The organism is Mycobacterium sp. 852002-51961_SCH5331710 (assembly GCF_001665535.1).
Taxonomy (GTDB): Bacteria; Actinomycetota; Actinomycetes; order Mycobacteriales; family Mycobacteriaceae; genus Mycobacterium.
On the sequence record NZ_LZSQ01000053.1, the window covers coordinates 56,440 to 113,632 of the forward strand.

Sequence of the window (57,193 nt, forward strand, 5' to 3'; positions counted from 1 at the left end):
CTCAACATCGCCGGAAAGGGTTAACGCATGCCCATCAACCTCGACGAGGCGCTCGGCGCCGAGCTTCCCGCGGCCGAGTTCTCCTGGACCAGCAGCGATATCCAGCTCTACCACCTCGGCCTGGGCGCCGGCGGCGACCCGATGGACAAGCGCGAGCTGCGGTACTTGACCGACGGCACTCCGCAGGTGTTGCCGACTTTCGGCAATGTCGCGCAGAGCTTTCACTTGACGGAACCGCCGACGGTGAAGTTCCCGGGCATAGACATCGAGCTGTCGAAGGTGCTGCACGCCAGCGAAGCGGTGTCTGTTCCCGGTCCGATCCCGCCGGCCGGCACCGGCATCGCCGTCACGCGGTTCACCGACATCTGGGACAAGGGCAAGGCCGCAGTCATCTGGTCGGAGACGACGGTGACGGCGCCCGACGGCACGCCGTTGTGGACCCAGCGACGCTCGATCTTCGCGCGCGGAGAAGGCGGCTTCGGCGGCCAGCGGGGACCATCGACGTCCTCGGAGCCTCCACAGCGCGCGCCTGACTTCGAGATCGCGATCCCCACATCGCCCCAGCAGGCGCTGTTGTACCGGATGTGCGGCGACCGCAATCCGCTGCACTCCGATCCTGACTTCGCGGCGGCGGCCGGGTTCCCGCGTCCGATCCTGCACGGGTTGTGCACCTACGGTATGACGTGCAAGGCGATGGTCGACACTCTGCTCGACGGCGATACCGCGCGGGTGAGAAGTTACGGTGCCCGCTTCGCTGGTGTGGTGTTTCCGGGCGAGACGCTCAAGGCCAGCGTCTGGAAGGAGGGCGACGGCTTCGTCGCGGCGGTGACTGCACCGGAGCGCGACGACGCAGTGGCACTCGCCGGCGTGGAGTTGATCCCTGCGTAGAAGGGCTCGCGAGGGGATCGTCCACCGGGGCGCAATTACCGTAGACCTCCCACCAATCGGTATTGCAGATCCTGTACGAACGGGTGGTCGACCACCGGGATGTCCGCCCGCGCCGATGCCACCACAGCACCGTCGCGTGTCATGGTCACGGTGAAGGGTCCCAATTGCAGTGGTGCCACGCATATTCCGCGGCCACCGCCGACAGAGCATGACGTCAGATGGTCGCCGGCGGCGATCTCGATTCGGGCTCCAGCGGTGGCAAAACTGACCACTTCGATGGCATCCCGCGGTTCAACAGAGTCGGGGGCCGGACGCATCAGAAGCGTTTGGGGATATGCTGGAAGAGCTGCGGCGGGTTGAGTGCGGTACGAAACATATATGGCATCACGGGTGATTCTCGGAATCCCACCCCACTTGAACATCGCGATGTCATAGGCGTTGAGGTCGAGCATCCTCCATCCGTGTGCGACCGATGGAGCCATCGCCGTCGACTCCGCATAGTCGTTCCAGGTGATCAGCTGAACCCATTCGGCCTCCTCCTCGATCGCAAGCTGCCACGCCATTCGATTGGTCGTTCCGTTCACCGACTCTTCGAAGACGCCACCGCGCGGTCTGGTGTCCTGAAACGGAACGGACTGCATCCAGATCTTTCCTCGATCGTGCGCTTGGTCGATCAGGTCGGCCGGCGAACCGGGCGCATGGTTTGACAGGCCCATCCCGCGAGGATTCCTCCCGCCCCAGGCGGACAACCCATACGAGATCGACTCGTAATCGGTCATGTTCGAGACATCGACGAACACAGGAACGAACGCGACCTTGGTATGCAATCTTGCAGTCAGTGCTGCCAGCACCGTAGCCCACCACTCCGGGCTACGGCGCTCTGCAGCGAACGCGCTGAGCACCGGAGTGCCGTCCGCAAGGCGGTATGCCGCTGGCGCAGCCAGATATGCGGAGATGTCTGCGACGAAATCCTCAACAGCAAGGTCTAAGAGGGGACCCGATATGTCTGCGGTGATGAGAATCTTGAAATTGGCGCTACGGGCGGCGGCCGTGAGGAGATTGTCCACGACGTCAGACTGTGCTCGTGGTTTGATGACGTCAATTGCGAAGCCGTCTATTCCGACCGACTTGGCCTGGGCTATTTCGGTCGCGAAATCGACCAGCTGCCAATCAGACTGATCGAGATGCGCGCGCGGCAGCGGTCGATCCCTGAGCAATCCGCCATAGCTGGAGTGGATTCCCCCTTCGCCTTCCGGCGAGAGATACTCGCGTTGATAGTAGTCGGCAGTCCCATCAGCGTTTTCAATCGATATGGGGAAGTTCGGCACATAGTGTGCGAATACTGCGCGAGGTGACGGGCCGACGGGTAGATCGAAGGGCAAATAAGGGGTGACCGCCCTTTCGGTACTCGTCGTCTCCATTTGGGAGTTGGAGTGGGTGGGATACAGGCTGGCGGCCACGCACACAGTAACGAGCGCGAGGACCGCAACGGCCCGAACGATCATCCCAGGTTTATAGATAGCGGCCGTCCATCGTCGTGGTGTTTCGAGCGAAGTTGACAACGACGCCGAGCACCGGAGTACCGATAACCTTCATCCCGGCGGCGATCTCGGTCAGCGAACGCGTCGTCGCATCGGCGTCAACCACCAGGACAGCGGCGTCTACGGCCCCCACCAACACCTGGGCCTCAACGGATTCCGCGAATGCCGGGCAATCGACGATCACGATGTCGGCATCGTCTTTCGCGGCCTCCAGGCGTTGTTCGAAGGATTCGGCGGAGAGCAGGGACGTGCGGCCGACAGTCGTCGTCGAAATGGAAACAGGAGTCACCGCCCGCGGTTTCGGCACTTCGACTTGCGGCTCGAGCTGCAAGAGGACGACCGATCTTTCGCGTTCGGCGTACGCCCGACCGAGTGTTCTCGACACCGTGCTCGCTCCATCACCAGAGTGCGGCCCCACGACTGCCAACACCGGCGGCTTACTCAGCTCGGAGATCGGATGCAGAACCGAATCGACGTTGACGCTCAGGCGTAACGCGGCCTGCCGGAAGTCTTCGTCGCGGTCGAATGCGGCATCCACATCGGCAGTCCGGGTCAAGATCTTGTTGCGCGCGAACTGACCGATCACCGTACTTCCCGTGAGCGCCTCCACATCGCGGCGTGACCGCACCTTGGTGTCGAAACGTTCAAGGAGCCAGATTAGTCCGAGCATTACGGTGACAGCACCGATCAACGCAGCAGCGCTTATCTGCCACAACGGAATTGCGGTCGAAACCGCGGTCGCCGGATTCGCCCGGGTCACCACCTGAACCAACGGCGGGATGTCAGGGTTGTTGTCGATGTACTCGATCTTCGCCACATAGGAATCGAGAACGTCACCGTAGGCGTTGGCAATATTCGCTGCTCGTTCCGGACTCTCATCGGTTACCGAAACGACCATCAAAACAGTGTCTTTGACCGTTGACGCCGACACCTGGTTGACCAACTCCTGCGGAGTCAGCTTCAGTTTCAGCCGATCGATGACGCGTTGTGCGAGATCGTCGCTCTTGAACATCTTCGAGTAAGTCAGAATGCGTTGCCGGGAGAAAAGGTCGCCCTGGTACGCGCCGGCCGAAGTCTTGACATCGGGCGCCCGGAGGAACAGTTCGGTCGAAGCCGTGTACTGCCCGTGAACGGTTGCGTTGTAGGCACTCGCCGCGACCGATGCCATCACCAGGCAGACGGCGACGACCAACCAGCGTCGACGCATTACGATCCACCATCGCTTCAGAAGTTCCATGGTCCTCCGCCACATCGATTCGTAGTGCCGACTACAACCTGTCGGCCAGGACGTTGTGAACGAATTCGGGCTTCGCCACAACAATTCGACCGAGGTAGCGTCCCTGCCCTATTTCCAACAGCCGCTTGGCTTCTCTTATCTCAGACTCCGACGTTCCCGGAGCCTCGGTCACCAACACCGTCACGCCATCGGGACCGACGAGATCGATCGCGTCGACCGATTCCAGCACCGCCGGTGCAATGACGAGTACATCTTGTGTGGCCGCTAGTTGATCGAGCACCGCGCTCAGTGGCCGGCAACGCCGACGAGGGTCCGACTCGTTCGACCCACCGAACGGCAGCCAATCGAATCCCCCAACGTCGTCGAAGGCGATCGCCTCCTCGAGCGCACACCGGCCAGAGGCCACGTCCACAAGGCCCGGTTGCCCCGATGGGCCGGTATCGACCGCCGGATCGGCAACCACCACGACCGGCCGACGGAACCGTGCATTCGCCATGACTGCCGCGAGTCGCCGAGCGGTCATCGTCACGACGGGTGTACTCCGAGGTGCGACCAAAATCAAAGGGGTCCAAACATCATCGCGCAGCCCGTTGATTTGGAGTTCGGCAATGCCTGTGTCCGCATCCATCAGATCGGTGTCGGATTCGTCAGCCGACATGATCCCGAGTACGTCTTCGGCGTCATCCGCGGGGCCGACAAGTTCTGCGAGTGCCCTGCCTTCGCGCATCGACACAAACGTCAAACCCGTCAGGAAGCCGAGGAGCAGTCCCGATCCGACGTAGATCATCGTCCGCGGTGATACCGGGCTAGTGGGAACGGAGGCGGTCTCCACCAGCAACGGCTGGACCGGTGACACCTGTGTGAAGGGCGGCCGCTCGACCTCCTTGATGGTTGCTATCAGCTGCCGCGCTGTCTCGTCGGCAATAAGGGCCGCTGTGGTCGGGGACCGGTCAATCGCCTGTATCTCCACGATGACCGTATCCGGAATCACGTGCGCCGCCAGCTTCCGGCTCAATTCCTGTGCCGAGATCCGTAAGCCCAGACGGTCGATCACGGGGCCGGTGACGAAGGGAGTGTCGAGTAGCCGCGCATAGCTCGCCACCCGCTGCTGGGTGAACTCGTCGCCGTAGGCCAGTACAGCGGAGCCACCGATATTCGGATCCGCAATGGCTGTCGAATCGTTCCAGTACGGTGCCACGATCATCACGCGGGCACTGGCCTGGTACTCGACCGGGAAAAAGAAGGTCGCGGCGCTGATGACAGCGCCCCCAAGCAACGTCCAGCACAGCAGTGCGAGAAGATTCCGTCGGGCGATCGCGAACAGGGTGCCGATGCTCCTCATTTCGCCAACCCCATTGCCTTCAGGTTGTCCACTATGCGGCGTGCGTAATATTCGTTGCCAGCCGCATTGAGATGGATACCGTCTTTCCAAAGCAAGGGATTCAGGTCTATCCCGCGATACCAACCCTGTGCTACCGGATCGATGACGTAAGCGTCCACTTCTTCGGCACTACGTCTCATTCCCGCGGAAACTGCGGAGTAGTTCGACGCTACGTCCGCCGATGCATAGGACGGCAGAATCACGATGATCTTGGCCTTCGGCCACGTGGCGTGCACCCTTTTCATGTATTCGTCGGCAGCTGGGATCGTTTCAGTGGGTGGTAGACCGAGATCGTTACGACCACCGTCGACCAGAACGTAGTCCACGTTGTACGTCCGTCCATCCCGGTCAAGACGATTGATGAAGGGGACACCTCGCGAATCGCCGTCGCCCACCGCGTTGACGAAACCTGTGCCGCCCTGGGCATCCACAGTGAGATTCCAGCCGAGTAGCTCGCCGAGAAGATACGGGTATGGACGAAACGTCGGGTCACCGGTGCCGCCGGCGAAGGAGTCACCGACGACTAGAAGCGTCGGCCGGTGATCGAACAACGACCCGATCGACGGCACCGTGGAGCTTTGCTCTCGCCCCTGAGTAAACACATCGTCGCGGCGCCATTGCAGATATCCGACGCTCGCTATCAAGGCCAAGAGGATGACGCTGAACAGCGCCAACCGCGCGCGCCCAACGCCTGCCGACTTCTTGTCAGACCCGAACATGGGTCACCGTCGGCAGATTGGGTAGATCGACGGCCTCCGCATCGTCCGGCAATCCGGGGTCACCATCCAGTACTTGCGGATCTGACGACGAAGATCGCACGAATGCTGCGAACAGCAGAAGGAAGAACAGGAACGAAGCAGCCTGCAGGAGCGACCCGCGCAACAGGATCATCATGTAGAACGGCAGGACACAAGTGAGCAAAGCCGGCATGCCGGCGGCGTCGAACTGTCGTTCGATCCCCGTGTCGGTTCTGTGCAGCCACCATCCCAGGGCGAACATTCCGACTATCAGCAGAATCCAACTGCCGTTCAGGAAGAACTCTATCCACAGCGGCGCCGAGAGATTGGTGAACGGGTAACCGCGCACATTCGCGATGAGGATTCCCGAATCAACGGGTTTGTCATCCCAAAGTTTCCTGGGGACGGCGAACAAGAACACTCCGAGTAGTTGCCTGCCGGGAACGATGCCATCGCGCGAGGCAACCAGGTACCCGTTCATCAGCTGTCCGAACGAATCGTAATCGGGCGATAGCAGAGCCTCGATCGGATTCGACGCCTTGAAGTCGGCCTCATCGCCGTACCGAAATGCGTCAGCCAACGGAAAGACCACGAGGAGGCCCATCAGAAAAGATGCCGCCGTGATTCGGAATCTCGTTCTGGTCGAGAACAATCCCAGCGCGGTCGCCGCAGCCAGAATGGCCGTACCGGAGAGGTACCGGGCGTTCGAGATCGGATTCATGCTGTTGGCCAACAACACACCGACCACCACGGTCAGGACGAGATTCAGCCTCAACGCACCGTCCGATGCGAGGAATCCGCGTTCGGTGGCACGCCTCAACTCCCGGCGAAACCGAACCAGCGCAACAAAACCCACGAGTAGAGCCATGAAGGTGCAGCCACGAACCATGAACCCCAACGTGCCGGGCGGCCACACCGCGTTGTACACCGCGAAAGCTTCATCACGGCTCTTGGTGAACTGGATCCAGCCGACCTTGGACAGGTAATAGGTGTTCAACAGGATCGCGAAACCCACCAACAGCAGCAGGCGGGTGCGATCGATGGTGAACATGCGCGATGTTTGTCCTGCCTGCCTCGCCAGTCGGGCCTTTCCCCGCAAAAGCATTGCGTTATCAGCCAGCGCGCCGAGCAGAAACGCGCAGCAGCCGACGATCGCGATCAGGGAACCCACCCCGATCAGGCTGTGGTCGATGCGGGGGATCGTGTCCGGGAACAAGTTCAGGCGGAGTTGGACCAACGGCGCGAGACCCAGGAAGGCATAAGCGAAGGCCCAAAACATCATTTCGAACAGTCGACGCTCACCCGTGCCGATCAGCCAGGCGAATCGGGCGCCGGCCAGGACGATCACAGGTAACGACCACAGCCAGAGTCGGTTGTCCGGCACTCCCGTGTACCTGATGATCGCAGCCGGGCCAAGGATGACCAGTATCGCGCCGGCCCACAGTGTCAAGAGGGCACTGGAGGTCTGAACCCGTGACGCCAGGCGTGCCGCAACGGTCGTGGACAGCTCCGATCGGGCGACCGAATTCGCCGTAAGAATCAACACCTTTCGCTTCGGGTCGACCGGCCTGCGAACGCGCGGTGATCGGTCAGGCACGTCGCCTTCGGCCCACGGCCGGAACCACAGCAGGCCCATCGTCGTGACGAATGCCGTCGCGGCGACCATGCCGAGCGCCACACCGGCCGCCGTGCGAAACGCTACCGCGGCTCCAAATGAAGTCAGGAGCACCACCGCCACGTAGCCGCCCTTCAACCGAAGCGCGTCACCGCTGCGGTTGAAGGTACGAAGGTAGATGGCAATTGCGATCACCCAGGCGCCGATTGCATACTCGCAGGCGATGATCGGCACAATCTGTTGCGTCGCGGCGAACGTCGCACCGAGGAGGAATTCACCCATCCTCACCGGCAGCAGATATATGCCGATACCCAACGCTATGGCAGCCACCGACATCGCGCAGGTGATGCGAACCAATATCCGCCACACCTGCACCGGCCGCATCGTCAGGCGTGCACCCTCGGATATCACGATCAACGGGATGGCACTGGCCAAGATGGCCAGCGGTGCCAGTAGGGCGGTCGCACCACGGACCGCTGCAGTGACAGCTGGACTGATCACCAGAGTCGCGAACAGCAACACCGCGAATACGGTCGCCTGCTCGAGTCCCGCCTCGGTGCCGTATCGGACGCGGTGTTTCCAACTGTCGGCCAGCCATTCGGCGTAGCCTGCCCAACTCGGGCTCACCCGAACGTTGACGAGCATGCCCGCCAGCGCGACAAGCGCAAGTAGACTCCAGGTGCACACCAGGAAACTCGCGGTGATGTGTGGCACCTCGAGCCAGGTACCCACCAGCAGAAGAGCCGAGCCGACGAACCACACGCCATCCCAAACGGCTGCGATGTACGAGCGCCCCTGCGCAATAGCGATATAGCGCAGGACATCCTGCACGAGCACCACCGGGGCGGCCAACAACAGCAGCACCGCCTGACTGCGCACCGCCGGGCCGGCGACAGCGACCATCGCAATCCCGACGGTCGGTGCGACGATCAACGCGGTCGTGACCGCATATGCGCCTTCCCGACGGATGTCGGTGGCCGATTTCGCCGAACCGAGCAAGAGCGGCGTGCCCAACGCTCCGCGGAGGACGCCAACGGCGGCGGCCAACAGCGTCATCATCAGACCGATTCGGCCGAAATCGCCAACGGACGTCACGACGGCGATCGCGTAGATGATCAGACCGTTACTCAGACTGGAGAAGACCTGATCGGCCCCGCCGGCCAGCGCCCGCGTCCTGCTGAACCTCGACGGCCGCTCCACGCCGGCTACTCCTCGGCCGCCGAAGCCCACACCTTTTCGAGGGCGGGCAGTGAATCAGTCGTCCCGTGGTTGGCGAACAGTTCGAAGTTCGCGTAACTTCCTTGCCACTCCGAGATCCGCGGATCCGAGATCTTTTTCTGCACGCCCTGCGGTAGATCCAGGGTGAGTTGGGCATCGTTGATGGTCAGCCGCGCCTCGTACGCCGTGGTTCCGTCTTCGGCCAACGGCTGCGGGAATTCTCCCGCCGCAATGACGTCCAAAGGGTCTCCGGCCGAATGCGATACGCTCACGTTCCAGTTCGCCGGCGTCAATACAAAGTGCACCGGAAGCGGGCGGATAATGGGCGGGAATCCGGTGTCGAGGCCGCGGGATACCACCAACGCGACAGCTCCCTTGGTGCCGCGCCCCGCCCGGAACACGAATCGTGCTCCGATCGACCGCACCGGCCCACCCAGATCCGGTGTACTGAAGAAACCTGCCGCAGACCCGTCTCCGGTGGGCTCATATGTGAGTCGTCCATCGACGATGCGAGGAAGGGCGCCCGGGTCGTCCGGCGTACCGCTGACCCGCGCGGGCTCCCCACCGTCGAACTGTTCCGGCGCGGGTCCGTTGGGCTTTCCCGCGAAGGTGGCTTCTACGGTGATCCCCTGCGCGGCAACGGAAGCCTGCCCACGAACGAACCCCCACCACAGTGCCGCCGTCACCACAACGGCGAGCACCGCGGCCAATGCCACCTGTGGGGCAAGCCGGAGTGGTCGGCGGGCCGTTCGGTTACTCATGTCACCCTTTGCCCGACGATCGATCCGTACACGTCTTCGAGTCGCTGAAGCACCGGCGCCATTCCGTACGTCTCGCGAACCGCCGCCCGCCCGGCTTCCCCCTGGGCTTGGGCGGTTTCGGGATCAGCGAGCAATCGTGAGATCGCATCCGCGTAGTCGTGCGGGCCACCTGCGACAACCACACCGCAACCGTTCCGTTCCACGAAGTCGGCGAGTCCCCCATCGGCGTTGATCACCACCGGCACTCCCTCGGCGAGGGCCTCGATGACGGACATCCCGAACGGTTCGCGAACCGCAGGAAGCACGTACACGGCTGCGGCTCCCATCCGCTCGGCCACAAGTTCAGGAGGTACCGCAGGTTCCCGGCGCAGGCATGCTTCGCCGAAGCCGTCCGCGCGTGCCTCGGCGATGATCCGGTCGACAGCCCCTTCGGCCCCTTCCGGCGGGCCCACCAGAGCGAACTGCGCGTCGACATCCTTGCGCAGTAGTTCGAGCGCCGCCGCGGCGAACACCTCCGGGCGCTTGCGTTCGTGGAGTCGCGCGAGGAACAGCACCTCGGGAGGCTGCGACCGCTTGACCGGGTTCGCGACCTCTTCTGTCGATACACCATTTACAAGCGGTTCGAGCCGCAGTCCGGGACCGCCGATGGCCTCGAGTTCAGCGCGTTCCGCATCGTTCAGGTAGAAGACCGCGCTTGCCGATCCGAGCAGCTTCTTCGTCCACAATGCGTCAATGGGTGCCGCAAGTGGATGGGTCCCAGTGATGACCATCCCGTGCGTCTGCACGACGACGGGCAGTCCGAGTTGCAGCGCGGTCCGGGCGGCCGGAACGGTCACCAGGTCGCGCGCCAGGTGAACGTGCACGACATCGAACCCGGGGCCATGACGCCTGAGCCATCCGGTCATGGCCGGCGTCCAGGTAGCGGCGTAGCCGAGCCCAGGAAGCACTCGGCGAGCCGCGAACAACCGGACCGGCGTGCCGTCAATCCGTTGTGGCGGAATAGGATAGCCGTGCGTTCCGGCAATCAGGGTCGCCTCGTGCCCTGCCTCCAGCAGCGCCGCACACTGATTGAATGCGACCCGGGCCGGACCACCGTACGCACCGTCGGGCGATACCAGCGTGAGCACCTGCAAGACCTTCATACCCGCCGCCTCCGCCTGCCGGCGCTGATTTCTATCATCACCGCTCCGCCGGACTGGTGCTGAATCGCCGAGATTCGGCGTCGCCGATTCCAGAGACGCCACCGTTCGACTTCGCGGTACGGGGAAGGTCGATCCTGAGCCGAGTCGTGGCGCTCTCTGTTCGCTCGAACCAGCTCCCACTGTCCACAGGATTGGACCTGATGAACTCGGCCGGCGAGCCACCGTAGATGCCCGCAGCCGGATTCAGCTCTCTGCTCCTGCTCAACGTCGAGTTGGCGATCAACAGCGAATGGGACGGCAGCACTGCGCCCTTCAACACCAGGCAGTTCGTCAAAACCGCGGAGCGCTCCCCGATGACGACCTGTCCTGCCGACTGGACGTTCAGCGTCAAGTCGATTTCATGGGTGAGAATCGTCGTCCGCTGACCGGCCACGGCGGACATGTCGCCGATTCGGACGATCCCGGAACAATCGAGATTGTGTCGACTGGTGATCGCTGCACCGTCGCCCATGATCAGGCTTCCCACATCGGTGTGCAATGCCTGGTAGGCCGGGTGTGCAGAAATCGTGTTCAGAGATCCCATCGTGGCCCCGTCGCCCAGCTTGAGAAGCCGAAGAGACCGGAAGATGTTCAAAGCGGCAATCGTTGAGCCGCTTCCGATGACGGCGTGGCCGACATTCAACGCCAGTACGGGACCGATGCGTGCCTCCGGAGAGATCTCATGGCCGAACATCCGCAGCACCTTGTTCTTCAGCGCACTGCCGGGTAGCAGCCAAACGAGAATTTCGATCATCTGTGCGGCGGTCTTTCTACTCAACGGTCGCCAGATTGTGAGTCGGTGAACCAGGCGTACATCTTCTTCAGCCCGGCTTCGATGGTCACTGTGGGCCGCCAACCCAGGTCCCTTAGTCTTGTGTTGTCCATGACCTTGCGGGGGGTGCCGTCGGGCCGGTTCGGGTCGAACAGCACTTCACCTTCGAACCCGACGACGGATTTGATCAGGAGCGCCAGATCGCGAATTGAGATCTCCTGGCCCGAACCGACATTGATGATCCCTCCGCCGTCGTAGTTCCGCAGGAGGAAGACACAGGCATCGGCGAGGTCGTCGGCGTCGATCAGTTCTCGCAACGGTGCGCCGGTTCCCCACACGACGACATCAGACAGGTCGGCCACCTTGGCTTCGTGGAATCTTCGCATCAGGCCTGCGACCACATGAGAATTCTCCGGATGAAAGTTGTCGCCCACGCCGTAGACGTTGGAAGGCATGGGCGAGAACGCGTTGAACCCGTACTGCTTTGCGTATGCGTTGCACATCGTGATGCCGGCGATCTTCGCGATCGCGTAGGGCAGGTTGGTCTCCTCCAACGGACCGGAAAGAAGCGCTTCCTCCACGATCGGCTGTTCTGCATGCTTGGGATAGATGCAACTCGACCCCAGGAACATCAACTTCCTGGTGCCGTGGCGATAGGCAGCATCGATGACGTTCGTCTGGATCTTGAGGTTCTCCCGGATGAAGTCGGCACCCTGTGTCGAGTTGGCGATGATTCCACCTACTTTCGCGGCGGCCAGCACCACGTATTGAGGTCTCTCCGATGCGAAGAAATCATCCACGGCCGTCGAGTCGTCAAGGGGCAACGCTTCACGCGTGCGGGTCAGGACGTTTCGGTAGCCGGCGTCCTTCAGGCGGCGCTCAATCGCAGACCCGACCATGCCTCGATGGCCGGCAACGTAGATCAGAGAATCCGTTTGCATGTGTGTACTCCCCTTAGGAGCCTCGATAGGGCGACTCGATGCGCGGACGGGCCGCGAACACGGTTGTGCCCGAGGGAATATCACCGGCGACAATGGCTGATGCCCCGACCGTCACGCCGTCTCCGATGTGAACACCGCGCAATATGATTGCTCGCGCCGCGACCCAGACCGAAGACCCGACAACAATTGCCGCATTGTCGAATTCGAAAGAGGGACTTCGCCGGTCATGACTTCCGGTACACAGGAACGCACCCTGCGATATACATGTATCCGATCCGATCCGCACCGGTTCCAGGTTCAGTATCCAAACCTCTTCGCCGATCCAGGAGTCGCGCCCCACTGCCAACTTCCACGGCCAGTGAATCTTCACCTCGTGTCGAATCTTCACTCCCGAGGCGATTTCGGCGCCGAACAAGCGGAGCACCGCGATCCGCAATGCATTCGGGCACCACCACTTCATCAGTAGCCCGCGCGACATCAGCCAGAGCATCTGAACCGGCACTCCGCGGCCCCTGCTGTATCCGTTTCCCGTGAAACCCCCCAGGGCAAAGTGGTTTCCCGGTCCAGGGTCACGGAAGGAAAGCTGGGACGAGGAATGGTCGGCCATTGTGCTCATCTGACTACTCCCAGCCGCGCAGAGCAGGTTTGTCCACCCACGGCGTTCCCTCATGCCGCAGCGCGGTGATGTCCGCGTCCACCATGATCGCGGCCAGGTCGGGCGCGTACACTTCCGCTTTCCAGTCGAGCGAGCGCGCAGCCTTCGAGGGATCTCCGATTAGTGCATCGACCTCGGCGGGACGCAGATAATTCTCATCGAATCTCACATAGTCCTGCCAGCTCAAACCGGCCCGCTCGAAGGCGATCCGGACGAACTCCCGCACGGTATACCCTTGGCCGGTCGCCAATACGTAATCGTCCGGCTGGTCGGCTTGAAGCATCCGCCACATCCCTTCGACGAACTCGGGGGCATAGCCCCAGTCGCGTACGGCGTCGAGATTCCCGAGGAACAGCTCACCTTGCATTCCGGCTTTGATCCGGGCGACGGCACGCGTTATCTTCCTGGTCACAAAGGTCTCTCCGCGCCGGGGCGACTCATGATTGAACAGAATCCCGTTCACCGCGAACATCCCGTAGGCTTCCCGGTAATTCTTTGTGACCCAGTACGAGTACACCTTCGCAGCACCGTACGGCGACCGCGGATAGAAGGGGGTGTCCTCATTTTGCGGCGGGGGTGAGGCGCCGAACATCTCAGAGCTCGAGGCTTGATAGAAGCGGCACGAAAGTCCGGCTTGTCGCACCGCTTCCAGTAGGCGGACGGAGCCCACACCCGTGACACTTCCGGTGTGCTCCGGCTCGTCGAACGACACCCGCACGTGTGATTGTGCCGCCAGGTTGTAGACCTCGTCGGGGTTGATCTTGCTCAGCAACATCGACAGCCTAGCCCCATCGGACATGTCACCGTAATGGAGGAACAGTCTGGCGTCGGGGCAATGCGGGTCTTGGTAAATATGTTCGATACGAACCGTATTGAACGTCGAAGCCCGTCGGATCAGCCCGTGGACTTCATAGTCTTTCGACAACAGGAACTCGGCAAGATACGAGCCGTCCTGCCCCGTGATTCCGGTTATCACCGCCACTTTGCGCATGACCGCTCCACATCATCCGACTGTGTGAATGAACTTCGCTGCATCGTCCTGCTCCCCGTGTCGCCAGATCTCTTGCGTTCCCAACATGCCTTTGATCCAGTTGTCGAACTTTCTTATCGCTGCTTCTTCGCTGAGCTCTGCCGATGCGTACTCAATTCCGTTGGTTCCCAGGCTTGTTCGCAGCCCGGCGTCTTTGCCTAGCGATAGAGCGGCTTCGACGAGCCGCAACGGGTTTCCGCCGTCGATGACCATTCCTGCTCGTGCTTTTCGGATATCCTGCGCCGCAGTGCTTTCAGCGCTTACGGCGGCCAACACCGGCGTACCGCTCTGGAAGTATGAGGTGAGCTTGCTCGGAATCGACATCTCCACGACCCCTGGCTTCTCATTCACGAGCAGTATGTCCGCAGCCTTCAAAGCATCCGCGAAGTCGGCTTGCGGTAGGGTGTCGCGGATTTCCAAATGAGTTGTCTGACGGGCCATCGCCTCGAGCTTGCCCCTCTGACTGCCGTCGCCCATCAGGACGAAGCGCAGGCTCAGACGGCGCTTCGCGGCTATCTCAGCGGCTCGGACGACATTGTCGAGTCCCTGTTTGACTCCCATACTTCCGGCGTGCAGGACAACCGTTGTGTCGTCGGCCCATCCGAAGCGCTTGCGACTCGCGGTGCGATCGCTTCCTCCAGACGACTGAACATGCGTCCAGTTCCTGATCGTCGTGACCCTCGCCGGATCTACCCGGAGACGTTGTACAAGCTGATCGCGGAACCGATCGTGCGCCACCACGATCCCATCGGCTTCGCGCATGACCCAACCCTCCAGCCGGCCCGCAAGTTCGGCAGTCGCCGAGTGCGGATTTTGCGTTTCACTCAGCCCGACGGTGTAGAGATCCTGAACCCAAATTCCTAGTACGGGGCGGTGCCCGAATAACGCGCGACGCCGGAGACACTGGGCGGCGGTCGAGATGAGCGCCGGAGTTGTGCAGACAACGACATCTGGCCGGTTCCAGCTCGACGCGGCACCGCGAACACCGAAGGTCGTCTCCATGAGGAGCCTACGCAGGTTCGATGTTCTTCTTGGCACCGAATGCCTCACCCGCTTGATGGATACGCCATCCATGGCCTCGATCGACGTCCATTTCCATCGATACTGCGGTGCCACCCTCCACTCCGGATAGTGGGGCATCCCTGTGACGACGCTGACGCGGTAGCCTCTGCCCGCCAGGCCGCCGCACAGTCCTGCCGTATATGGCGCAATACCACAGGGTTCGGGAGCATAGTTGATCCCTAGAACGGTCACAGATATTGGATCGCCCATGACAGACATCAGTAGGCCCCGGTACGCCGGAGGATGGCCCGCAACGTCTTGGTGATGATGAGGCCGTCTGCGATCATCGACCAGTTGTCGACATATGAGAGATCCAACCGAACAGATCGCTCCCAGGAAAGGTCGGATCGCCCGCTCACCTGCCACAGTCCCGTCACCCCGGGCTTCACCAGGAGACGACGCAACACGTCACAGTCGTAGGCCTCCACCTCGCGCCGCAACGGTGGCCGGGGACCGACGACGCTCATCTCTCCCCTCAACACATTGAGGAATTGAGGCAATTCGTCGATACTGAACCGTCGCAAGAACCGACCGACATTGGTGATGCGTGGATCGTCGTGGATCTTGAACAACAATCCGTCGCTTTCGTTGGCGCTCAGCAGGCTGGCCAGCTGTTTATCAGCGTCTCGAACCATGGTGCGGAACTTCATCATCGAGAACGGCTTGCCGTCGATGCCGATGCGTTCGGACGAGTAGAACACCGGTCCGCGGCTCGTTACCTTGATCGCAATAGCGGTACCGATCAGTATGGGTAGGGTCGCGATGAGCGCCGCCGTTGCGAAACACAAATCGAATGCGCGTTTCTGGAACCGCTTCGCGGCGTGATATTGGGGTTTTTCGATGTGCAGCAACGGAAGCCCGGCGATCGGTCGCATCACCAACCGAGACAACGCGACGTCCATTACACCCGTCGAGACGACGAGGTCGACTCCAAGCGGCTCCAGAGCCCAGATGAGCCTTCGGATACCCCGAACGCCGAAATGTTCGGTTCCCGCGATGGCAACCGTGTCTGCGCCACACGTACGTATCGCATCCAACATCTGGTCTTCCCCACCGACGATCGGGATGGCGCAGCCATTGACGGCAATGTGCCTGCCCTGAGGAGGCCCGTAACCCGGTACGCCGATCCCCACAATGCGGTAACCGTCTACCGCATCTCGGGTGAGTTCATTCGCCAGGTTTTGCACCGCGTCGAGTTCCCCGAACGCGAGAACGGCGATCTGCGAGTCTCCGTCAGCACGCTTGCGCGCCAGTCGGCCACGCCAGAACAATCTGCCGAATACCAGTCCGAAGATCCCGGCCGGAAGTGCTACTGCCAAATAGCCCCGCGCGACGTCAAACCGGAGGAGTAACGTCACGATGGCGATCGCTCCGAATGTCCAGAAGGAGGCGGCGACGACGCGCCGATACTCTTCGAGACCGGATCCGATGATCCTCGAAGACCGGCTGTGGCACCCAGCCAGCGCTGATAGCCACACGATGATGAACACGGCAGAAAAGCCCGGGATGATGTACCTGTAGTAGCCTGCCGCTGAGGCGGTGCTTCCGAATCGTATGTACTGCGCCAGAATTACCGCCGCGCAGACAACGAAGCTATCAGTCAGCCTCAGCTTGGCTGCATACCTCCGCTGCCAAGTGGTGCGCTCGAATACTCTGCTCGGTATGAGGTTTCGTAAGGCGAGTGCGACGCTCTCGCTCTCCACCTCAGGTTTCCACGGAACCGCCTTTGTTTCGCTAACCGCAGCCAGGTGCGCTCCATTGGCGGAGCGATGATCGGCGAGCCTCGTCTGAATTTCGCTCTGTTGCATCGCTTCATCCTCCTTCCGCGAAATCCCCGCGTCGGTCCGGAGCCCGGGCCACCGAACGTCCTGCCCCGTATGTCAAGCCATTCATCGTCGTCAAGCTCCCGGAATTGCTGCGCCAGTTGGGTATCCGCAGACCTTTCGCCACCATGCCTGCCCGGATGCCGGCAGGCTGTCGATGGGGTCGTAGTACGGGTAGACAGCGTTCAGGGCATCGACATCGGTTTCGTCCAAGCCAGTGCGGTAGTTCTTGCTCCAGTGCGAGATGCCTCGGATCCGGTCGTAATAGACCACCTGATGGACCCACCGCTTGCCGACGTAGGGCACGTCACACACGAGTCTCGGCGTTGCGAACCCGGGGAGATAGCCCATGATCTCAAGCTGCAGCTGTTGGGCCTCCCACAACGAGACTCGCCAGTGCTCGGCGTGGGGGATCATGTCGCACATGTAGAAGTAGTACGGGAGGATGTTTGCTTCGCCCTGTAGTGCGAAGCACAAATCGAGCAGATCCGTCGCACTGGCGTTCACCCCGCGCAGCAGCACCCCCTGATTGCGTACGTCCCGCAGGCCCGCATCGAGCAGTGCCCGCGTCGCCTGCGCAACCAGTGGGGTAACCGACTGCACATGGTTGATGTGGGTGTGCAGCGCCAGGTTGACCCCGCGGGCGGAGGCCATGTGCGCCAATCGATTGATCCCGTCGATCACCTTCGACTGGAGCCAGTGCTGCGGTAGGGCGGCGAGCGCCTTGGTTGCCAAGCGGATATCACGAATAGTGTCGATCTCGAGCAACTGGTCGACGAACGATTCCAGCCGTGGCCAGGGAACATTGGCCACGTCACCGCCGGACACCACCACGTCGCGAACCGTCGGTGTTTCTCGGAGGTAGGCCAGCATTCTGTCCTGGCGTTCGGACGGCTGCAGATTCAGCTTGGCCTTGCTGATCGTCGGCGTGGAGTTGCCAACCAGATCCATGCGCGTGCAGTGTCCACAGTACTGCGGGCACGTCGTCAGCAGTTCGGCGAGTACCTTCGTGGGGTACCGATGAGTGAGCCCCTCCACCACCCACATGTCGCTCTCGTGCAACGAATCCCGCTCGGCGTAAGGGTGCGATCGCCATTCCGGGTCACGGTCACTGAGGACCGGCAGCATGTAACGCCGAATCGGATCGGCGTAGAAGGCCTCGGTCAACCACCGACGTTCAGGAGCGCAGTGGGGAGCCATGGTGTTGAGCATTTGGGGTGGCAGCAGCATCGACATGGTCGCCCGCTGTGTCTGGTCGGCAAGCAGATCGGCATAGAACCGCTCTTCGAGCAGGTCGCCCACCACCGCGCGCAGCTGCCCGATGTTCTTGATGGTGTGTGCCCGCTGCCATTGCGGGTCACGCCATTCGGTGTCGGTGACCATCGCCCAGCCCGGGTAACGTCGCCAATCCGGCTCGGACAGCTCCTTGCGCACATACGAATACGGCTGATCGACCGGTGCGGCGAAGCCCGGTTGTGTGCGTTCAACAACTTCGGTGAGTGTGGTCATTTCGACAGGACCTTTCGCGAAACGGTCGCCGGTTCGGCGCTGGATATCAATTCGGCCGCAACCCGGCGACCCGATCTGATCGCGCCCTCCATCAGCCCGAAGAACTCCAGGCTGGTTTCGGTGCCAGCCCAGTGCACGCGGCCATGAGGTTCGGTCAGCGTCGGTCCCAGCCTCAGCCAGTCCCCCGGCCCGAACAGGGCGGCATAGCATCCCCTGCTGTATTCGGCGGCCAGCCAGTCCGTTACCGTGCACAGCGAGGGGCGGGGCAACGACGGGAAGAGCCGACCGACGTGGGCCGACGCCGCGTCCCGCTGCTCGGTCGTCGAGAGCGCTGAGAACCTCGCCGCGGCCGCACCGGTCACGAATCCGGTTAGCACGCCCGCAGATTCATCCGGCGGAGAATCGTCGACCGTGGACAGCAACGGCCCGTCAGAGCTCATCGACCACCCGGACAAACCATGCTCACGCCACATCGGGGCGGGATAGCCCAGGTGGACCTTGACCGCGCAGCCGCGCCCGGTCGTCGCTGTCGCCCGCGGTGCATGAAGCGCAGGCCGGAAGTCGATCTGCTGGGCCAACAACGGCGGCACGGCAACGACCACACGATCTGCCCGATACTCGGACCGCAGGCCGTCACCCTCTGAAACACACTGCACGACCGCTTCATCGGCGTGTTGACCGATCGCATGTACCCTGTGGCGCAACCGCACCCGATCGCCGAGCCGTTCCGCCAGCGCCACACACAGCGAGTGTGCGCCGCCGGCTATCCGCCACTCCTGCGCACCGCCCTCGAATGCGTTCAGATAGCGGAGCCCTCCGCCCGAGCGCAGGTAGAACGCCATGTGCAGAACGGAGATGGCAGCGGGGTCGGCCGCCATCATCTCGCCGATGAACAACCGGAAGAAGGTCCGCGCGTCCGGATGCTTGATCTCGTCGGCGACCCAGCGTGCGGCGGTCAACCGGTCGAGGCGATCCGCCTGTGGGCTCCGCCAAGGTTCGTCAGGGCGAATCTGCGCGACGAGGTCCTCGAGCCGATCGAAGGTATCCCCGAGCGCGACCACGTCCAGCGGTGGAACCCTACTGGCGGTGGTCGTCCGCTTATCGCCCAACAGGAACGTGCTATCTCCGGACATCCCTGTGGAAACCAGGTCGAGCCCGTGCTGCCGGATGAGCGCGAGCAACTCCGTGTGTTGAGCACCGAGGTATGCAGCGCCGCCATCGGCGACGATACCGCCGGTCACAGGGACGCCACGCATCCGGCCGCCCACTCGGCCACGGGCTTCGAGCACGACGACCTCGGCACCGGCCGCCTCTAACTCGACAGCTGCGGTCAGCCCGGCGAGGCCAGCCCCCACGACTACGACATGCATTCTTCCCCCCGTCATGGGACTGCGACGCCAACCTTCGCGAACAAGCCGTCCGGTGACGGGTCTTCGATGAAGTCCTCCCACGTCAGCTCCGTTCCGAAGTCTCGCGCGATCGCGCTGAGAACCCTGGTGGCCAGCAGCGAATCTCCGCCGAGCTCGAAGAAGTTCGAGCGGGTATCCACGTCAGAAGTGTTGAGGACTTTCCGGAAGATCTGAACTATTTGGTCGGCGCTCATCGGGCTTTTTCCTTGCTGTCGTGGATTCCTATGGCACGTCGTGTCGCAGCTCGGTCAACCTTCCCACTGGATGTGTATGCCAGTGCTGCAACGAATTTCACGCGAGTTGGCACGATCTGGCTGGGAAGGCGCTCGCGCAGGTACTGTTTCAGGTCGCCCGCAGTAATCGCCCCGGTCTGGACGACGTAGGCCGTCAACGACGTGCGACCGAGTGACCGTTCGCCGACCACGACCGCGCCCACGACAGCGGGGTGGGCGGTCAACTGGGCCTCCACCTCGGCCGGATGCACGCGCACACCGAGGACTTTCAACTGTTCGTCGACGCGGCCGTGCGGCCGTAACAGGCCGTCTTCGCCACGGGTGACCAAGTCTCCGGTGCGGAACCACCGGGTCGGTCCAAATCCATAATCGACAACCGGGAATCCCGTCGCCGTGAGATCGGGTAAGCCAAGGTAACCGGTTGCCAGAGCGGGGCCCGCCACGAGCAACTCGCCGTCATCGGTCACGTGATCGCGTACATGCGGTAGTGCTCGCCCGAGCGGCGTCTCGGTGTCGAAGGCCGCGACTGTTGTTTCGGCGCCGGGGCCGCTCAGCTGCACCGCATGAGTGATCATCGTCGTTTCCGTGCACCCATAAGTGTTCAGCAACTCGACATGTCCGAGGTCGAGATCACGCCATTGCCCCAACCGGGTCGGATCTACCCGCTCGCCGCCGATCACCACCAGCCGTACGGATTCTGGCAGCGTGGTTTGCTCCTCATGCAGGTAGAGCACGAGTTCGTGCCAGAAAGCGGTCGGCAGATCGAGGACGGTGACGCGCCGTTCTGCCAGCATGCGCACGAAGGCCGGAAACGAATGTGAATGCGCCGCATCGTCGAAAACCAATGCTGCACCGGCCGTTAGCGCGGGCAAGATCTCCTCCAGGCAGGTGTCCCAGCCGAGGGAGGCGAACTGCAGCACTCGGTCCTCTGGAGTGAGCGTGAAGAGGTGGCGCAGCGCGCGCACGGTGACCGTCAACGCGCGCCGCGAGACCATCACCGGCTTCGGCGTCCCGGTAGATCCCGAGGTGCACAGCACATACGCCGGATCGCTTGCGCTCCACACAGGCTCCAGCAGTTCCGACTTCACACATGCCGGCTGGTCGCCGAGTGCTTCGATCCGAAGGTTCGTTGGTTCGTGCGCAGAGGAATCCGATGTGAAGAGCTGATCCAGGCCGATTCTCGCGGCGAGCTCCTCTCTGCGCGCGACCGGAAGCGCGTCATCGATTGGGCAGTAGACGCCACCGGCTTGCAGTATCCCCAAGATTTGATCCACCACAGCGGGTGTGTGCGAGACCAGCGCTCCGATGAAACCGCCATTGTCGAATCGGCGTGCCCGGTAGTGCTGTGCGGTACGCCCGACACGATCCGCAAGGTCCCGGTACGTGATGGAGACACCGTTGTGCATGACTGCGGCGCGATGAGGCCAATCGCGCGCCGCTGCAATGAAGTCGAAAACCACATCGCATGCGGCATCGACGCCGGGAGAAGGGATGCCGGTCTCAGGAAAGGCGATGCTAGACATAACTTCTGGTGTTCTCGTTGAATCGGCTACCGGTTTGACCCGGTGTTCGGAGTCCGTGTGACGTCGGCAGAACGAAATGCTCGAGAATTCAGACGTTCGCCAACGGACTGGTAGCCCTTATCGATTCTGACGCGACCGCGTCCTATGAAACCTAACACCGAACCCCCACCCGATTGACGCCGTTGGCGCACTGTTAACCGCCGTGTATCACACTGCGCCGCAATCTGATACGGCATCCAGCGATCCCGGACGCCCCCCGTAGTTAACTTACTAACCACTTCACCACTATGGGGGACCTACCGCCAGCCGTACATGGACCATCAGAGCGATCTTTTGGTGAATCCAGGTCTAGTTCCTGGACTACCCTTCGGTGTAGCGCAGGGTGCGGGAGAGTGCCGCAGCGTGGGTGCGAGAACTCACGCCCAACTTAGTCAGCAGGTTGTGCACGTGGTTTTTGACCGTGTGAAGTGCGATGCACAGTTCTTGCGCAATGTCTTTATTCGACAGACCTAGTTCGAGCATCTTGAGGATCTGAACCTCTCGAGCCGTGAGAACTAGTTCCTTGTCGGGGGATTGCCGTTGTGAAGCGACTTCCGACAGCCGGCGAAGCAGTATTGCCGAAACTCGCGGCGAACACATTGACTCCCCTGCAGCTACCTTCCGAATCAACAACAGCAGGTCGTCAAGTGAGTCGGATCGCAGATGATATCCCGCGGCGCCGGCCTCGGCGCACGAGACGATTTCCTGCTCGTCATCCTCTGTCATGCCCAAGACAATCACGCGCACACTCGGGTTCAGTTTCAACGCCTGTCTCAGCAACATCTCACTGTCGCGGGTTGCCATGCTCAGCAGGATCACTCGCGGCATCGTGTTTTCGATCGCCCAGACCAACGAGGGCAGATCCCATGCCACACCGGGGTTTACGACGCCCTGCGCGGCCACGACCCCCGCTACGAAATCGCGATAGAGGGTGTTGTCGTCGACGATGAGGATGCCAGCGTCCCTGAGCGCTCCCGGACGGTCCGCATGATCACGTACATGTTCTGTTCCGTCCCCGTTGCGGATGTGCGCGTCCCATCCGGCCGTACGCGGGCTGTCGAATTGCCGATCGGACGCACCGCTCCATCCACCGCTCGTGATCGGAGCACAGACGGACTCCGCCGGCTCGGCGGATCGTTCAAAACCTGGGCCGTCTGTTCGAGTTGTTCGCAGTCCGCCGGTCGGGGCGGAAATCACTGCGCTGCCTGAGTTATTGTTCATCGAGAATCTTTCGAGGACGACGGGTTACCCCGCGACCGACCAAGTTTGCGTCCCGCGGGACCGCACCTGCCTGAGCGAAACGATATGAGTTTGCCAGGATCACCGCAACTGTACGCGGAACCTCATCAACGTAAAAGTTGCGAAGGGGCCTACTTCGATGGTGGCCGGTGCAGACCACGCCTGGTAAGACCGGGTATTTTCCCCGTCTAAGCGTGATTTTCCGACTAAGAGTATGTTTTCGTTCGTTTGACCCCCTTTTGTTTCGTTTTGAGGATTGCCTGCCCTCGAAGGAAGCTGTTGTCGGCTAGCCATACCAGGCCGCCCACCTCTCTCCGACGCTGAAATGGTCAGGCTCTTCGCCAAACTCCGGAGGAGTGATCAACTTCCTGAAAGTTTGCTGTGTGAAAGTTCGCAACCGCAATTTGGCGCACGGTCGACCGTTCTGCGGCGCGTTCACCGACGTGACCATCAGCGCCGCACTCCCGTTCGCACACGACATGCTTCGAGTAAGCGAGGTGATACGGGTCTGTGAGTTCGGAAGTCCAGCAAGATGACTGTGGGTGACGGCCATCGCACGGGTGTCTGGGCGCTCACGCGTACCCGAGAATTCCGCCGACGGCAGCCCCACATACCGAAAGCGAAAGTCTTTCGCTGCCCACGTCTTTTCGGGCCGAGCGGGCTCCCCGTGACCCGCTTAGGGATGGTATTGGAGGGCTACACATTCAGACACGACCTGCTAACTTCGCTATCTGCGGTGATCTTCCGCAAGTGGCCGTCTAATCAGCCGATGACATAGGAGTGCACACGTGTATTTGAGCAGGATTGCCAGCATGTTGGCAGCGACCGCGACCGCAGGCTTCATCGGGGCGCCGGTCGCCTGGGCGGAACCCGACGCCACCCAACCTGAGGCCACGCCGGCCGGGCCGACTGTCCAGACCCAGGCGCTCGGTAGTCAGGGCAAGTTGGTGGACGGAGACGTGATCCAGGGTTGGACGATCGCGAACCTCAAGCCGAGTAGTGACGCCATTCCCTACCCCGTTAGCGGCACGCTGTGGGAAGCGACCGCGACGGATCGGGCCATCCAGGGGCCGGCAACGCCGATCGTGTCGAATCTGAACGCCCGGGCCGCCGACGGTCAGTCGTACCGTTCGTTGTTCGGAGTGGCCACAGCGCAGGGTGTGAACCCCTCAACGTTGGCTCAGGGCCAGGAGACATCGGGCAAGGTCTACTTCGACGTCACCGGCGCCTCGCCCGACAGCGTGGTGTACAACGCCGGCGGACAGGACCTCTTGGTGTGGACCCAGTCCGCGTCGAACTCGAGCACGTCCTCGCCCTCGACCTCGTACGGCACGGGCACCTCGCCGGCCGCTGCGGAAGCCACGGTCACCGAGGCTCCTGAGGGCACGGCCGCCGCTCCCGCCGCGACGAGCACGGAGGCACCCGAGGGCAGCCAGGGCACGCCGATCGCCGAGGGCAGCCAGGGCACGCCTGTCGAGCCGGCGCAGGGCACCGCGGCACAGCAGCCCGCCGAGGGCGCGGCCGCCCCGGCCGGCACCAGCGAGGGCGTGCCGCAGCCTGCCGGCAGCCAGGGCACCCCGTTGCCCACGGGTGACCAGGTGCAGACCCCGACCACCTACACCCCGGTGCCGACCCCGTAACTGGATCGCCTAAGAGATCAAACGGTCAGCGTCGTCACGAGTGCGATGACCACCACGCGTACAGCTGTGGAAAGGTCGGGCCAGTCGGCCCCGCTCGGACGGCGCTGACCGTCATCTTTTCCTCGTCGGTCCAGACCACGGTCGGTTGACCGTTCTGAAGGCCGCAGTAGAGCTGCCCGCTGATCCTGTCCGGAGTCGCGTTGCGCCGCCATGGCCCCGGCGACTGAATCTTTCCCGGGCAGTCGACCCGCACCGTGGCCCCGATCGTGTCATTGAAGGTCTTCTCCAGTGACGCTCGGTCGCGGACAAGACTGAACGTCGCCGACTCGGGGCCGTCGGGATCGCCGTTCTTGGCGCAATCCACCTGTGACAGAACGCCTTCGGGTGCCAACGTCGATTCACACGCACCTGCTGGATAGCCCTTCGGCAGCTGTCGCAGTAGCCGCGTGTCGTCTTGGGAGGTCATCGTCGCCGCCGTCGTCGTCGGAGGTGCACTGGCCGTCGGCGGTTCTGTGGGAGTCGCCCGTTGGGCATCGTCCGGGGACGGCCGCGTCGACCAGAAGATCAGTCCTGCGACGGCGGCGAAGACGCCGATGACCGCGGCAACGATGGCGGCCGTCTTCTTCGGTGATCTCGGCTGTACCTGGCGCGGAGTCACCGTTAGCGGTGCGTCGAACCGACGTTCCCATCTGGGCTCTGCGGGGTAAGGGTCCTCCGACTCGGGTGGCGTCGACGAACTCATCCGCACAAGGGTAATGGGCGGATCCGACCCGCACGCACGTCGATCAGCCGAGGATCAACCCGGATGTCGGAACACCGGTGCCCGCGGTGACGAGAACGTGCTCGACGTCGGGAACCGGATTCACCGACGTCCCGCGCAGTTGGCGTACGCCCTCGGCGATTCCGTTCATGCCGTGGATGTATGCCTCGCCCAGTTGCCCGCCGTGTGTGTTGATCGGCAGTCGCCCGCCGACCTCGATGGCACCGTCCTTGATGAAGTCCTTGGCGTCACCCTTGTCGCAGAATCCGAGCTCTTCCAGTTGGATCAGCGTGAACGGCGTGAAGTGGTCATAGAGAATTGCGGTTTGGATGTCCTCGGGCTTGAGCCCTGACTGCTCCCACAACTGCCGCCCGACGAGGCCCATCTCGGGCAGTCCGAGTTCCGGTCGATAGTAGCTCGTCATCGAGTACTGGTCCGGGCTGGAACCCTGCGAGGCCGCCTCGATGATCGCCGGGCGGTGCTTGAGGTCCTTGGCGCGCTCGGCGGAGGTCACGACCAATGCCACGCCGCCATCGGTCTCCTGGCAGCAGTCCAGAAGCCGCAGCGGTTCGGCGATCCACCGGGAATTCTGGTGATCTTCGATCGTGATCGGCTTCTCGTAGAAGTACGCCTTGGGGTTCTTCGCAGCGTGTTTGCGGTCCGCGACGGAGATCATGCCGAAATCTCTACTGGTCGCGCCGGACTGGTGCATATACCGCCGGGCGATCATCGCGACCTGAGCGGCAGGAGTGGACAAACCGTGCGGATAGGAGAAGGAGTTGTCGACGCCGGTCGAGTCGGCGTTCTCGACCAACCGCATCTGCACCTGGCCGAACCGGACACCGGATCTTTCGTTGAACGCCCGGTATGCCACAACGCAATCCGCGACACCAGTCGCTACGGCGATCGCCGCCTGCTGAACGGTCGCGCAGGCCGCCCCACCTCCGTGGTGGATCTTCGAGAAGAACTTCAACTCGCCGATACCGGTCGCCCGTGCGATCGCGACCTCGGTGTTGGAGTCCATCGTGAAGGTGACCATGCCGTCCACATCGGCGGGCGTCAGGCCCGCGTCGTCGAGCGCGTCCAGCACCGCTTCCGACGCCAGCCGAAGTTCACTGCGGCCGGAGTTCTTCGAGAAGTCGGTGGCGCCGATGCCGACGATCGCCGCCTTTCCGGACAGTGCACCCCTACTCGGCATCAGGCGTTCCCTCCGATTACGAGTGTGGCAGTCGCGATGACATGGTTGCCGAGGCTGTTGGCGCCGACGATCTTCAGCGTGATCAGCGCGTCATCGACGGCGGTGACCTCACCGGAGAACGTCACCGTGTCGTAGGCGTACCAAGGGACACCCAAGCGCAGTGAGATCGACTTGATGATCGCGGTCGGTCCGGCCCAGTCGGTGATGTAGCGCTGCACCAGGCCGGTGTCGGTGAGGATGTTGACGAAGATGTCCTTGGAACCCTTGGCTTGCGCCTTGTCCCGGTCGTGATGAACGTCCTGATAGTCACGAGTGGCGATCGCCGTGGACACGATGAAGGTCGGGTCACCGTAGAGGGCGAGTTCGGGAAGCTTGGTTCCCACTTCGACGACGGGTGCGCTCATGCCGCGGCCTCCTCATCGGGCTCCCATGCGTAGAGCGTCCACGCCGGGCCGGAGTCTCCCTCGGGAAAGTCGATATACGTTGCGCGGACAGGCATTCCGATCTGCACCGCGGCCGGGTCGACATTACGGAGCTGTCCGAGCATCCGTACGCCTTCCTCGAGCTCGACGAGCGCGATGACGAACGGCAACGTCCGACCGGGCACCTTGGGCGCATGGTGCACCACGAAGCTGAAGATCGTGCCCCTACCGCTTGCGACAACGTAATCCGTCGGCTGGTCCTTGTCCTGCCAGAGGGCCGGCACCGGGGGATGCACCAGCGTGCCGTCGCCACGCTTCTGGATGCGCAACTCATGGGCGTTGACGCCATCCCAGAAGAACTTGGTGTCGCGGGACGATGCCGGCCGCATCATCATGTCCGCGTCCAGATCGTCGGGGACCGCAGCGCCGGTATCCTTTTCTGCGGGCTTGAATTTCATGATACGCCACAGCATTTCGGCGACGACCTCGTCGCCGTCGGTGCCGTTGGCCACCGTCCAGGTGATGAGCTGATTGATGAAGTATCCCTCACCCAGCGCTGTCTGCTTGGGACCCACCACGTCTGTGATCTCGGCGTGGATGCTGACCTCCTCGCCGGGACGAAGATATCGGTGATAGGTCTGCTCACAGTTGGTGGCGACCACGCCGACGAATCCGGCATCGTCGAAGAGCTGCATCATCTTGCTCAGCGGATCATCGTCCGAGCGGCCCTGACCGAGCCCGCCCATCGTCCACACCTGGATCATCGCCGGCGGCGCCACGATGCCGGGGTGCCCGGCGGCCTTGGCCGCTTCCTCGTCCACGTAGATCGGGTTCCGGTCACCGATGGCGTCGACCCAATGGTGGATCATGGGCTGATTGACTGGATCTCGGCCGGTGCGCGCCTCGCTCTTGCCATCCGCCTTGATCTTCTCGATGCCCGTCCTCAGGTCGGCACTCATCTGCGCCCTCTGTCCCCTGCACTTCGTGCGTGGCCCCTCTTCGCGCAAGCGCTCATCGCGGAACCCTCGGAACCTTCAGACCTGCGGCCGCGATCATCTCCCGCATAACCTCGTTGACACCTCCACCGAACGTGATCACCAGGTTTCGTTTGGTTTGCGAGTCAAGCCATTCCAGCAATTCGGCGGTCTCGGGTTCTGCCGGGTTGCCGTACTTGCCGACGATCTCCTCGGCCAGACGCCCGGCGTACTGTATCCGCTCCGTGCCGAATACCTTGGTGGCAGCGGCGTCGGCGACGTCGATGGTCTCTCCCGCCGCCGCAACCTGCCAGTTGAGCAGTTCGTTGATCCGCCACATCGCCTTGAGCTCACCGAGCGATCGTTTGACGTCATCGTGGTTGAGCGGGATATCGCCGTTGCCACCGGGTTTCGACGCCCACGCGTGCACGTGGTCGTACAGGCTGGCGAATCGGCCGGCGGGCCCCAACATCACGCGCTCGTTGTTCAGCTGCGTGGTGATCAGCTTCCACCCGCCGTTCTCCTCGCCGACGAGCATGTCGGCGGGCACCCGGACGTCGTTGTAGTACGTCGCGTTGGTGTGATGGGCGCCGTCGGACAGGATCATCGGCGTCCACGAGTAGCCGGGATCTTTGGTGTCGACGATGAGGATCGAAATACCTTTGTGCTTGACCGCTTCCGGGTCCGTTCGGCACGCCAGCCAGATGTAATCGGCGTCGTGCCCGCCGGTGGTGAACACCTTCTGCCCGTTGACGATGTACTCGTCGCCCTCGCGCACCGCGGTGGTGCGCAGCGACGCCAGGTCGGTGCCGGCCTCCGGCTCGGTGTAACCGATCGCGAAGTGCACCTCACCGGCGAGGATGGCGGGAAGGAACTTCTTCTTCTGCTCCTCGGTGCCGTACTGCTGCAGCGTTGGGCCCACGGTCTGCAGCGTGACGGCAGGAAGCGGCACGTCCGCCCGCTGCGCCTCGTTGACGAAGATCGACTGCTCGATCGGCCCGAAGCCGAGACCGCCGAACTCCTTCGGCCAGCCGACGCCGAGCTTTCCGTCCGAGCCCATCCGCTTGATGACCGCGCGGTACGCCTTGCCGTGTCGGTCCTTCTCCATCTCCCTGGCCTCTTCGGGCGAGATGAGATTCGAGAAGTAATCCCGCAGTTCGGCCTGTAGCTGCTTCTGTTCGGGCGTCAGTTCGATGAACATCCCTATCTCCCGTCTCTTCGCTCGCCCAGTGCGGCTCCCACCGTGTCGAGCCGGTGTGACGGACCACCCACCATGCGGGCGAGGTCCTTGATCGAGGAGTAGTAGCGGTCCATCGGATACGTGATGTCCATACCCATACCGCCGTGCAGATGATGGCAAAGCTGCATGACCGGAGGTGCCTGCGAAGCCAGCCAATAGCCGAGGATGTCGATGTCGTCGTCGGCGTCCCGGCCCTCCGACAGCCGCCACGTCACGGAATTCGAGACCAACGTCAGTGTGCGCGAGGCGATGTAGACCTCGGCCAGCTGCGCGGCGACGGTCTGGAAGGTCGACAGCGGCTTGCCGAACTGTTCCCGGCTGGCCACGTAGTCGGCGGTCAGCCGCAGGGCACCGGCGACCAGACCGGATGCGAACGCGCCGATGGCGGCCAGGGCCAGCTGGTTGACCCGGCGGGCCTGCAGGCCGTCGAGCGTGCCGTCGACCGCGGTGTCGGTGAACGTCACCGAGTACTCGTCTCCGTGGTTGGAAGTCGGGGACTTGGCGACCACCACGCCGTCGGCTTTCGGTGAGACCACAACGACAGCGGTGTCGGCCGTGACGACGAGCCAATCCGCTTGTTCCGCATAGGGAACGGCGACTTTGGTTCCGCTGAGCCGACCATCGGTGAACGTCACCGCGGGCCGATCGGGCAGCGGCGCCCCTGGCTCGTTGAGCGCGGCCGAGAGCACCGTGCCCTTCGCGACCCCAGCCAGATATCGGTCCTGCTGCTCGTCGGCCGCCGACTCGAGCAGCGGCAGCAGCCCCAAACCGAGGGTGGCCAACGCGGGGCTGATCGTGCCGTGCCTGCCGATCTCGGTGAGCGCCGTCGTTACCTCGGGGAGCCCGACGCCGTCACCGCCGAGACGCTCGGGAACCGCCAGCGCGGTCACGCCACCGGAAACCAGTGCGTCCCAGCTGTTGTCCCGGGTCAGCACCGAGGTCACCACATCGGCGACAGCCTGCTGCCCTTCGTCTGGACTGAAGTCCACCCGAATCCTCCTTGATACCGGGAAATTTCGCAGTCGCTACAACCTACGTCGTCAGCTGTGGGCCACCGGACACTTTCCGGTGTAATCCACCTGCCAGTGCTTGATGCCGTTGAGCCAGCCCGACTTGAGCCGCTCGGGCTCGCCGATGGGTTTGAGATCGGGCATGTGGTCGGCGACGGCGTTGAAGATCAGGTTGATGGTCATCTTCGCGAGATTCGCGCCGATGCAGTAGTGGGCGCCCGTACCACCGAACCCGACGTGGGGGTTGGGGTTGCGCATGATGTCGAACTGGTGCGGATTCTCGAAGACCTCTTCGTCGAAGTTGGCCGAGCGGTAGGACATCACCACCCGCTGACCCTTCTTGATCTGCACGCCTCCCAGTTCGACGTCCTCCAGAGCGGTGCGCTGGAACGCCGATACCGGCGTGGCCCAGCGGACGATCTCATCGGCGGCGGTCTCGGGGCGCTCCTTCTTGTACAGCTCCCACTGGTCGGGGTTCTGCGAGAACGCGATCATGCCGTGCGTGATCGAGTTGCGCGTGGTCTCGTTGCCGGCCACCGCGAGCATCACCACGAAGAAGCCGAACTCGTCATCGGAGAGCTTTTCTCCGTCGATGTCGGCTTCGATCAGCTTGGTGACGATGTCCTCGGTCGGGTTCTTGGCGCGGTCGGCCGCCATCGCCATCGCGTAGGTGATCAGTTCGACCGAGGACTGCGCCGGGTCGATGTGCGCGTACTCGGGGTCCTCCCCGGCGGTCATCTCGTTCGACCAGCGGAAGATCTTGTCGCGGTCGTCCTGCGGGACGCCGAGCAGTTCTGCGATGGCCTGGAGCGGCAGCTCACACGACACCTGCTCGACGAAGTCGCCGGACCCGTCGGCCGCGGCGGTTTCGGCGATCTTCTGGGCGCGGGAGCGCAGTTCGTCCTCGAGTCGCCCGACGGCGCGGGGGGTGAAGCCACGCGAGATGATCTTGCGCAGCCGGGTGTGCTGGGGCGCGTCCATGTTCAGCAGGACGGACTTCTGAACGTCGATGGCCTCACGCGTCATGTCCTGCGGCCACACCGGAATGGCGCCGTCGGGTGAGCTCCCGAAGACCTCGTTGCGCTTCGAGACCTCTTTGACGTCGGCGTGCTTGGTCACCAGCCAGTAACCCTTGTCGCCGAAGCCGCCGGTGCCGCCTGGCACGTCTACCCAGTGGATCGGCTCGGACTTGCGCAACTCGGCAAGTTCCTCGACGGGCAAGCGCTCGAGGTTGAGGCTCGCGTCGAGGAAGTCGAAATCGGCCGGGATATTCGGGCAAGGCATGGGGGAAGCTCCTCCGCAACAGTTATTGCAACATGTTCTAGTCTCAGTAAAACATGCCTTCTGCGCAGATAAAAGGCAGGTCGTCAACGCCGCTTGTCAGAGTAATGAAACGTGTTCTAGCCTGACGGAATGGGTAACCCTGTCATCGTTGAAGCCACTCGTAGCCCCATCGGTAAGCGCAACGGCTGGCTGTCCGGCCTGCATGCCACCGAGTTGCTCGGCGCCACCCAGAAGGCCCTCGTCGAGAAGGCCGGGATCGACGCGAACGACGTCGAACAGGTCATCGGAGGCTGCGTCACACAGTACGGCGAGCAGTCGAACAACATCACCCGGGTGAGCTGGCTGGTGGCCGGGCTGCCCGACCATGTCGGCGCGGTGACCGTCGACTGCCAGTGCGGCAGCGGCCAGCAGGCCAACGGGCTCGTCGCCGGCCTGATCGCCGCGGGCGCCATCGACATCGGCATCGCCTGCGGTATCGAGGCGATGAGCCGCGTCGGCCTCGGCGCGAACGCCGGCCCCGATCGCAGCATCCTGCGGCCGTCGTCGTGGGACATCGATCTGCCCGACCAGTTCACCGCCGCGGAACGAATCGCCAAGCGGCGCGGGATCACCCGCGAGGAGATCGACCGGTTCGGCTTCGAGTCACAGCTGAAGGCGAAGCAAGCGTGGGCCGAAGGCCGGTTCGACCGCGAGATCAGCGGCATCGAGGCACCCGTGCTCGACGAGCAGAAGCAGCCGACCAGTGAGCGCCACGTCGTGACGCGCGACCAGGGCCTGCGCGACACCACCCTCGAGGGCTTGGCGGCGCTGAAGCCGGTGCTCGAGGACGGCATCCACACCGCGGGCACGTCCTCGCAGATTTCGGACGGTGCGGCCGCGGTGCTGTGGATGGACAGTGATGTGGCCAAGGCCCACGGGTTGCGGCCGCGGGCCCGCATCGTGAGCCAGGCGTTGGTCGGCGCCGAGCCGTACTACCACCTCGACGGGCCGGTTCAGTCGACGGCGAAGGTGCTCGAGAAGGCCGGCATGAAGATGGGCGACATCGACATCGTCGAGATCAACGAGGCCTTCGCCTCGGTCGTGCTGTCGTGGGCGCGGGTGCACGAACCCGACATGGACCGCGTCAACGTCAACGGCGGCGCGATCGCGCTCGGGCACCCTGTCGGTAGCACCGGCAGCCGGCTGATAACCACGGCCCTGCACGAGTTGGAGCGCACCGACAAGAGCACCGCGCTGATCACGATGTGCGCCGGCGGCGCGCTGTCCACCGGCACGATCATCGAACGGATCTAGTCGCACGTCGGCCCGGAATCGACGGGCGCAGAGGAACTATGTGCGTGTTCAGTCGCGCAGCAGTGCCGGTCGCACGCGAGCATGAATGTGGTGGATCTTTCCGTCGTGCGCCGGGATGCGGAACGTTTCCTCGGTGCGGGCGCCCACGCGGCGCCCGGCGATCCTCGGCTTGGTGACGACGGTGAACGTCGCGTGCACCTCGTCCCCGTCGACGGTGAATTCGCGATCGACGATCGCCGAGATGATCCGGAACTGTAGGCCGCGATTCAGGCTGCGCCGCAGATGCGCACCCGAAAAGCCGGTCTTGAGGCCGTTTTCGATCCTGATGCAGTCCGGCGCGAAGGGGACGTCGTCGGCCCGATGGCTGACCAGCGCATCGATGTAGGATTCCGCGGCGGCGATGCGATCGGTGTCAGAGACTGTGCCCATCGACCGAGCATAGGACGACTGCCATGCCAAAGTCGCGGCCCCGGTTCACGGACACGACGGCTTCGCCCCGGCCGCTCAGGCGCCGTAGACCGGCACGGGCGGACGCGCCTTGGCGAGCAGATCGGCGACGACCGGGCCGAGTTCGGCGGGATCCCACCGAGCGCCCTTGTCGACCTGCGGCCCGTGTGCCCACCCCTCGGCGACCCGGACGATGCCGCCCTCGACCTCAAACATGCGGCCGGTGACGTCCTTGGATTCGACGCTTCCCAGCCAAACCACCAGCGGGGAGACGTTCTCCGGCGCCATCGCGTCGAAGTCCTGATCCTGGGTGGCCATCATGTCGGCGAACACCGTCTCGGTCATGCGGGTCCGAGCCGACGGCGCGATCGCGTTGACCGTGACGCCGTACCGGCCCATCTCCGCGGAAGCCACGAGGGTCAGTGCCGCGATTCCGGCCTTGGCGGCGCTGTAATTCGCCTGTCCCACACTGCCTTGCAGGCCTGCGCCCGAGCTCGTGTTGATGATCCGCGCATCGACCGGGTTGCCGGCCTTCGACTGCGCACGCCAGTAGGCCGCGGCGTGCCGCATGGTGGCGAAGTGTCCCTTGAGGTGCACGGCGATGACGGCGTCGAACTCCTCTTCACTGGTGTTGGCGAACATCCGGTCGCGGACGATGCCTGCGTTGTTCACCAGAACGTCGAGCCCGCCGAACGTATCGACCGCCGTCTGGATCAGGCCCTCGGCCTGGGCCCAGTCGGCGACATTGGCACCATTGGCGACGGCTTCCCCTCCGGCAGCGGTGATTTCGTCGACGACACTTTGCGCGGCGCTGCCGCCGCTCGCGGGTGACCCGTCGAGGCCCACGCCGATGTCGTTGACCACCACGCGGGCCCCCTCGGCGGCGAACCCAAGCGCGTGCGCGCGACCGATGCCGCCGCCCGACCCCGTGACGATGACCACTCGACCGTCGAGCAATCCCATATCTGTTGTCTCCTTGCTTTTTTGAGCGCGCTATTTGATGTCGGCAGTGGTGGTTGAAAGGTAATGCGGTGGCTCGCCGCCTCCGTGCACTTCCAGCGATGCGCCGCTGATGTAACACGCGGCGTCGGAAGCGAGGAACGCGACGGCCCAACCCACGTCGGCCGGTTTGGCGAGCCGCCCGAGGGGGACATTGCGCGAGATCGCCGCGATGGAATCCGCGTCACCGTAGAAGAGTTCGGACTGCTCGGTCTCGACCATCCCGACCACCACCGAGTTGACCCGGACCTTCGGCGCCCACTCGACGGCCAAGGTCGAGGTCAGGCTCTCCATCCCGGCTTTGGCCGCACCGTAGGGCGCGGTGCCCGGGGTGGGACGGCGTCCGCTCACACTGGCGATGTTGACGATCGACCCGCCCCGCTCCTGCTTCTGCATGAACGCGTTGGCGTGAGTGGAAACCGAGAGCGGTCCAAGGAGGTTGAGCTCCACGATCTTGCGGCTGAACTTCGCCGACGACTCGGCGGCCAGGACGTAGGGGGATCCGCCTGCATTGTTCACCACGACGTCGAGGCGGCCGTGGCGCTCGGCGATCGTCTCGATCATCGACGCGACGGCATCGTCGTCACGCACATCGCACGGATGAAACTCGTAGGGCAGACCCTCGACGGGCCGTCGGGCGCACGTGACGACCGTGGCGCCCTGATCGGCGAATACGGCGCTGACACCGGCACCGACTCCGCGCACGCCGCCGGTCACCAGCACCACCCTGCCTCCGAGGCCGAGGTTTATGTCTCGCAGGTCGGTCACTGTGCTAGCGTACCAAGCAAGTGCTTGCTTTCCTACCGAACCCAGGAAGTGCTCGGGAGCTCAGATGACAATCACTCGTACCACCACCGAACCGGGCATCGTCTCGGTCACCGTCGACTATCCGCCGGTCAACGCGATTCCTTCGCGCGGCTGGTTCGACCTTGCCGATGAGATCACCAAGGCCGGGGCCGACCCTGAGACGCACGTCGTGATCCTGCGCGCGACCGGGCGGGGCTTCAACGCCGGAGTCGACATCAAGGAGATGCAGCGCACCGAAGGCTTCACGGCGCTGATCGATGCCAACCGCGGCTGCTTCGCGGCGTTCAAGGCGGTCTACGAGTGCGCGGTCCCGGTGGTCGCTGCGGTCAACGGCTTCTGCGTCGGCGGCGGCATCGGGCTGGTCGGCAACGCGGACGTCATCGTCGCCTCCGACGACGCGACGTTCGGGCTGCCGGAAGTCGAACGCGGCGCGCTCGGCGCGGCGACGCATCTGTCGCGCCTCGTGCCGCAGCACGTGATGCGCCGGCTGTTCTTCACCGCCGCGACGGTCGATGCGGCGACGCTGCACCACTTCGGGTCGGTGCACGAGGTTGTTCCGCGCGAGGAACTCGACGAGGCCGCGCTGCGCGTCGCGCGTGACATCGCCGCCAAGGACACCCGGGTGATCCGGGCGGCCAAGGAGGCGCTGAACCTCATCGACGTCCAGCGGGTCAACTCGAGTTACCGCATGGAACAGGGCTTTACGTTCGAGTTGAACCTGGCGGGCGTCTCCGACGAGCACCGCGATGCCTTCGCGGGCACGTCGAAGGGGGAGAAGTGACAGACAAGAGAAGCACGCTCGACGCCGCCGTCTCGCAGATCCGCAGCGGCATGACGATCGGCATCGGCGGCTGGGGCTCTCGCCGCAAGCCGATGGCGTTCGTGCGGGCGCTGCTGCGCACCGACGTCGATGACCTCACCGTCGTCACCTACGGCGGACCCGATCTCGGCCTGCTGTGCTCGGCGGGCAAGGTGAAACGGGTCTACTACGGCTTCGTCTCGCTGGACTCGTCGCCGTTCTACGACCCGTGGTTCGCCAAAGCGCGCACCACCGGTGCGATCGAGGCCCGCGAGATGGACGAGGGCATGCTTCGATGCGGGCTGCAGGCGGCCGCGCAACGGCTGCCGTTCCTCCCGATCCGGGCCGGGCTCGGCAGCGACGTCCGCGCGTTCTGGGGTGACGAGCTGAAAACCGTGCGCTCCCCCTACCCCACCGGCGAGGGTTACGAGGAACTCATCGCGATGCCCGCGCTGACGCTGGATGCCGCCTTCGTGCACATGAATCTCGGCGACGCTCAGGGGAATGCGGCGTACACGGGCATCGACCCGTACTTCGACGATCTCTACCTGATGGCCGCCGAACGCCGCTTCCTTTCCGTCGAGCGGGTGGTGCAGACCGACGAGCTGGTCAAAGCGGTGCCCCCGCAGGCGCTTCTGATCAACCGGATGATGGTCGACACCGTCGTCGAAGCGCCCAACGGCGCACACTTCACGACGGCAGAACCCGACTACCGGCGCGACGAGAAGTTCCAGCGGCACTATGCAGAGGCAGCCAAGTCCGACGACACCTGGCAGGAGTTCGTCCGGACATATCTGTCCGGCACGGAGGCCGATTACCAGGCGGCGGTGCGCAAGTTCCAGGAGGCGGTGTGATGTCGGTGTCCCGCGCAGAGGTGTGCGCTATCGCGTGCGCCGAATTGTTCCGCGACGCAGGCGAGATCATGGTCAGCCCGATGACCACGATGGTCTCGATCGGCGCTCGCCTGGCCCGCCTCACCTTCTCCCCTGACATCCTGCTGACCGATGGCGAGGCCCGCCTGCTCGCCGACACCCCGGCGATCGGCGCCGCAGGCGCGATCGAGGGATGGATGCCGTTCGGCCGGGTCTTCGAGACACTGGCCTGGGGACGGCGTCACGTGGTCATGGGTGCCAACCAGATCGACCGATACGGCAACCAGAATCTGTCGGCGTTCGGGCCGCTGCAGCATCCGACCCGCCAGATGTTCGGCGTCCGCGGCGCACCGGGCAACACCATCAACCACGCGACGAGCTACTGGGTGGGCAACCATTCGAAGCGAGTCTTCGGCGACTCCGTCGATATCGTCTCCGGGATCGGTTGGGACAAGGTCGATCCCGAGAATCCGGCGTATCGGTTCGTCAATGTGTACCGCGTGGTGACGAACCTCGGCGTATTCGACTTCAACGGCCCCGACCATCAGATGCGAGCGGTGTCGCTGCATCCCGGCATCGAGCCCGAACAGGTCGCGGAGAACACCTCGTTCGAGGTGCACGGCCTGAACTCCGCCGAACAGACCCGGCTGCCCACCGAGGACGAGCAGAAGCTGATCCGTGAGGTCATCGACCCCAAGGGATTGCGGGACAAGGAAATACGGTGAGCGACCCGGGCAAGGCCAAGCTGCGCACACCGCTGACCGAACTCGTCGGCATTGAACATCCGGTCGTCCAGACCGGTATGGGCTGGGTGGCCGGTGCGCGGCTGGTGTCCGCGACCTCCAACGCCGGCGGTCTCGGAATCCTGGCGTCGGCGACCATGACCCTCGAGGAACTGCAGACCGCGGTCACCAAGGTCAAGAGCGCCACCGACAAACCGTTCGGCATCAACATCCGCGCCGATGCGGGCGACGCCGGAGAACGCATCGACCTGCTGATCCGCGAGGGCGTCAAGGTCGCGTCGTTCGCGCTCGCACCGAAACCCGATTTGATCGCCAAGCTCAAAGACGCCGGGGTCGTGGTGATTCCGTCGGTCGGGCTGGCCAAGCATGCAAAGAAGGTGGCGGGCTGGGGTGCCGACGCAGTCATCGTGCAGGGCGGAGAGGGCGGCGGTCACACCGGGCCGATCGCGACGACGCTGCTGTTGCCGTCGGTGCTCGGCGCGGTGGACATCCCCGTGGTGGCGGCGGGCGGCTTCTTCGATGGCCGCGGGCTCGCGGCGGCGCTGTCCTACGGCGCCGCGGGCGTCGCGATGGGCACTCGCTTCCTGCTGACGTCGGATTCCACTGTCCCGGATGCGGTCAAGCGGCGGTACCTCGAATCGGGCCTGGACGGCACCGTCGTGTCGACCCGCGTCGACGGCATGCCGCACCGGGTGCTGCGCACCGGCCTGGTCGAGAAGCTGGAAAGCGGGTCACAGCTGCGTGGGTTCACCGCCGCCGTCCGCAACGCGCAGAAGTTCAAGAAGATGTCGGGCATGACGTGGCGGTCGATGATCCGCGACGGCCTGGAGATGCGGCACGGCAAGGAGTTGACCTGGTCGCAGGTGGTGATGGCGGCCAACACGCCGATGTTGCTCAAAGCCGGCCTAGTCGAAGGCAATACCGACGCGGGCGTGCTCGCCTCCGGTCAGGTCGCGGGCATCCTCGACGATCTGCCGTCGTGCGCCGAGCTGATCGACACGATCGTGGCCGACGCCATCAAACGTCTGCAGAGCGCCAACGCCTATATCGAGTGAAGTATATTCCTTAAATTTGTCAAGGTGAAGCTATAGTCTTCATATGGCAAGACTGAAGGGCACTGCTTCATCGGGTCCTCGGGCCACGTTGATTGGGGATGTGGTCGGTTCGCGCCGCGCCGCCGATCGCGCGGCCACGCACCGCACGCTCAGCAATGCGCTCGCTGAGGTCGCCGGCGGAGCCATCGACGCGGCCGCGTTCACGGTCGGTGACGAGTTCCAGGGCAGCTATCCGACGGTGGGCGCGGCGATCGAAGCGGCTTTGGTCGTCCGAATGGCCGTCGCCCCCGAGATCGATGTGAGGTTCGGTATCGGCTGGGGCGCCGTCACGGTGCTGGACTCGGAGTCGGGTATCCAGGATGGGCCGGGCTGGTGGACGGCCCGCGAGGCGATCGAGTGGACCGCCTCCGCGCAGCGGCAACCAGGGCTGGCACTGGTACGTACGTCGTTTCGGGCCGAGGTCGGAAGCCGTCACGATGTCGACGCGATCAACGCGGCCCTGATTTGTCGGGACCACCTGATTGGATCGCTCGATGACCGCTCACTGAGGATTGTGAAGGGATTGTTGACCGGCAAGACGAAGAAGGACATGGCGACCGCTGAGGGCATCAGCGCGTCGGCGGTGTCCCAACGCGCGGGCCGCGACGGCTTGGACTTGATCCTGCTCGCGGCGCAGTACCTGCGAGACGTGCCGTGAGTGCGGTCGCCGTTCTGTTGATCGCGATAGGCGTCGCCGATGTCGTTCGGCGACTTGTCGATCGCGTCTGGTTGTCGGTCGCGGCGGCGCCCCTTGTCGTGGTCGGTTGCGCAGCACTGGCCGGGTTGTGGCGGTGGGGTGACATCGTGCTGCTCATCGTGGCCGCGACCGCAAGCGTCTGCTGGGTGCTGCTGTGCGAGCGAGCCGAGCGCACCGGCCGTCGACAAATAGCGCCGCTCGTCGTGTTCGGGGGCGCCCTCGGACTGCTGGTGTTGCTCGCGGGCTGGAGCTCGGAGGTGGCCGGCGTAGCGGCCAGATGGCCGTCTTGGGTTGGCATCGCGGTGTCTCCCGACCGGCTGTTGATGGTCGTCGGCGTGATGCTGATGCAACTCGTGACCGGAAATCAGTTGGTACGCTTGATTCTTGGCTCTGTCGGTTCGGTCAAGCCGGCGGGCGAGCCGCAGGCCTCGGACCGGTTGAAGGGCGGCAGACTGCTCGGTCCGATGGAGCGGGTGCTGATCCTCGGTCTGGGCCTGGCGGGCCAACTCACTGCCGCGACGGCCGTCGTCGCGGCCAAGAGCATCATTCGCTTTCCAGAGATCAACGCCCAGAAGGCACGCGAGAACGGGGGCATCGGTATCGACGAGGTCACCGAATACTTCCTCGTCGGCAGCTTCGCGAGCTGGATCGTCGCACTGGGCGGGCTGGCCCTCGCACACTGAACGGTAAGCCTTTCGATTCGCCCGTAATCCGGGCGCGGGTTTCCTACACTCGCGCCCATGAAGACGAACGCCGCCGTCCTGTGGGGACTCAACGAGCCGTGGAGCATCGAGGAGATCGACCTCGACGGTCCGAAGGAAGGCGAGGTGCTCGTCTCGTTCGAGGCGACCGGGCTGTGCCATTCAGACCACCACGTCGTCACGGGTGATTTCGCCGGTGTGCCGCTGCCGATCATCGGCGGCCACGAAGGGGCCGGTGTCGTCGTCGAACTGGGGCCGGGCGTGCGCGACCTCGAGGTCGGCGACCACGTGGTCAGCTCGTTCCTGCCCGCGTGCGGGCGCTGCCGGTGGTGCGCCAGCGGGCATCAGAACCTGTGCGACCTCGGCGCGCTGATCCTGGTCGGCCTCCAGGCCGACGGCACGTACCGGCGCAAGGTTCAAGGCAAGGACGTCGGAATCCTCTCCGGCGTCGGCAGTTTCTCCCAGTACGGGACGCTGTCGGAGGCGTCGGTGGTCAAGATCGACGACGACTTTCCACTGGCCCGGGCCTGCCTGCTGGGCTGCGGGGTGATGACGGGCTGGGGTTCGGCCGTGAACACCGCCGACGTCAGCCCCGGCGACACGGTCGTGATCATCGGCTGCGGTGGCATCGGAAGCGGTGCGATCCAGGGCGCGCGACTGGCCGGCGCGGAACACATCGTCGTGGTCGAGCTCGTGGAGGACAAGCGGGAGAAGGCATTCGAGTTCGGCGCCACTCACTTCGTGACGTCCATGCCCGAGGCCATGGAACTGGTCGGTGAGCTCACCCGCGGCGTGATGGCCGATTCCGCGCTGCTGACCATGGGCGTGCTCGAAGGCCGGATGATCGACGAGGCGCTCAACATCATCCGCAAGGGCGGCGCGGTCGTCATGACCGCGATCGCCTCGATGGCTGACGTCACGCCGACACTGTCGATGGCGATGATGACGCTGTTCCAGAAGCGGCTGTTGGGCAGCCTCTACGGCGAGGCCAATCCGCGCGCCGATATCCCGCGGCTACTCAACCTCTATCGCGACGGCAAGCTCTTGCTCGACGAAACCGTCACTGCGGAGTACAAACTCAACAACATCAACGAGGGTTACGACGACATGCTCGCGGGGCGCAACATCCGCGGTGTGATCATCCACGACCACTCGTGACGGCCGGCGGACCACAGGTGCGCTGGCTGTCGCATGTGCGGTCGGTGCTGGGTACCGAGATCCACGCCGTCCGTAATCGCAAGCTCGACCTGAATCCCGCCGATCTCACGAGATTCACGTTCCCGTTGATGTTGGGCCTTGCCGGTGTATTGGCGTTCGGCGCCGTGCCACTGGTCGTCATCCGTAGCAGTGTCAGCACCGATGACGTGCTGGTTCCGCTGGTCGGTTCGCTGGCCCTGACCGCGGTGGGCACGGCCGTGATGACTTGGCTCATCGCCATCGTCGTCTCCGGTCTTGTGCTGATGGTCTTCTACCGAACCGCACCTACGACGTCGTCGCGCCTGGTGATCCGCACGGTCGTCGACTCGTTCGACCGCGTCAGCGACACCGCGGCGCGGCTGGCCACGCTCGCCCTGGTTGCCGGACTCGTCGCGCTGGCCATCGGGCTGCCAACTCGTCGCGACGACGAGTTTGCGCATCCGGTCATCGACGACCTGCTCACCGCGCAGATCGGGGTGCTGCTGGCGGCGCTGGGCGTCGCCTACCTCGCCGAAACGGTGCGGTGCGCCGCCGAGCTGGTGGATCGGCAGTCGCTGCTGTTGGCATGGCCATGGTCGCTCGGGATCTCATGTGTCAGTTGGGTTGTCGCGACCACCATCGGCCCCTTCGAAACGACCCGCACGTTGGAGGTGCTTCTCAACGAGTGGCTCCCGGCCACGGTGAACGGGACCTCGAGGGCCGACGTCATCGCCGATCTCCTGCCCGCGAGCGCCAACTGGTGGGCGGCCGTCGCTCCGCTGCCCGTGATCACCCTGATATGGATCTTGGAGGCGCGCCGAGACAACGGGTTCGTTGAGATACGCGAGCTGATACGAAGTGAGCGCGATGACCTCAGAGGCGTTCGATGATCGTCACGTTCGCGGTTCCGCCGCCTTCACACATCGTCTGCAGGCCGTAGCGACCGCCGGTGCGCTCCAACGTGTTCAGCATTGTGGCGAAGAGCTTGGCGCCCGTCGCGCCCAGCGGATGGCCGAGTGCGATCGCCCCGCCGCTGGGGTTGACCTTGGCGGGGTCGGCGCCGGTCTCTTTCAGCCACGCCATCACGACGGGCGCAAAGGCTTCGTTGATCTCGACGGTGTCGATGTCGTCGATCGACAGGCCGGTCTTCTTCAACGCGTACTCCGTTGCAGGGATCGGCCCGGTCAACATGAACACCGGGTCCGCGCCGCGGGCGCTGATGTGGTGAATGCGGGCACGCGGCTTGAGCCCGTGCTCCTTGACGGCCTGCTCAGAGGCCAACAGCACCGCACTGGCGCCGTCGGAGATCTGGCTGGCCATCGCGGCGGTCAGCCGGCCGCCGTCCACCAGCGTCTTGAGACCGGCCATCTTCTCCAGTGAGGTGTCGCGGGGACCTTCGTCAGTGACGAAACCGTCGACCGGAATGATCTCGTTCTCGAAGTAGCCGGAGCGGATCGCCTCCTGCGCACGCTGGTGGCTCGTCAGCGAGTACTGCTCCATCTCCTCGCGGGAGATGTTCCACTTCTCCGCGATCAGCTCGGCGCCGCGGAACTGTGAGATCTCCTGGTCCCCGTACCGGTGCAGCCAGCTCTTCGATTCGTTTGTGGGAGAAGTGAATCCGAACTGCTCGGCGACGGTCATCGCCGATGAGATCGGAATCTGGCTCATGTTCTGCATTCCGCCGGCCACGATCAGGTCGGCCGTTCCGGACATGATCGCTTGTGCGCCAAAGGAAATAGCCTGCTGGCTGGACCCACACTGGCGATCGACGGTGACGCCCGGCACCTCCTCGGGGAAGCCGGCCGCTAGCCATGAGAGCCGGGCAATGTTGCCGGCCTGCGGTCCGATCGCGTCCACGCAACCGCCGATCACGTCGTCGACGGCGCCGGGATCCACGTCGACGCGGTCGAACAACCCGCGCCATCCAGCCGCGCCCAGATCCACCGGGTGGACCCCGGCCAGCGATCCGTTGCGCTTACCGACTGCGGTGCGAACAGCGTCGATGACATAGGCCTGTGAAGCTGCAGCCATGATCAGTCCTTCTCTCTTGTGATGCCACCAAGAACGATAGCGAGGTACTGACGGCCGACTTCCTCGGCCGTGAGGGGCCCGCCCGGCTGATACCAGCGGACCGAAACCCATGTCGTGTCACGGATGAACCGGTACACCAGGTCGACGTCGATGTCGGGCCGGAAGTAGCCCTCCTCGACGCCCTGGTTGAGCAGGTCGAGCCACATCTTGCGCTGCTCTTTGTTGCGCTGCTCGACGTAGGAGAACCGCTCCTGCCCGGACAGCCGCTTCGCCTCGTCCTGATAGATGACTACCTGCGCGTGCCGGTGTTCGATCGCCTCGAACGAGGTCATGAACAGGCCCTTGAGGCGCTCCAGCGGGTTGGGCTCGGTGTCGACGATCTCCTGGTACCGCGCGAACAGCCAGTCGAGGAAGCCCCGCAGGACCTCGTCGACCATTTCCTCCTTCGAGGAGAAATGGTGATACAGGCTGCCGGAGAGGATGCCCGCGGAGTCGGCGATGTCGCGCACCGTCGTCGCGCGCAGGCCGCGTTCGGCGAACATCTTCGCCGCGAGCTCGAGCAGCTCATCCCTGCGCGTCGGCGGCTGGCTAACCGACGGTTGCTTCTGTGGCACCTGACCCACTGACACAGGGTATCAACCAAGCGCTTGCTCGGCTACTGCCCGTGTGCGTTCTCAACCCGAGGTTCGGTACACATGAGCGGTGACCGACGCGCCCCACCGGCCCTCTGGATTCTGGAACCGACTGACCCGGCGCACGAAGACCGTCGTCCTCGTCGACGTCATCGTATTGGCGATCCTGCTGGTAGCGGCCGCGCTGTACTTCATGGATCCATGGTCTGATTCATCGTCGGAAACCGTCGCCACGTCGAGCACCACCACAGTCACTCCTCAGTCGCCATTACGCACTAGCTACGGCCTTGCTTGGATCATGGCAGCATGCGGCAAACGCATGGTGTTGGAGGATCCGCCACAGTCGCCGCTACCCCAAGCGATCGATTACGTCGCGTGCATTGCGCCCGGAACCATCGACACGATCGTCATCGGGGCGTACGACGACGAGGAGACCCTCGACGGTGACCTCGCCGGGATGCGCGGAGCGCACCGCCATGCCACTCACGTGGACGACAACGGCAAGCATTGGCTCGTGGTCGTCGAGGGCGACAGCGACGTGCCCCTGGAGCCCCTGAGACGCTACGGTTTCCGCATTGGTTGACCCGGAATCTGTGCGCGGAACCCTCGTGGCATCCGCTTAGGCTCGAATCATGTTCGTCGATACCGAGATGCTGCGGATGGGAGCCGACTTCTCCAAAAGCGCCGGTGAGATCGTGAAACGGGGTGCAGAGGAGTTCGCGGCCACGTCGCTGCCCGCTGGGATCTTCGGTGACTTCGACGCCGCGCACGAGTTCCACATCGCCTTGGGCCGAGCGCACGAAGCACAAGCAGCGGCCATGCGTTGGCACCACGCCGCCTTCGATGGTTTCGCCACAAAGGCCAGCGACGGAGCCACCACTTTCGATCAACGAGACGAGTACGGCGGGGCGGCGGTGCGCTCGGCCGGCGAAGCCATCAGCTGACCGACCATGACGCTCCACCTCAAGAACTTGGATCACGGGATGCTCACCGGTGCAGCCGGAGGCGATCCGTGGCAGGTCAACCGCACGGTGCAGGGCGGATCGCCGGGTGAGATCAGCGAACTGGCGATGGCGTTCCACAACGCCGCCGCCTGTACAACGGAATCGAGCAATGAATTCGCTGTCGCTCGACAACGTTTTGCCGCCGCGTGGGATCGTCAGGACGGTGGCGACCATCCGATCAACGACTCGGCGGAGGTACAGCGCGCGACCGAGTCTTTAAAGCTCAGCGACGAACAAATCCGTCGGGTCGCCGTCGATCTCCAAAACGTCTCTATGTCACTGGCCGAAGCGCAGCGCAGCGGCGACGTCGTCATCTCCAACCTCGACGCGGCGCTGAAGTGGATCGACAACCAGATCGAGCACGAACTGGCCGTCGCCGCCGCGAACGGTGAACAGGCCGACGTCGAGGGTCTGCGACAAGCGGCCGTCGACCGGACGCGAGAGGCACTGGCGTCGGTTCAGGGGGTGCGTGATACCTATTCCGAGCAGCTGGACAAGTCGCGGCTGGAGATGGCGGCCGAGGGTTACTCGCCGGATGCAATGAAAGACGCCGAAGGTCAGCAGGATTCACCGGCTACACAGCAGGCGAAGGCCGAAGCCGATCAGTACGGGAGCAGCCAACGCGAAGCCGATCGGTCGTTGGTGAACTCTCCTGGCGTATGGACGCCGGAGAAGCAGGCTGCGGCAGCGCGACTGCGGGACTACGCCATCATCAACGATCCGACCGCGAGTTCAGACCAGGTGCGTTACGCCGGGCAGCGCCTGGACGACTACCACACTTCGATCAAGCAAGGTCCGCTGCCGACCGATCCGATCCTTGGAGGTGACGCCCGCTCTCAAGCGCGGACACGATTAACGATGCAAGCCCAGCTCGTGCAAGGCCTGGTTGGGGAAGCACCGATGCCGCCGGATAAGGCCACGGCGATGGTCAATGAAACTGAAGCTCTGGCAAGGGAGTTGGTGATATCCCGTCTTCATGAGCAGTTGATGCGAGCCGGTATGTCGCCCGAAGGTGCCGCCGCTGCAACCGACAGCATGGCGCGAGGCATCGTCCCGCAAGATCTCGCGGACGCGGCATCTGCGGCCGGAAAGCCGCTCGCGGGTGGGAAGCAAGCCTTCAACTATTTCGCTGAAGCGCTGCCCACCGGGTCCCATTGGAAACCGGAAGTAGCGACCTTTTCGCCGAGCGATGTCGAAGTGCTGAAGAAGATCGGCGGCCACTTGGGCTTCGCCGGAAATGTGATAGACGCCTCCGTAGGCCTGTATGAATGGCGCACCGGCACACCTGGGTTAGAGGTTCTTTCCAAGACGGGCGGAAGCATGGCCGGGGCAATGGCTCTGGGCGCCGTCGGTGCTCAGTTCGGTCTCGTCGCTGGACCGCCCGGGGCGTTCGCGGGTGCGTTCATCCTCGGGACAGCGGGCGCGATCGGCGGCGAGGAGGCCGGTGAGCGGATCTACAGGTGGTTGGCGGGTAACTGATGAATGACTTGTTCACGGTGATTGCATTCCTTGGGCTCGCGGCCATCTTCGCGGCTCGGCTTATGAAGCCACGGACCGGACGGATCGTCTTCTGGGCGGCGACAACCATCACGTGCGTTTCTGCATTTCTGATGGCTTACCCGCCGGATTGGAGTACCGGGCTCTTGATGGCTTTCGGGATCGGATGCCTCATTATCGTCGCCGCCTACATCAACACCGAGTTCATCGTCGTTCGTGGAAAGACTCGCTCGCTCTTCGCAGAGCTCGATGCGGACGAGAACTACGGCGGAGGTCTCACCCCCAGGAAAGCCTGGTGGCTCATGACGTTGGGCGTGACGATGGCCATCTTGATCGGACTCACCTATCTCGTCACCAAGAGCTGGGAATGGGCCCCGGCTGCTTCAGTCGTCGTCGCAATCCTCGCCGGGTTATCGATGGGGTACCGCGACGCCCTGATGGGCAAGCCTGTTGCGGCCGGTCAACGACTACAGTTCGGCTTGATATCAGTAGTCACGGTGGGCATCTTCACCGTTGCATACCTTTACTTCTACATGACATGCAGGCGCAGACTGAAACAACGCCCGGCGTATGGTCGGCACGCGGACGGTAGCCGTCCCTAAGCCCGCTGGCTCGACACCGAAATGACCTCTCCAGTCAGGTAACTGGAGTACTCGCTGGCCAGGAACGCGATCGTCGCGGCGACCTCCCACGGCTCGGCCGCACGACCGAACGCCTCGCCCTCCGACAGCCGGTCCAACAGATCCGAGCTGCTGGTCTTCTCCAGGAACTTGTGCCGCGCGATGCTCGGGGACACCGCGTTGACGCGCACCCCGTACTCGACGGCCTCGACCGCGCTGCACCTCGTCAGCGCCATCACCCCGGCCTTGGCCGCCGCGTAATGCGACTGCGAATGTTGTGCGCGCCAACCTAATACGCTGGCGTTGTTGACGATCACGCCGCCGTGGTCGGCTTCGCGGAAGTACCGCAACGCCGCGCGCGTCGCACGCATCACCGAGGTCAGCGTGACATTGAGGACGCGGTCCCACTCCTCGTCGGTCATGTCGATGACCGGTGTCTGCCCGCCCAGGCCCGCATTGTTGACCAAGACGTCGAGCCGGCCCAGCCGCGCCGTTGTCGACGCGATCAGCGCATCCACCTGCGCGGTCGAGGTGACATCGCAGACGACGCTCTCGACGCGGCCCAAGCCGAGTTCCTGCAACTGATCGCGGGTCTCACCCAGCCGCCGTTCGTGGTGATCGGACACGACCACGTCGGCCCCCTCGGCCAGCGCTCGACGTGCCACCGCGGAGCCGATGCCTGTGCCGGCCGCCGCCGTCACGACGACGACCTTGCCGGTCAGTAGGCCGTGTCCCTCAATCTCTTTCGGAGCTGCAGAAAGATCCTTCGTCACCCTTTTGGTTCCCTCGGTAGGCCGAGCACCCGCTCGGCGATGATGTTGCGCTGCACCTCGTTCGACCCGCCGTAGATGGTGTCCGCCCGCGAGAACAGGAACAGCCGCTGCCACTCGTTGAAGTCGCCGTCGGTCAGCGCCAGACCTTCGCGGCCGAGCACGTCCATCGCGATCTCGCCGAGCTCGCGATGCCAGTTGGCCCACAACAGCTTCGAAACGTTGTCTTGGCCCGGTTGCTCGACGTCCATCGTCGCCAGCGCATACGACCGCATCGTCCGCAAGCCTGCCCACGACCGGGCCAACCGCTCGCGGATCAACGGATCATCCGCCGCGCCAGTGCGTTTGGCCAACTCGGCCACACCGGACAGCTCGCGTGCGTACTCGATCTGCTGCCCCAGCGTCGACACCCCGCGCTCGAACGTCAGCGTGCCCATGGCCACCCGCCAGCCGTCGCCCGGCTCGCCCACCACCAACGACGCATCCGTGCGGGCGTCATCGAAGAAGACCTCGTTGAATTCCGAATCGCCGGTCAGCTGCACGATCGGGCGGATCTCCACCCCCGGCTGATCCAACGGCACCAACAGATACGACAGGCCCGCATGCCGCTTGGAACCCTTCTCGGTGCGGGCCACGACGAAGCACCACTGCGCCCAGTGCGCCAGCGACGTCCACACCTTCTGGCCGTTGATCACCCACTGGTCGCCGTCGAGTTCGGCGGTGGTCGCCACGTTGGCGAGGTCGCTGCCCGCGCCCGGTTCGGAGTAGCCCTGGCACCACAACTCGGTGACGTCGAGGATCTTCGGAAGGAAGCGCTGCTGCTGCTCGGGGGTGCCGTACGCGATGAGCGTCGGCCCGAGCAGCTCCTCACCGAAGTGGTTGACCTTTGCCGGCGCGTTGGCGATCGCATATTCCTCGTAGAACGCGACCCGGTGCGCAACCGACAGCCCGCGCCCGCCGTGCTCTTCGGGCCAACCCAGGCACGTCAACCCGGCCGCTGCCAGATGCTGATTCCACGCTCGGCGCTCCTCGAAGGCCTCGTGCTCTCGCCCCGGCCCGCCGAGCCCCTTGAGCGCGGCGTACTCGCCGACGAGGTTGGCGGCAAGCCAGTCACGGACCTCGGCCCGGAACTCCTCGACCTCAATCACCCTTGTAGGCTAACCTACCAAGCACTTGCTTTGTTAGAGGAGCATTCGATGACGCGGGGCCACGGCCGAAGGCCAATGGACGATCGGCGGACCATCCCCGGGGTCCTCGACCGGATCGCCGACCGGTTCTCCGACCACGATGCGCTGGTCACAGACGGTCGCACCTTCACCTTCGCCCAGCTGCGCGACGAGGCTCGCAGGGCGGGCGCAGCGATGATCGCCCTCGGCATCACGACCGGTGATCGCGTCGCCATCTGGTCGCCGAACACGTGGCACTGGGTCGTCGCCTGTCTGGCCACCCACTACGCGGGCGGGGTCGTCGTCCCGCTCAACACCCGCTACACCGCGAGCGAGGCCACCGACATCTTGTCCCGCACCGGGGCGCCGTTGCTGTTCGCATCGGGTGAGTTCCTCGGCGCCGATAAGGCCGCGTCCATCGACCGCGCCGCCCTCCCGCAGCTACGCCACGTCGTCCGGGTGCCGATCGAGAAGGACGACGGCACCTGGGACGACTTCATCGCCACCGGCACCGACCTGGATGCGGTGGACACCCGCGCCGCCGCGGTACAACCCGACGACGTGTCCGACATCCTGTTCACCTCGGGCACCACCGGCCGCAGCAAGGGTGCGCTGTGCGCGCACCGGCAGTCGCTCGACGCCCCCGCGGCCTGGGCCGAGTGCGGCAGGCTCACCAGCGACGACCGCTATCTGTGCATCAACCCGTTCTTCCACAACTTCGGATACAAGGCGGGCATCCTCGCCTGCCTGCAGACCGGCGCCACGCTCATCCCCCAGCTGACGTTCGATCCCGAGAAGACGATGGCCGCCGTGCAGGAGCACCGCATCACCGTGCTGCCGGGACCGCCGACGATCTACCAGACGCTGCTCGACCATCCCAAGCGCGCCGACTACGACCTGAGCTCGCTGCGGTTCGCGGTCACCGGTGCCGCCACGATCCCGGTCGTGTTGATCGAGCGTATGCAGACCGAACTCGACATCGACATCGTGCTCACCGCGTACGGCCTCACCGAGGCGAGCGGCTTCGGCACCATGTGCCGTCCCGACGACGACGCCGTCACCGTGGCCACCACGTCCGGACGCCCCATCGCCGATTTCGAACTGCGCATTGACAACCCGGGAGAGGACGGCGCGGGCGAGGTGCTGCTGCGTGGTCCGAACGTGATGCTTGGTTACCTCGACGACCCCGAGTCCACCGCCGCGGCCATCGATCCCGAAGGCTGGCTGCACACCGGTGATGTCGGCACCGTCGACGTGAACGGCAACCTGCGCATCACCGACCGTCTCAAGGACATGTACATCTGCGGCGGGTTCAACGTGTACCCCGCCGAGATCGAGCAGGTGCTGGCACGGTTGGACGGCGTCGCCGAAGCTGCCGTGATCGGCGTGCCGGACGATCGCCTCGGCGAGGTCGGCAAGGCTTACGTCGTACTCAAGCCCGGCGCCACTCTCGCCGAGGACACCGTAATCGCCTACACCCGGCAGCATTTGGCGAACTTCAAGGCTCCCCGATCGGTGGAGTTCCTGGATGCGTTGCCACGGAACGCCGGGGGCAAGGTACTCAAACCACAGCTGCGCGAGAGGGCCGGATCTTCCTGATGGACCTTAATTTCGACGACGCCACACTCGAGTTCCAGGCCGAGGTGCGCGAGTTCCTCGCCAAGAACCGGGACTCGCTTCCGACGAAGTCCTACGACACCGCCGAAGGTTTCGAGCAGCACCGCCGCTGGGACAAGGTGCTCTTCGACGCCGGCCTGTCGGTGATCACCTGGCCCCAGAAGTACGGCGGCCGCGACGCCAGCCTGCTGCAGTGGGTGGTCTACGAGGAGGAGTACTTCCGCGCCGGCGCCCCCGGGCGCGCGAGCGCCAACGGCACGTCGATGCTGGCCCCCACGCTGTTCGCGCACGGCACCGAGGAACAACTCGACCGAGTCCTGCCGAAAATGGCCAGCGGCGAGCAGATCTGGGCCCAAGCCTGGTCGGAACCCGAGTCGGGCAGCGATCTCGCGTCGCTGCGGTCGACCGCCACCAAGACCGACGGCGGCTGGCTGCTCAACGGCCAGAAGATCTGGAGTTCGCGCGCGCCGTTCGGCGAGCGTGCGTTCGGGCTGTTCCGGTCCGACCCGGAAGCCGAGCGGCACCGTGGGCTGACCTACTTCATGTTCGACCTCAAGGCCGACGGCGTCACGGTCCGCCCGATCGCTCAGCTGGGTGGCGACACCGGCTTCGGCGAGATTTTCCTCGACGACGTCTTCGTGCCCGACAACGACGTCATCGGCGAGGTCCACCAAGGCTGGCGAGCGGCGATGAGCACGTCGAGCAACGAACGCGGAATGTCGCTGCGAAGCCCCGCCCGATTCCTGGCCCCCGCCGAACGGCTTGTGGCGCAGTGGAAACAGAACCCCGATCCCGCGATCGCCGACCGGGTCGCCGATGCCTGGATCAAGGCACAGGCCTACCGGCTGCACACGTTCGGCACCGTGACCCGCGTGGCTGCGGGTGGCGAGCTGGGCGCCGAGTCGAGTGTGACCAAGGTGTTCTGGTCCGACCTCGACGTCGCCATCCACCAGACCGCACTGGACATGCGGGGGGCGGATGCCGAGCTGGCCGACAACTGGACCGAAGGCCTTTTGTTCTCGCTCGGTGGCCCGATCTATGCGGGAACGAACGAGATCCAGCGCAACATCATCGCCGAGCGCCTGCTGGGCCTGCCGCGAAAGTAATGACATGAACTTCGAATTGGACGAACAGCAGCGCGATTTCGCCGCCAGCATCGACGCCGCTCTCGGTGCCGCCGACCTGCCTGGCGCAGTTCGGGCCTGGGCCGCCGGAGACCCCGCACCGGGCCGCAAGGTGTGGGCGCAGCTGGCTGATCTCGGTGTAACAGCACTTCTGGTGCCCGAGAAATACGACGGTATCGACGCCCATCCGGTCGATCTGGTGGTCGCCGCCGAACGGCTCGGCCGGTGGTGTGTGCCCGGGCCGGTCGCCGAATCCATCGCGGTCGCACCGGTTCTGCTCGCCGACGATGAGCGCAGCGCCGCCTTGGCGTCCGGTGAGCTGATCGCGACGGTCGCCCTGCCTCCGCAGGTGCCGCGCGCCGTCGACGCCGACACCGCGGGGCTGATACTGCTCGCCACCGACAGCGCGGTCCACGACGGCGCCGCGGGCACACAGCATGAATCGGTCGATCCGAGCCGAAAGCTGTTCGACGTCAATGCCTCCGGCGACGCCAAGCCCGCCGACGTGGCGCGGGCCTACGAGTTCGGCGTCCTGGCGACGGCGGCCCAGCTGGTGGGCGCCGGACAGGCGATGCTGGACATGTCGGTCGAATACGCCAAGCAGCGCAGTCAATTCGGCAAGGTGATCGGCAGCTACCAGGCGATCAAGCACAAGCTCGCTGATGTGCACATTGCGGTGGAGCTGGCCCGCCCGCTGGTGTACGGGGCGGCATTGTCGCTCGCCGAGGGATCCGCCGACACTGCACGCGACGTCAGCGCCGCCAAGGCCGCGGCCAGCGACGCTGCTCTGCTCGCGGCGCGGTCGGCGCTTCAGACACACGGTGCGATCGGCTTCACCCAAGAACACGACTTGTCGCTGTGGCTGCTGCGCGTTCAGGCGCTGCGCTCGGCATGGGGAGATCCCGCGTTGCACCGTCGCCGAGTCTTGGAGGCCCTCTCGTGAGCGAAGAACGCCAACTGCTGCGCGAGACGGTCGCCGCGCTGGTGGACAAACACGCCTCGCCCGCTGCGGTGCGCCGGGCGATGGAATCCGAACGCGGATACGACGAATCGTTGTGGGCGCTGCTGTGCGAACAGGTGGGCGCCGCGGCCCTGGTGGTGCCCGAGGAGCTCGGCGGTGCGGGTGGTGAGCTCGCCGACGCCGCCGTCGTGCTCGAGGAGCTCGGTAAGGCCCTGGTGCCGACGCCGCTGCTGGGCACCACCCTCGCCGAGCTGGCCCTCCTGGCGGGGGACGAACCCGATGCCGAAGCGCTCGAGGGACTCGCAGAGGGCTCGCGGTTGGGCGCTGTCGTGTTCGACGCCGGCTACGTGGTCCACGGAGACATCGCCGATGTGGTGATCGCCGCCGACGGCGAGCGGCTGTCGAGGTGGACACGGTTCACCGCGCAACGTGTCGAGGCGATGGACCTGACGCGCCGGCTGGCTCGCCTCGATGCGGACGAGACCGTCGACATCGGCGCGGACCCGGGCCTCGCCGACACCGCGGCGCTGTTGCTGGCCGCCGAGCAGATAGGCGCCGCGTCGCGCTGCCTCGATCTCACCGTGCAGTACACCAAGGACCGGGTGCAGTTCGGCAGACCGATCGGCAGCTTCCAGGCGCTCAAACACCGAATGGCGGACCTCTACGTCGCTGTGCAGAGCGCACGCGCCGTCGTCGACGAGGCGATCGCCGCGCCGTCACCGACGTCGGCAGCGCTGGCCCGGTTCACGGCCAGCGAGGCCTTCACGAAGGTCGCCGCGGAGGCGGTCCAGATGCACGGCGGCATCGCGATCACCTGGGAGCACGACATCCAGCTGTACTTCAAGCGTGCGCACAGTAGCGCCCAGCTGCTCGGTCCTGCGCGCGACTACCTGCGCAGGCTCGAATCCGAAGTGTTCTAGCGTTGGACCCGTGAGCGCATCGCTGCGTGCCGGAATACCGCCTTTCTACGTCATGGACGTGTGGCTGGCCGCCGCCGAGCGCCAGCGCAGTCATGGTGACCTCGTGAACCTGTCCGCGGGCCAGCCCAGCGCGGGTGCCCCAACGGCAGTTCGGGCGGCGGCCAAGGCGGCCCTGGAGACCGACGTCCTGGGTTATACGGTCGCGCTCGGGATCCCGGAGCTGCGTGCGGCGATTGCGAGTTCCTACCTGGATCGGCATGGGCTGCACGTGAATCCCGACGACGTGGTGATCACCACCGGTTCGTCGGGTGGATTCCTGTTGGCGTTTCTCGCCTGTTTCGACGTCGGTGACCGGGTCGCGATCGCGAGCCCGGGCTACCCCTGCTACCGCAACATCCTCTCCGCGCTGGGCTGTGAGGTCGTCGAGATGCCATGTGGTCCCGAGACGCGCTTCCAGCCGACGGTGCAGATGCTCGAGAGTCTCGACCCGCCTGTCAACGGTGTCATCGTCGCCAGCCCCGCCAACCCCACCGGCACGGTGATTCCGTCCGAAGAACTGTCCGCGATCGCTTCCTGGTGTGCGTCGCGGGGCGTAAGGCTAATCAGCGATGAGGTGTATCACGGGCTGGTCTACGAGGGTGCGCCGACCGCGAGCTGCGCCTGGGCGACATCGCGGGATTCGATTGTGGTGAACAGCTTTTCGAAGTACTTCGCGATGACGGGGTGGCGGCTCGGCTGGCTGCTCGTTCCCGACGAACTCCGGCGCGCGGTCGACCGTTTGACCGGAAACTTCACGATTTGCCCACCCACGTTGCCGCAGTACGCCGCGGTCGCCGCGTTCACCCCGGAGTCGATCGCCGAATCCGACGCACTGCTCCACCATTACGCCGCCAACCGCGCGATGCTGCTCGACGGCTTGCGCGCCCTGGGAATCGACCGGCTGGCTCCCACCGATGGTGCGTTCTATGTGTACGCCGACGTCTCGCACCTGACCTCGGATTCGTTGTCGTTCTGTTCGAAATTGCTCGCCGACACCGGAGTTGCGATCGCGCCCGGCATCGACTTCGATCCGACCCGTGGCGGTTCCTTCGTCAGGCTGTCGTTCGCGGGGCCGTCGTCGGACATCGAGGAGGCGCTGCGTCGTATCGGTGCCTGGCTGGGCTGAGCTCGTCCGCTCAACAGGCCTGACCAGGCACGACGCCGCTTGTCGGTGGCCGCGTGTAGCGTCTTGTGCATGTTCGAAAGTCTGTTCGATATCGACCCGGCCGCCTCGGAGGCGGACCTGCGGGAGGCGGTCGAGCGGTTCGAGCGATTGAAGTCGTCGGCCGCCGCAGCACAGGCCCGCGCGACCGCGTTGTGGAAGGCGAAGCGCCGCGCTGCCGAGGAGGCCGCGGGTGTGCCGGCGAACCGTCGGGGCCGTGGCCTGGCAAGCGAGGTCGCGTTGGCACGTCGTGACGCGCCGGTGCAGGGCGGCCGTCATCTCGGTTTCGCCACGGCCCTGGTCGATGAGATGCCCTACACCCTGGCGGCCTTGGAGTCCGGAGTGCTTTCGGAGTGGCGCGCCACCCTCATCGTGCGTGAGTCGGCGTGTTTGAGTGTCGAACATCGCCGCCGACTGGACGCCGAGATGTGCCGAGACACCGCGCGGCTCGAAGGGTGGGGTGACAAGCGGATCGCGGCGGAAGCCAAGAAGATCGCGTGTGCACTCGACGTCGAAGCGGTCGTGGACCGCAGCGCGAAGGCCGCCTCGGACCGGTGCGTCACCATCCGTCCGGCGCCCGACACGATGACCTGGGTCACCGCTCTGCTGCCCGTCGCACAAGGGGTGAGCGTCTATGCCGCGTTGAAACGCGCAGCCGACACCACATTCGACGATCGGTCGCGCGGTCAGGTCATGGCGGACACCATGGTGGAGCGCGTGACCGGACGTCCGGCCGAGCGACCCGCGTCCGTGACGCTGAACCTGGTGATGGCAGATACGACGCTGACGGCTGACGACGATTCACCCGCCTGGCTGGACGGCTATGGCCCCGTACCGAGTTCGATCGCGAGATCGCTGACCGCTGATGCTGTCGCCGACGGAGCCGCCAGGGCGATGTTGCGGCGCCTGTATCGGCATCCGCGCAGTGGTCAACTCGTTGCGATGGATTCACAAGCCCGCCTGTTCCCGAAGGGGTTGGCGGCGTTCATCGGTGTCCGCGACCAGACGTGCCGAACCCCCTACTGCAACGCGCCGATTCGCCACCGCGACCACGCGGTGCCGCGGCACCGGGCCGGACCGACGAGCGCGGTGAACGGCCTCGGGGAATGCGAGGCCTGCAACTACGCCAAGGAAGCGTCGGGTTGGTCGGTGACGACCAGTGAACGCGACGGCGTCCACAGCGCCGAATTCACGACGCCCACCGGGGCCACCTACCGATCCACCGCACCCCCGCTACCCGGACCGCCGGTGCGAGCCGTCAGCATGATCGAGGGCCGACTCAGCGTCGACCTGATCACGTTCGACGCTGCGTGACGTACCAGTCCAACAGGTCCGGGTCGTCGACAGCGCTGCGCTCGACCACCTTGGCGGCATCGGCCCCCTGGAACAGCTTTTTGATCGGCACTTCGAGCTTCTTGCCCGTGCGAGTGTGCGGAACGCCTGGCGCGGAGATGATTTCGTCGGGCACATGCCGCGGCGACACCTCCTCGCGAATGGTGTTCTTGATGCGGTCGCGCACCTCGTCGGTCAGTTCGGCATCGCCGGCGAGCACCACGAACAGCGGCATCCAATAGCCACCGTCGGGCTGGTCGACACCGATGATCAGCGCCTCGGCCACCTCGGGCAACCGTTCGACCGCCTGGTAGATGTCGGCGCTGCCCATTCGGATGCCATGCCGGTTCAGGGTCGAGTCCGACCGACCGTGCACGATGACGCTGCCGTGATCGGTGATCGTGATCCAGTCGCCGTGCCGCCACACACCGGGAAACATCTCGAAGTAGGCTGCGCGGTACCGTGATCCGTCCGCGTCGTTCCAGAACCCGACGGGCATGGACGGCATCGGCTTTGTCACCACCAGTTCGCCGACCTCATTGCGGACCGGCTTACCCGATTCGTCCCAGGAGTCCAGGGCACATCCGAGGTAGGGTGCCGACAACTCGCCGGGCCACACCGGAACGGTGCGCACCCCGCCGATGAAGGCCGACACCACGTCGGTGCCGCCGCTGATCGAGGAAACCTGAACGTGCTCACCGACGTTGTCGCGCAACCACAATGACGACGACGGCGGAAGCGACGATCCGGTGATACCGACCGTGCGCAACGCCGACAGGTCGTGCTCCTTGCGGGGCACCGCCCCAGCCTTCGCGCAACCCAGCACATAGCCGGGGCTGGTCCCGAGCACCGTGGCCTTGATACGCGCAGCGATATCCCAGAGCGCATCGGGACGCGGCGCGTTGGGGCTGCCGTCGTAGCAGACGATCGTTGATCCGACCAACAGCCCGGCCACCTGGAAGTTCCACATCATCCAGCTGGGGCTCGTGTACCAGAAGAAGATATCGTCGCGGCCGATATCCGACTGCAGGCCAACCGCTTTGAGGTGTTCGAGTAGGACGCCGCCGTGCCCGTGCATGATGCCCTTGGGCAGTCCCGTGGTGCCCGACGAGAACAGGATCCACAGAGGGTGGGCGAAGTCGACCGGTGTGGTGGTGAGGTCCGCGCTGCTCGCGTCCGCGAGGTCGGGCGTCATCACCGTCGCGCGAAGCGTCGGCAACCCTTTCTGCAGTTCGGTGATTTCCGCGCTCTTGTCGTGGAACTTACCTCCGTAGGTATAGCCCTCGGTGGTCACCAGCACGGTCGGTTCGAGCTGGCCGAGGCGATCCAGCGCGGCCTTGGCCGAATAGTCTTGGCCGCACGCACTCC

At 64.4% G+C, this 57,193-nt stretch carries 55 protein-coding genes (2 of these 55 running past the window's edge); 22 read left to right on the forward strand and 33 right to left on the reverse strand.

Annotated elements, in window-relative coordinates:
- Both kstD and chsH3 read left to right on the forward strand, forming a co-directional pair.
- Positions 1–24: the end of a 3-oxosteroid 1-dehydrogenase gene (gene kstD, locus A5752_RS08820; protein WP_067084495.1), read on the forward strand. 1,659 nt of this gene lie to the left of the window's left edge; 24 of the gene's 1,683 nt are visible here — the last part of the coding sequence; its start codon lies off the left edge, out of view; its stop codon occupies positions 22–24.
- A 3-nt stretch (positions 25–27) separates the two neighbouring features.
- Positions 28–888: an enoyl-CoA hydratase ChsH3 gene (gene chsH3, locus A5752_RS08825; protein WP_067084352.1), complete on the forward strand. Its 861-nt coding sequence runs from the start codon at positions 28–30 to the stop codon at positions 886–888.
- A gap of 35 nt (positions 889–923) precedes the next feature.
- Here the strand turns inward: chsH3 and A5752_RS27065 are convergent, their stop codons facing one another.
- The 18 genes from A5752_RS27065 to A5752_RS08915 form a co-directional block, all read right to left on the reverse strand.
- Positions 924–2,348 carry a glycoside hydrolase family 71 protein gene (locus tag A5752_RS27065; protein ID WP_197500578.1) on the reverse strand — a complete coding sequence of 475 codons (1,425 nt, stop codon included), beginning with the start codon at positions 2,346–2,348 and terminating at the stop codon, positions 924–926.
- A 52-nt stretch (positions 2,349–2,400) separates the two neighbouring features.
- A complete protein-coding gene (locus A5752_RS08835) occupies positions 2,401–3,666 on the reverse strand; it encodes a Wzz/FepE/Etk N-terminal domain-containing protein (RefSeq protein ID WP_067084356.1) in 1,266 nt (421 codons plus the stop codon).
- Positions 3,667–3,697: 31 nt separating this feature from the next.
- Entirely contained in the window at positions 3,698–5,008 is a 1,311-nt protein-coding gene (locus A5752_RS08840; protein ID WP_067084358.1) for a hypothetical protein, read from the reverse strand.
- Positions 5,005–5,766 carry an SGNH/GDSL hydrolase family protein gene (locus A5752_RS08845; RefSeq protein WP_067084360.1) on the reverse strand — a complete coding sequence of 254 codons (762 nt, stop codon included), beginning with the start codon at positions 5,764–5,766 and terminating at the stop codon, positions 5,005–5,007. Before A5752_RS08845 ends, A5752_RS08840 begins: the two co-directional genes overlap by 4 nt.
- Positions 5,753–8,251, reverse strand: a complete 2,499-nt coding sequence (locus A5752_RS08850) for an MATE family efflux transporter (RefSeq protein ID WP_156613718.1) — start codon at positions 8,249–8,251, stop codon at positions 5,753–5,755. Before A5752_RS08850 ends, A5752_RS08845 begins: the two co-directional genes overlap by 14 nt.
- A gap of 353 nt (positions 8,252–8,604) precedes the next feature.
- Positions 8,605–9,378, reverse strand: a complete 774-nt coding sequence (locus tag A5752_RS08855) for a hypothetical protein (RefSeq protein WP_156613720.1) — start codon at positions 9,376–9,378, stop codon at positions 8,605–8,607.
- Positions 9,375–10,520: a glycosyltransferase gene (locus A5752_RS08860; protein WP_067084365.1), complete on the reverse strand. Its 1,146-nt coding sequence runs from the start codon at positions 10,518–10,520 to the stop codon at positions 9,375–9,377. Before A5752_RS08860 ends, A5752_RS08855 begins: the two co-directional genes overlap by 4 nt.
- 37 nt (positions 10,521–10,557) lie before the next feature.
- A complete protein-coding gene (locus A5752_RS08865; RefSeq protein WP_156613721.1) occupies positions 10,558–11,415 on the reverse strand; it encodes an acyltransferase in 858 nt (285 codons plus the stop codon).
- A complete protein-coding gene (locus A5752_RS08870) occupies positions 11,334–12,272 on the reverse strand; it encodes a GDP-L-fucose synthase family protein (protein WP_067084368.1) in 939 nt (312 codons plus the stop codon). The genes A5752_RS08865 and A5752_RS08870 overlap by 82 nt, the downstream gene beginning before the upstream one ends.
- Before the next feature lie 13 nt (positions 12,273–12,285).
- Positions 12,286–12,762 carry an LbetaH domain-containing protein gene (locus A5752_RS08875; RefSeq protein ID WP_231983364.1) on the reverse strand — a complete coding sequence of 159 codons (477 nt, stop codon included), beginning with the start codon at positions 12,760–12,762 and terminating at the stop codon, positions 12,286–12,288.
- Between the two features lie 130 nt (positions 12,763–12,892).
- Positions 12,893–13,918, reverse strand: a complete 1,026-nt coding sequence (gene gmd / locus A5752_RS08880) for a GDP-mannose 4,6-dehydratase (protein ID WP_067084372.1) — start codon at positions 13,916–13,918, stop codon at positions 12,893–12,895.
- Between the two features lie 12 nt (positions 13,919–13,930).
- Positions 13,931–15,238 carry a glycosyltransferase gene (locus A5752_RS08885; protein ID WP_082963811.1) on the reverse strand — a complete coding sequence of 436 codons (1,308 nt, stop codon included), beginning with the start codon at positions 15,236–15,238 and terminating at the stop codon, positions 13,931–13,933.
- Positions 15,238–16,827, reverse strand: coding sequence for a sugar transferase (locus A5752_RS08890; RefSeq protein ID WP_067084374.1), 1,590 nt, complete (start codon positions 16,825–16,827; stop codon positions 15,238–15,240). Before A5752_RS08890 ends, A5752_RS08885 begins: the two co-directional genes overlap by 1 nt.
- Positions 16,828–16,917: 90 nt before the next feature.
- Complete coding sequence (locus A5752_RS08895) at positions 16,918–18,351, reverse strand: KamA family radical SAM protein (RefSeq protein ID WP_067084378.1); 1,434 nt, start codon at positions 18,349–18,351, stop codon at positions 16,918–16,920.
- Positions 18,348–19,706 (reverse strand): flavin monoamine oxidase family protein, encoded by a 1,359-nt coding sequence (locus A5752_RS08900; protein WP_231983366.1) that lies wholly within the window; start codon positions 19,704–19,706, stop codon positions 18,348–18,350. Before A5752_RS08900 ends, A5752_RS08895 begins: the two co-directional genes overlap by 4 nt.
- A gap of 26 nt (positions 19,707–19,732) precedes the next feature.
- Positions 19,733–19,954, reverse strand: a complete 222-nt coding sequence (locus A5752_RS08905) for an acyl carrier protein (RefSeq protein ID WP_067084382.1) — start codon at positions 19,952–19,954, stop codon at positions 19,733–19,735.
- A complete protein-coding gene (locus A5752_RS08910) occupies positions 19,951–21,516 on the reverse strand; it encodes an AMP-binding protein (protein WP_067084384.1) in 1,566 nt (521 codons plus the stop codon). The genes A5752_RS08905 and A5752_RS08910 overlap by 4 nt, the downstream gene beginning before the upstream one ends.
- 360 nt (positions 21,517–21,876) lie before the next feature.
- A complete protein-coding gene (locus tag A5752_RS08915; RefSeq protein ID WP_067084386.1) occupies positions 21,877–22,776 on the reverse strand; it encodes a LuxR C-terminal-related transcriptional regulator in 900 nt (299 codons plus the stop codon).
- Between the two features lie 830 nt (positions 22,777–23,606).
- Between A5752_RS08915 and A5752_RS08920 the strand changes: the two genes are divergently transcribed.
- Positions 23,607–24,434, forward strand: a complete 828-nt coding sequence (locus A5752_RS08920; protein ID WP_067084388.1) for an MPT63 family protein — start codon at positions 23,607–23,609, stop codon at positions 24,432–24,434.
- A 34-nt stretch (positions 24,435–24,468) separates the two neighbouring features.
- Here the strand turns inward: A5752_RS08920 and A5752_RS08925 are convergent, their stop codons facing one another.
- The 7 genes from A5752_RS08925 to A5752_RS08955 are packed head-to-tail and all read right to left on the reverse strand — an operon-like array spanning position 24,469 to position 31,322.
- Positions 24,469–25,176: a hypothetical protein gene (locus A5752_RS08925; RefSeq protein ID WP_156613723.1), complete on the reverse strand. Its 708-nt coding sequence runs from the start codon at positions 25,174–25,176 to the stop codon at positions 24,469–24,471.
- A gap of 43 nt (positions 25,177–25,219) precedes the next feature.
- Positions 25,220–26,392 carry a 17-hydroxy-3-oxo-4-pregnene-20-carboxyl-CoA lyase gene (gene ltp2, locus A5752_RS08930; protein WP_067084393.1) on the reverse strand — a complete coding sequence of 391 codons (1,173 nt, stop codon included), beginning with the start codon at positions 26,390–26,392 and terminating at the stop codon, positions 25,220–25,222.
- Positions 26,392–26,796 carry a MaoC family dehydratase gene (locus A5752_RS08935; RefSeq protein WP_067084395.1) on the reverse strand — a complete coding sequence of 135 codons (405 nt, stop codon included), beginning with the start codon at positions 26,794–26,796 and terminating at the stop codon, positions 26,392–26,394. The genes ltp2 and A5752_RS08935 overlap by 1 nt, the downstream gene beginning before the upstream one ends.
- Positions 26,793–27,773, reverse strand: a complete 981-nt coding sequence (locus tag A5752_RS08940; RefSeq protein ID WP_067084397.1) for a bifunctional MaoC family dehydratase N-terminal/OB-fold nucleic acid binding domain-containing protein — start codon at positions 27,771–27,773, stop codon at positions 26,793–26,795. The genes A5752_RS08935 and A5752_RS08940 overlap by 4 nt, the downstream gene beginning before the upstream one ends.
- 52 nt (positions 27,774–27,825) lie before the next feature.
- Positions 27,826–28,989: an acyl-CoA dehydrogenase FadE29 gene (gene fadE29, locus A5752_RS08945; protein WP_067084398.1), complete on the reverse strand. Its 1,164-nt coding sequence runs from the start codon at positions 28,987–28,989 to the stop codon at positions 27,826–27,828.
- Between the two features lie 2 nt (positions 28,990–28,991).
- The gene (locus tag A5752_RS08950; RefSeq protein WP_067084400.1) at positions 28,992–30,017 is read right to left on the reverse strand and encodes an acyl-CoA dehydrogenase family protein; all 1,026 of its coding nucleotides are present in this window, start codon (positions 30,015–30,017) and stop codon (positions 28,992–28,994) included.
- A gap of 51 nt (positions 30,018–30,068) precedes the next feature.
- Positions 30,069–31,322: a cytochrome P450 gene (locus A5752_RS08955; protein WP_067084402.1), complete on the reverse strand. Its 1,254-nt coding sequence runs from the start codon at positions 31,320–31,322 to the stop codon at positions 30,069–30,071.
- A 129-nt stretch (positions 31,323–31,451) separates the two neighbouring features.
- Here A5752_RS08955 and A5752_RS08960 point away from each other — a divergent pair, with 129 nt between their 5' ends.
- Positions 31,452–32,615: a steroid 3-ketoacyl-CoA thiolase gene (locus A5752_RS08960; protein WP_067084404.1), complete on the forward strand. Its 1,164-nt coding sequence runs from the start codon at positions 31,452–31,454 to the stop codon at positions 32,613–32,615.
- Positions 32,616–32,663: 48 nt separating this feature from the next.
- Here the strand turns inward: A5752_RS08960 and A5752_RS08965 are convergent, their stop codons facing one another.
- From A5752_RS08965 to A5752_RS08975, 3 genes are all read right to left on the reverse strand, one after another.
- Positions 32,664–33,044 (reverse strand): DUF8021 domain-containing protein, encoded by a 381-nt coding sequence (locus tag A5752_RS08965; protein ID WP_067084406.1) that lies wholly within the window; start codon positions 33,042–33,044, stop codon positions 32,664–32,666.
- A 75-nt stretch (positions 33,045–33,119) separates the two neighbouring features.
- Positions 33,120–34,025 (reverse strand): SDR family oxidoreductase, encoded by a 906-nt coding sequence (locus A5752_RS08970; RefSeq protein ID WP_067084408.1) that lies wholly within the window; start codon positions 34,023–34,025, stop codon positions 33,120–33,122.
- Positions 34,026–34,055: 30 nt separating this feature from the next.
- Positions 34,056–34,829, reverse strand: a complete 774-nt coding sequence (locus A5752_RS08975; protein ID WP_082963812.1) for an SDR family oxidoreductase — start codon at positions 34,827–34,829, stop codon at positions 34,056–34,058.
- A 64-nt stretch (positions 34,830–34,893) separates the two neighbouring features.
- On the opposite strand from A5752_RS08975, the gene echA20 reads away from it, so the two are divergent.
- From echA20 to A5752_RS09015, 8 genes are read left to right on the forward strand one after another with little or no spacing between them, the layout of a single operon-like run.
- Entirely contained in the window at positions 34,894–35,649 is a 756-nt protein-coding gene (gene echA20, locus A5752_RS08980; protein WP_067084411.1) for a (7aS)-7a-methyl-1,5-dioxo-2,3,5,6,7,7a-hexahydro-1H-indene-carboxyl-CoA hydrolase, read from the forward strand.
- Entirely contained in the window at positions 35,646–36,521 is an 876-nt protein-coding gene (ipdA, locus tag A5752_RS08985) for a cholesterol ring-cleaving hydrolase subunit IpdA (RefSeq protein ID WP_067084413.1), read from the forward strand. Before echA20 ends, ipdA begins: the two co-directional genes overlap by 4 nt.
- Entirely contained in the window at positions 36,521–37,264 is a 744-nt protein-coding gene (ipdB, locus tag A5752_RS08990; protein ID WP_197500581.1) for a cholesterol ring-cleaving hydrolase subunit IpdB, read from the forward strand. The genes ipdA and ipdB overlap by 1 nt, the downstream gene beginning before the upstream one ends.
- A complete protein-coding gene (gene ipdC, locus A5752_RS08995) occupies positions 37,261–38,337 on the forward strand; it encodes a (3aS,4S,5R,7aS)-5-hydroxy-7a-methyl-1-oxo-octahydro-1H-indene-4-carboxyl-CoA dehydrogenase (RefSeq protein ID WP_067084417.1) in 1,077 nt (358 codons plus the stop codon). The genes ipdB and ipdC overlap by 4 nt, the downstream gene beginning before the upstream one ends.
- Positions 38,338–38,380: 43 nt before the next feature.
- Positions 38,381–39,034, forward strand: coding sequence for a SatD family protein (locus A5752_RS09000; protein WP_067084419.1), 654 nt, complete (start codon positions 38,381–38,383; stop codon positions 39,032–39,034).
- Complete coding sequence (locus A5752_RS09005) at positions 39,031–39,756, forward strand: hypothetical protein (protein WP_067084421.1); 726 nt, start codon at positions 39,031–39,033, stop codon at positions 39,754–39,756. The genes A5752_RS09000 and A5752_RS09005 overlap by 4 nt, the downstream gene beginning before the upstream one ends.
- Positions 39,757–39,813: 57 nt before the next feature.
- Positions 39,814–40,932, forward strand: a complete 1,119-nt coding sequence (locus A5752_RS09010; RefSeq protein WP_067084422.1) for an NDMA-dependent alcohol dehydrogenase — start codon at positions 39,814–39,816, stop codon at positions 40,930–40,932.
- Positions 40,929–41,840 carry a hypothetical protein gene (locus A5752_RS09015; RefSeq protein ID WP_067084424.1) on the forward strand — a complete coding sequence of 304 codons (912 nt, stop codon included), beginning with the start codon at positions 40,929–40,931 and terminating at the stop codon, positions 41,838–41,840. The genes A5752_RS09010 and A5752_RS09015 overlap by 4 nt, the downstream gene beginning before the upstream one ends.
- Here A5752_RS09015 and fadA6 read toward each other — a convergent pair.
- Both fadA6 and kstR2 read right to left on the reverse strand, forming a co-directional pair.
- The gene (fadA6, locus tag A5752_RS09020) at positions 41,824–42,981 is read right to left on the reverse strand and encodes a steroid 3-ketoacyl-CoA thiolase FadA6 (protein ID WP_067084427.1); all 1,158 of its coding nucleotides are present in this window, start codon (positions 42,979–42,981) and stop codon (positions 41,824–41,826) included. The genes A5752_RS09015 and fadA6 overlap by 17 nt on opposite strands.
- Positions 42,982–42,983: 2 nt before the next feature.
- Positions 42,984–43,595, reverse strand: coding sequence for a TetR family transcriptional regulator KstR2 (gene kstR2 / locus A5752_RS09025; protein ID WP_082963813.1), 612 nt, complete (start codon positions 43,593–43,595; stop codon positions 42,984–42,986).
- 88 nt (positions 43,596–43,683) lie between these two features.
- Here kstR2 and A5752_RS09030 point away from each other — a divergent pair, with 88 nt between their 5' ends.
- Genes A5752_RS09030 through A5752_RS09045 form a run of 4 tightly spaced genes read left to right on the forward strand, consistent with a single transcriptional unit; the run spans position 43,684 to position 46,716 of the window.
- Positions 43,684–44,196, forward strand: coding sequence for a hypothetical protein (locus A5752_RS09030; protein ID WP_067084428.1), 513 nt, complete (start codon positions 43,684–43,686; stop codon positions 44,194–44,196).
- Positions 44,197–44,245: 49 nt separating this feature from the next.
- Entirely contained in the window at positions 44,246–44,557 is a 312-nt protein-coding gene (locus A5752_RS09035; RefSeq protein ID WP_067084430.1) for a DUF2563 family protein, read from the forward strand.
- Between the two features lie 6 nt (positions 44,558–44,563).
- Positions 44,564–46,096, forward strand: coding sequence for a putative alpha/beta hydrolase (locus A5752_RS09040; RefSeq protein WP_067084432.1), 1,533 nt, complete (start codon positions 44,564–44,566; stop codon positions 46,094–46,096).
- The gene (locus tag A5752_RS09045) at positions 46,096–46,716 is read left to right on the forward strand and encodes a hypothetical protein (protein WP_067084434.1); all 621 of its coding nucleotides are present in this window, start codon (positions 46,096–46,098) and stop codon (positions 46,714–46,716) included. The genes A5752_RS09040 and A5752_RS09045 overlap by 1 nt, the downstream gene beginning before the upstream one ends.
- On the opposite strand, the gene ipdF is transcribed toward A5752_RS09045, so the two are convergent.
- Both ipdF and ipdE1 read right to left on the reverse strand, forming a co-directional pair.
- Positions 46,713–47,507 (reverse strand): (5R,7aS)-5-hydroxy-7a-methyl-1-oxo-2,3,5,6,7,7a-hexahydro-1H-indene-carboxyl-CoA reductase, encoded by a 795-nt coding sequence (gene ipdF, locus A5752_RS09050; protein ID WP_067084436.1) that lies wholly within the window; start codon positions 47,505–47,507, stop codon positions 46,713–46,715. The two genes, A5752_RS09045 and ipdF, sit on opposite strands and share 4 nt — an antisense overlap.
- Positions 47,504–48,652: an acyl-CoA dehydrogenase IpdE1 gene (gene ipdE1 / locus A5752_RS09055; protein WP_067084438.1), complete on the reverse strand. Its 1,149-nt coding sequence runs from the start codon at positions 48,650–48,652 to the stop codon at positions 47,504–47,506. Before ipdE1 ends, ipdF begins: the two co-directional genes overlap by 4 nt.
- Positions 48,653–48,727: 75 nt before the next feature.
- Here ipdE1 and fadD3 point away from each other — a divergent pair, with 75 nt between their 5' ends.
- From fadD3 to A5752_RS09085, 6 genes are all read left to right on the forward strand, one after another.
- Positions 48,728–50,269 (forward strand): 3-((3aS,4S,7aS)-7a-methyl-1,5-dioxo-octahydro-1H-inden-4-yl)propanoate--CoA ligase FadD3, encoded by a 1,542-nt coding sequence (fadD3, locus tag A5752_RS09060; protein ID WP_067084440.1) that lies wholly within the window; start codon positions 48,728–48,730, stop codon positions 50,267–50,269.
- Positions 50,269–51,393, forward strand: coding sequence for an acyl-CoA dehydrogenase family protein (locus tag A5752_RS09065; protein WP_067084442.1), 1,125 nt, complete (start codon positions 50,269–50,271; stop codon positions 51,391–51,393). Before fadD3 ends, A5752_RS09065 begins: the two co-directional genes overlap by 1 nt.
- Before the next feature lie 4 nt (positions 51,394–51,397).
- Positions 51,398–52,354, forward strand: a complete 957-nt coding sequence (locus tag A5752_RS09070; RefSeq protein WP_067084446.1) for an acyl-CoA dehydrogenase family protein — start codon at positions 51,398–51,400, stop codon at positions 52,352–52,354.
- Positions 52,351–53,292 carry an acyl-CoA dehydrogenase IpdE2 gene (gene ipdE2, locus A5752_RS09075; protein ID WP_067084448.1) on the forward strand — a complete coding sequence of 314 codons (942 nt, stop codon included), beginning with the start codon at positions 52,351–52,353 and terminating at the stop codon, positions 53,290–53,292. Before A5752_RS09070 ends, ipdE2 begins: the two co-directional genes overlap by 4 nt.
- Positions 53,293–53,344: 52 nt before the next feature.
- Complete coding sequence (locus A5752_RS09080) at positions 53,345–54,457, forward strand: pyridoxal phosphate-dependent aminotransferase (protein ID WP_197500585.1); 1,113 nt, start codon at positions 53,345–53,347, stop codon at positions 54,455–54,457.
- A 69-nt stretch (positions 54,458–54,526) separates the two neighbouring features.
- Positions 54,527–55,807, forward strand: coding sequence for an HNH endonuclease (locus A5752_RS09085; RefSeq protein ID WP_067084452.1), 1,281 nt, complete (start codon positions 54,527–54,529; stop codon positions 55,805–55,807).
- Here A5752_RS09085 and A5752_RS09090 read toward each other — a convergent pair.
- A protein-coding gene (locus A5752_RS09090) for an acetoacetate--CoA ligase (RefSeq protein ID WP_067084454.1) crosses the window boundary here: on the reverse strand, positions 55,788–57,193 show its 3' portion. 493 nt of this gene lie beyond the right edge of the window; 1,406 of the gene's 1,899 nt are visible here — the last part of the coding sequence; its start codon lies off the right edge, out of view; it ends in the stop codon at positions 55,788–55,790. The genes A5752_RS09085 and A5752_RS09090 overlap by 20 nt on opposite strands.

Excerpts from the sequence above, each read along its gene's own strand:
- A5752_RS09000 (WP_067084419.1), top strand. The coding sequence starts at position 38,381 with ATGGCAAGACTGAAGGGCACTGCTTCATCGGGTCCTCGGGCCACGTTG.
- A5752_RS08840 (WP_067084358.1), bottom strand. The coding sequence starts at position 5,008 with ATGAGGAGCATCGGCACCCTGTTCGCGATCGCCCGACGGAATCTTCTC.
- fadE29 (WP_067084398.1), bottom strand. The coding sequence starts at position 28,989 with ATGTTCATCGAACTGACGCCCGAACAGAAGCAGCTACAGGCCGAACTG.
- A5752_RS08895 (WP_067084378.1), bottom strand. The coding sequence starts at position 18,351 with ATGACCACACTCACCGAAGTTGTTGAACGCACACAACCGGGCTTCGCC.
- A5752_RS08935 (WP_067084395.1), bottom strand. The coding sequence starts at position 26,796 with ATGAGCGCACCCGTCGTCGAAGTGGGAACCAAGCTTCCCGAACTCGCC.
- ltp2 (WP_067084393.1), bottom strand. The coding sequence starts at position 26,392 with ATGCCGAGTAGGGGTGCACTGTCCGGAAAGGCGGCGATCGTCGGCATC.
- fadD3 (WP_067084440.1), top strand. The coding sequence starts at position 48,728 with ATGGACGATCGGCGGACCATCCCCGGGGTCCTCGACCGGATCGCCGAC.
- A5752_RS09045 (WP_067084434.1), top strand. The coding sequence starts at position 46,096 with ATGAATGACTTGTTCACGGTGATTGCATTCCTTGGGCTCGCGGCCATC.
- A5752_RS08845 (WP_067084360.1), bottom strand. The coding sequence starts at position 5,766 with ATGTTCGGGTCTGACAAGAAGTCGGCAGGCGTTGGGCGCGCGCGGTTG.
- A5752_RS08835 (WP_067084356.1), bottom strand. The coding sequence starts at position 3,666 with ATGGAACTTCTGAAGCGATGGTGGATCGTAATGCGTCGACGCTGGTTG.
- A5752_RS09040 (WP_067084432.1), top strand. The coding sequence starts at position 44,564 with ATGACGCTCCACCTCAAGAACTTGGATCACGGGATGCTCACCGGTGCA.
- echA20 (WP_067084411.1), top strand. The coding sequence starts at position 34,894 with ATGACAATCACTCGTACCACCACCGAACCGGGCATCGTCTCGGTCACC.
- A5752_RS08970 (WP_067084408.1), bottom strand. The coding sequence starts at position 34,025 with ATGGGATTGCTCGACGGTCGAGTGGTCATCGTCACGGGGTCGGGCGGC.
- A5752_RS09065 (WP_067084442.1), top strand. The coding sequence starts at position 50,269 with ATGGACCTTAATTTCGACGACGCCACACTCGAGTTCCAGGCCGAGGTG.
- A5752_RS08890 (WP_067084374.1), bottom strand. The coding sequence starts at position 16,827 with ATGCAACAGAGCGAAATTCAGACGAGGCTCGCCGATCATCGCTCCGCC.
- A5752_RS08955 (WP_067084402.1), bottom strand. The coding sequence starts at position 31,322 with ATGCCTTGCCCGAATATCCCGGCCGATTTCGACTTCCTCGACGCGAGC.
- fadA6 (WP_067084427.1), bottom strand. The coding sequence starts at position 42,981 with ATGGCTGCAGCTTCACAGGCCTATGTCATCGACGCTGTTCGCACCGCA.
- A5752_RS09070 (WP_067084446.1), top strand. The coding sequence starts at position 51,398 with ATGAACTTCGAATTGGACGAACAGCAGCGCGATTTCGCCGCCAGCATC.
- A5752_RS08855 (WP_156613720.1), bottom strand. The coding sequence starts at position 9,378 with ATGAGTAACCGAACGGCCCGCCGACCACTCCGGCTTGCCCCACAGGTG.
- A5752_RS08875 (WP_231983364.1), bottom strand. The coding sequence starts at position 12,762 with ATGCTCTGGCTGATGTCGCGCGGGCTACTGATGAAGTGGTGGTGCCCG.
- A5752_RS08885 (WP_082963811.1), bottom strand. The coding sequence starts at position 15,238 with ATGTCTGTCATGGGCGATCCAATATCTGTGACCGTTCTAGGGATCAAC.
- chsH3 (WP_067084352.1), top strand. The coding sequence starts at position 28 with ATGCCCATCAACCTCGACGAGGCGCTCGGCGCCGAGCTTCCCGCGGCC.
- A5752_RS08960 (WP_067084404.1), top strand. The coding sequence starts at position 31,452 with ATGGGTAACCCTGTCATCGTTGAAGCCACTCGTAGCCCCATCGGTAAG.
- A5752_RS08965 (WP_067084406.1), bottom strand. The coding sequence starts at position 33,044 with ATGGGCACAGTCTCTGACACCGATCGCATCGCCGCCGCGGAATCCTAC.
- A5752_RS08915 (WP_067084386.1), bottom strand. The coding sequence starts at position 22,776 with ATGAACAATAACTCAGGCAGCGCAGTGATTTCCGCCCCGACCGGCGGA.
- A5752_RS08870 (WP_067084368.1), bottom strand. The coding sequence starts at position 12,272 with ATGCAAACGGATTCTCTGATCTACGTTGCCGGCCATCGAGGCATGGTC.
- A5752_RS08920 (WP_067084388.1), top strand. The coding sequence starts at position 23,607 with ATGTTGGCAGCGACCGCGACCGCAGGCTTCATCGGGGCGCCGGTCGCC.
- ipdB (WP_197500581.1), top strand. The coding sequence starts at position 36,521 with ATGTCGGTGTCCCGCGCAGAGGTGTGCGCTATCGCGTGCGCCGAATTG.
- A5752_RS09010 (WP_067084422.1), top strand. The coding sequence starts at position 39,814 with ATGAAGACGAACGCCGCCGTCCTGTGGGGACTCAACGAGCCGTGGAGC.
- gmd (WP_067084372.1), bottom strand. The coding sequence starts at position 13,918 with ATGCGCAAAGTGGCGGTGATAACCGGAATCACGGGGCAGGACGGCTCG.
- A5752_RS09080 (WP_197500585.1), top strand. The coding sequence starts at position 53,345 with ATGGACGTGTGGCTGGCCGCCGCCGAGCGCCAGCGCAGTCATGGTGAC.
- A5752_RS08905 (WP_067084382.1), bottom strand. The coding sequence starts at position 19,954 with ATGAGCGCCGACCAAATAGTTCAGATCTTCCGGAAAGTCCTCAACACT.
- A5752_RS08940 (WP_067084397.1), bottom strand. The coding sequence starts at position 27,773 with ATGAGTGCCGACCTGAGGACGGGCATCGAGAAGATCAAGGCGGATGGC.
- A5752_RS08925 (WP_156613723.1), bottom strand. The coding sequence starts at position 25,176 with ATGAGTTCGTCGACGCCACCCGAGTCGGAGGACCCTTACCCCGCAGAG.
- A5752_RS08910 (WP_067084384.1), bottom strand. The coding sequence starts at position 21,516 with ATGTCTAGCATCGCCTTTCCTGAGACCGGCATCCCTTCTCCCGGCGTC.
- A5752_RS09035 (WP_067084430.1), top strand. The coding sequence starts at position 44,246 with ATGTTCGTCGATACCGAGATGCTGCGGATGGGAGCCGACTTCTCCAAA.
- A5752_RS08860 (WP_067084365.1), bottom strand. The coding sequence starts at position 10,520 with ATGAAGGTCTTGCAGGTGCTCACGCTGGTATCGCCCGACGGTGCGTAC.
- A5752_RS09085 (WP_067084452.1), top strand. The coding sequence starts at position 54,527 with ATGTTCGAAAGTCTGTTCGATATCGACCCGGCCGCCTCGGAGGCGGAC.